General features: G+C 66.7%; 54 protein-coding genes, 1 pseudogene and 1 riboswitch (2 of these 56 only partly in view). Of the genes and pseudogenes, 30 read left to right on the top strand and 25 right to left on the bottom strand.

Annotated features, from left to right (window positions below; all coding sequences use genetic code 11):
* Both G341_RS0112080 and G341_RS21925 read right to left on the bottom strand, forming a co-directional pair.
* Window positions 1-18 carry the start of a MutS-related protein gene (locus G341_RS0112080; protein WP_018179406.1) on the bottom strand. 1530 nt of this gene lie to the left of the window's left edge, so the window shows 18 of its 1548 coding nt (coding positions 1-18); the start codon lies at window positions 16-18; the stop codon falls past the left edge of the window.
* Entirely contained in the window at window positions 15-455 is a 441-nt protein-coding gene (locus tag G341_RS21925; protein WP_018179405.1) for a universal stress protein, read from the bottom strand. The genes G341_RS0112080 and G341_RS21925 overlap by 4 nt, the downstream gene beginning before the upstream one ends.
* 185 nt (window positions 456-640) lie before the next feature.
* A riboswitch (Fluoride riboswitch) is annotated at window positions 641-719 on the top strand.
* 92 nt (window positions 720-811) lie between these two features.
* Here G341_RS21925 and G341_RS0112070 point away from each other — a divergent pair.
* The 6 genes from G341_RS0112070 to G341_RS0112045 are packed head-to-tail and all read left to right on the top strand — an operon-like array spanning window position 812 to window position 8304.
* A complete protein-coding gene (locus G341_RS0112070; RefSeq protein ID WP_155826956.1) occupies window positions 812-1768 on the top strand; it encodes a respiratory chain complex I subunit 1 family protein in 957 nt (318 codons plus the stop codon).
* Window positions 1765-2475 (top strand): hydrogenase, encoded by a 711-nt coding sequence (locus G341_RS0112065; RefSeq protein WP_245556979.1) that lies wholly within the window; start codon window positions 1765-1767, stop codon window positions 2473-2475. The genes G341_RS0112070 and G341_RS0112065 overlap by 4 nt, the downstream gene beginning before the upstream one ends.
* 3 nt (window positions 2476-2478) lie before the next feature.
* The gene (locus G341_RS0112060; protein ID WP_018179402.1) at window positions 2479-4008 is read left to right on the top strand and encodes a proton-conducting transporter transmembrane domain-containing protein; all 1530 of its coding nucleotides are present in this window, start codon (window positions 2479-2481) and stop codon (window positions 4006-4008) included.
* Window positions 4005-5540, top strand: coding sequence for an NADH-quinone oxidoreductase subunit D (locus G341_RS0112055; protein ID WP_018179401.1), 1536 nt, complete (start codon window positions 4005-4007; stop codon window positions 5538-5540). The genes G341_RS0112060 and G341_RS0112055 overlap by 4 nt, the downstream gene beginning before the upstream one ends.
* Complete coding sequence (locus tag G341_RS0112050; RefSeq protein WP_018179400.1) at window positions 5537-6334, top strand: NADH-quinone oxidoreductase subunit B family protein; 798 nt, start codon at window positions 5537-5539, stop codon at window positions 6332-6334. The genes G341_RS0112055 and G341_RS0112050 overlap by 4 nt, the downstream gene beginning before the upstream one ends.
* Window positions 6331-8304 carry a proton-conducting transporter transmembrane domain-containing protein gene (locus G341_RS0112045; RefSeq protein ID WP_018179399.1) on the top strand — a complete coding sequence of 658 codons (1974 nt, stop codon included), beginning with the start codon at window positions 6331-6333 and terminating at the stop codon, window positions 8302-8304. Before G341_RS0112050 ends, G341_RS0112045 begins: the two co-directional genes overlap by 4 nt.
* Window positions 8305-8325: 21 nt before the next feature.
* Here G341_RS0112045 and G341_RS0112040 read toward each other — a convergent pair whose 3' ends face one another.
* From G341_RS0112040 to G341_RS23805, 3 genes are all read right to left on the bottom strand, one after another.
* Window positions 8326-8790 carry a nuclear transport factor 2 family protein gene (locus G341_RS0112040; RefSeq protein WP_018179398.1) on the bottom strand — a complete coding sequence of 155 codons (465 nt, stop codon included), beginning with the start codon at window positions 8788-8790 and terminating at the stop codon, window positions 8326-8328.
* Entirely contained in the window at window positions 8787-9683 is an 897-nt protein-coding gene (locus tag G341_RS0112035; protein WP_018179397.1) for an LLM class F420-dependent oxidoreductase, read from the bottom strand. The genes G341_RS0112040 and G341_RS0112035 overlap by 4 nt, the downstream gene beginning before the upstream one ends.
* A gap of 109 nt (window positions 9684-9792) precedes the next feature.
* On the bottom strand, window positions 9793-9963 hold the full coding sequence (locus G341_RS23805; RefSeq protein ID WP_018179396.1) for a hypothetical protein: 171 nt from the start codon (window positions 9961-9963) through the stop codon (window positions 9793-9795).
* A 237-nt stretch (window positions 9964-10200) separates the two neighbouring features.
* On the opposite strand from G341_RS23805, the gene G341_RS0112020 reads away from it, so the two are divergent.
* Entirely contained in the window at window positions 10201-11151 is a 951-nt protein-coding gene (locus G341_RS0112020) for a magnesium transporter CorA family protein (protein ID WP_018179394.1), read from the top strand.
* 53 nt (window positions 11152-11204) lie between these two features.
* Window positions 11205-12698, top strand: a complete 1494-nt coding sequence (locus tag G341_RS0112015; RefSeq protein ID WP_018179393.1) for an MFS transporter — start codon at window positions 11205-11207, stop codon at window positions 12696-12698.
* 14 nt (window positions 12699-12712) lie between these two features.
* On the opposite strand, the gene G341_RS0112010 is transcribed toward G341_RS0112015, so the two are convergent.
* Window positions 12713-13354, bottom strand: a complete 642-nt coding sequence (locus G341_RS0112010) for a TetR/AcrR family transcriptional regulator (RefSeq protein WP_018179392.1) — start codon at window positions 13352-13354, stop codon at window positions 12713-12715.
* Between the two features lie 67 nt (window positions 13355-13421).
* On the opposite strand from G341_RS0112010, the gene G341_RS0112005 reads away from it, so the two are divergent.
* From G341_RS0112005 to G341_RS21920, 3 genes and pseudogenes are all read left to right on the top strand, one after another.
* Complete coding sequence (locus G341_RS0112005; RefSeq protein ID WP_018179391.1) at window positions 13422-14468, top strand: phosphotransferase family protein; 1047 nt, start codon at window positions 13422-13424, stop codon at window positions 14466-14468.
* Window positions 14468-15220 carry an SDR family NAD(P)-dependent oxidoreductase gene (locus G341_RS0112000; RefSeq protein WP_018179390.1) on the top strand — a complete coding sequence of 251 codons (753 nt, stop codon included), beginning with the start codon at window positions 14468-14470 and terminating at the stop codon, window positions 15218-15220. Before G341_RS0112005 ends, G341_RS0112000 begins: the two co-directional genes overlap by 1 nt.
* A gap of 1 nt (window position 15221) precedes the next feature.
* Window positions 15222-16507, top strand: a pseudogene (locus G341_RS21920) (acyl-CoA dehydrogenase family protein).
* Between the two features lie 42 nt (window positions 16508-16549).
* On the opposite strand, the gene G341_RS0111990 reads toward G341_RS21920, so the two are convergent.
* Window positions 16550-17059, bottom strand: a complete 510-nt coding sequence (locus G341_RS0111990) for a CGNR zinc finger domain-containing protein (RefSeq protein ID WP_245556978.1) — start codon at window positions 17057-17059, stop codon at window positions 16550-16552.
* A gap of 52 nt (window positions 17060-17111) precedes the next feature.
* Between G341_RS0111990 and G341_RS0111985 the strand changes: the two genes are divergently transcribed.
* Window positions 17112-18518, top strand: a complete 1407-nt coding sequence (locus G341_RS0111985) for an MFS transporter (RefSeq protein ID WP_018179387.1) — start codon at window positions 17112-17114, stop codon at window positions 18516-18518.
* Here the strand turns inward: G341_RS0111985 and G341_RS21915 are convergent.
* Window positions 18445-19734, bottom strand: coding sequence for an MFS transporter (locus G341_RS21915; protein ID WP_018179386.1), 1290 nt, complete (start codon window positions 19732-19734; stop codon window positions 18445-18447). The genes G341_RS0111985 and G341_RS21915 overlap by 74 nt on opposite strands.
* A gap of 165 nt (window positions 19735-19899) precedes the next feature.
* Between G341_RS21915 and G341_RS21910 the strand changes: the two genes are divergently transcribed.
* A complete protein-coding gene (locus G341_RS21910) occupies window positions 19900-21333 on the top strand; it encodes an MFS transporter (protein ID WP_155826935.1) in 1434 nt (477 codons plus the stop codon).
* Here G341_RS21910 and G341_RS0111970 read toward each other — a convergent pair.
* From G341_RS0111970 to G341_RS21905, 3 genes are all read right to left on the bottom strand, one after another.
* On the bottom strand, window positions 21292-22818 hold the full coding sequence (locus G341_RS0111970) for an endoglycoceramidase I (protein ID WP_018179384.1): 1527 nt from the start codon (window positions 22816-22818) through the stop codon (window positions 21292-21294). The two genes, G341_RS21910 and G341_RS0111970, sit on opposite strands and share 42 nt — an antisense overlap.
* A 94-nt stretch (window positions 22819-22912) precedes the next feature.
* On the bottom strand, window positions 22913-24439 hold the full coding sequence (locus tag G341_RS0111965; protein WP_018179383.1) for an acyl-CoA synthetase: 1527 nt from the start codon (window positions 24437-24439) through the stop codon (window positions 22913-22915).
* 70 nt (window positions 24440-24509) lie between these two features.
* Window positions 24510-25415 carry an SAM-dependent methyltransferase gene (locus G341_RS21905; RefSeq protein WP_018179382.1) on the bottom strand — a complete coding sequence of 302 codons (906 nt, stop codon included), beginning with the start codon at window positions 25413-25415 and terminating at the stop codon, window positions 24510-24512.
* A gap of 147 nt (window positions 25416-25562) precedes the next feature.
* Here G341_RS21905 and G341_RS0111955 point away from each other — a divergent pair, with 147 nt between their 5' ends.
* Window positions 25563-26012 carry an SRPBCC family protein gene (locus G341_RS0111955; protein ID WP_043451418.1) on the top strand — a complete coding sequence of 150 codons (450 nt, stop codon included), beginning with the start codon at window positions 25563-25565 and terminating at the stop codon, window positions 26010-26012.
* Here G341_RS0111955 and G341_RS0111950 read toward each other — a convergent pair.
* Entirely contained in the window at window positions 26009-26572 is a 564-nt protein-coding gene (locus tag G341_RS0111950) for a TetR/AcrR family transcriptional regulator (protein WP_018179380.1), read from the bottom strand. The genes G341_RS0111955 and G341_RS0111950 overlap by 4 nt on opposite strands.
* A 27-nt stretch (window positions 26573-26599) precedes the next feature.
* A complete protein-coding gene (gene acnA / locus G341_RS0111945; protein WP_018179379.1) occupies window positions 26600-29410 on the bottom strand; it encodes an aconitate hydratase AcnA in 2811 nt (936 codons plus the stop codon).
* Window positions 29411-29686: 276 nt separating this feature from the next.
* Here acnA and G341_RS21900 point away from each other — a divergent pair, with 276 nt between their 5' ends.
* The 10 genes from G341_RS21900 to G341_RS0111895 all read left to right on the top strand — a co-directional run bounded on the left by G341_RS21900 (window position 29687) and on the right by G341_RS0111895 (window position 38929).
* On the top strand, window positions 29687-30193 hold the full coding sequence (locus G341_RS21900; protein ID WP_155826934.1) for an Rv1476 family membrane protein: 507 nt from the start codon (window positions 29687-29689) through the stop codon (window positions 30191-30193).
* A 310-nt stretch (window positions 30194-30503) separates the two neighbouring features.
* Window positions 30504-31997: an NlpC/P60 family protein gene (locus G341_RS0111935; RefSeq protein ID WP_043451343.1), complete on the top strand. Its 1494-nt coding sequence runs from the start codon at window positions 30504-30506 to the stop codon at window positions 31995-31997.
* A gap of 203 nt (window positions 31998-32200) precedes the next feature.
* A complete protein-coding gene (locus G341_RS0111930) occupies window positions 32201-33346 on the top strand; it encodes an AAA family ATPase (RefSeq protein ID WP_051092773.1) in 1146 nt (381 codons plus the stop codon).
* Window positions 33343-34284 carry a DUF58 domain-containing protein gene (locus tag G341_RS0111925; protein WP_043451341.1) on the top strand — a complete coding sequence of 314 codons (942 nt, stop codon included), beginning with the start codon at window positions 33343-33345 and terminating at the stop codon, window positions 34282-34284. The genes G341_RS0111930 and G341_RS0111925 overlap by 4 nt, the downstream gene beginning before the upstream one ends.
* Before the next feature lie 15 nt (window positions 34285-34299).
* Entirely contained in the window at window positions 34300-35292 is a 993-nt protein-coding gene (locus G341_RS0111920) for a VWA domain-containing protein (protein ID WP_018179374.1), read from the top strand.
* Between the two features lie 30 nt (window positions 35293-35322).
* Window positions 35323-36048 (top strand): 3-oxoacyl-ACP reductase FabG1, encoded by a 726-nt coding sequence (gene fabG1, locus G341_RS0111915; protein WP_018179373.1) that lies wholly within the window; start codon window positions 35323-35325, stop codon window positions 36046-36048.
* Between the two features lie 49 nt (window positions 36049-36097).
* Window positions 36098-36934 (top strand): NADH-dependent enoyl-ACP reductase InhA, encoded by an 837-nt coding sequence (gene inhA / locus G341_RS0111910; protein WP_018179372.1) that lies wholly within the window; start codon window positions 36098-36100, stop codon window positions 36932-36934.
* 16 nt (window positions 36935-36950) lie between these two features.
* Window positions 36951-38006 carry a ferrochelatase gene (locus tag G341_RS0111905; RefSeq protein ID WP_018179371.1) on the top strand — a complete coding sequence of 352 codons (1056 nt, stop codon included), beginning with the start codon at window positions 36951-36953 and terminating at the stop codon, window positions 38004-38006.
* A 9-nt stretch (window positions 38007-38015) separates the two neighbouring features.
* Entirely contained in the window at window positions 38016-38480 is a 465-nt protein-coding gene (locus G341_RS0111900) for an SRPBCC domain-containing protein (RefSeq protein WP_043451338.1), read from the top strand.
* On the top strand, window positions 38477-38929 hold the full coding sequence (locus tag G341_RS0111895) for an NUDIX hydrolase (RefSeq protein WP_018179369.1): 453 nt from the start codon (window positions 38477-38479) through the stop codon (window positions 38927-38929). The genes G341_RS0111900 and G341_RS0111895 overlap by 4 nt, the downstream gene beginning before the upstream one ends.
* Here G341_RS0111895 and G341_RS23065 read toward each other — a convergent pair.
* From G341_RS23065 to G341_RS0111880, 3 genes are read right to left on the bottom strand one after another with little or no spacing between them, the layout of a single operon-like run.
* Entirely contained in the window at window positions 38926-39738 is an 813-nt protein-coding gene (locus G341_RS23065; protein ID WP_018179368.1) for a hypothetical protein, read from the bottom strand. The genes G341_RS0111895 and G341_RS23065 overlap by 4 nt on opposite strands.
* A gap of 41 nt (window positions 39739-39779) precedes the next feature.
* A complete protein-coding gene (locus tag G341_RS0111885; RefSeq protein ID WP_018179367.1) occupies window positions 39780-40295 on the bottom strand; it encodes a putative immunity protein in 516 nt (171 codons plus the stop codon).
* A 2-nt stretch (window positions 40296-40297) separates the two neighbouring features.
* Window positions 40298-41125 carry a DUF3097 domain-containing protein gene (locus G341_RS0111880; protein WP_018179366.1) on the bottom strand — a complete coding sequence of 276 codons (828 nt, stop codon included), beginning with the start codon at window positions 41123-41125 and terminating at the stop codon, window positions 40298-40300.
* 142 nt (window positions 41126-41267) lie between these two features.
* Between G341_RS0111880 and G341_RS21890 the strand changes: the two genes are divergently transcribed.
* On the top strand, window positions 41268-42761 hold the full coding sequence (locus tag G341_RS21890; RefSeq protein ID WP_018179365.1) for an HNH endonuclease signature motif containing protein: 1494 nt from the start codon (window positions 41268-41270) through the stop codon (window positions 42759-42761).
* Between the two features lie 50 nt (window positions 42762-42811).
* Window positions 42812-43417, top strand: coding sequence for a class I SAM-dependent methyltransferase (locus G341_RS0111870; protein ID WP_018179364.1), 606 nt, complete (start codon window positions 42812-42814; stop codon window positions 43415-43417).
* Here the strand turns inward: G341_RS0111870 and G341_RS0111865 are convergent, their stop codons facing one another.
* The 3 genes from G341_RS0111865 to G341_RS0111855 are packed head-to-tail and all read right to left on the bottom strand — an operon-like array spanning window position 43418 to window position 45376.
* Complete coding sequence (locus G341_RS0111865) at window positions 43418-44005, bottom strand: hypothetical protein (RefSeq protein ID WP_018179363.1); 588 nt, start codon at window positions 44003-44005, stop codon at window positions 43418-43420.
* Entirely contained in the window at window positions 44002-44631 is a 630-nt protein-coding gene (locus tag G341_RS0111860) for a hypothetical protein (protein ID WP_018179362.1), read from the bottom strand. The genes G341_RS0111865 and G341_RS0111860 overlap by 4 nt, the downstream gene beginning before the upstream one ends.
* Before the next feature lie 31 nt (window positions 44632-44662).
* Entirely contained in the window at window positions 44663-45376 is a 714-nt protein-coding gene (locus G341_RS0111855; protein ID WP_018179361.1) for a TVP38/TMEM64 family protein, read from the bottom strand.
* A gap of 182 nt (window positions 45377-45558) precedes the next feature.
* Between G341_RS0111855 and G341_RS0111850 the strand changes: the two genes are divergently transcribed.
* The 3 genes from G341_RS0111850 to meaB are packed head-to-tail and all read left to right on the top strand — an operon-like array spanning window position 45559 to window position 50712.
* On the top strand, window positions 45559-47412 hold the full coding sequence (locus G341_RS0111850) for a methylmalonyl-CoA mutase family protein (RefSeq protein ID WP_018179360.1): 1854 nt from the start codon (window positions 45559-45561) through the stop codon (window positions 47410-47412).
* Entirely contained in the window at window positions 47409-49706 is a 2298-nt protein-coding gene (scpA, locus tag G341_RS0111845; RefSeq protein ID WP_018179359.1) for a methylmalonyl-CoA mutase, read from the top strand. Before G341_RS0111850 ends, scpA begins: the two co-directional genes overlap by 4 nt.
* Window positions 49699-50712 carry a methylmalonyl Co-A mutase-associated GTPase MeaB gene (gene meaB / locus G341_RS0111840; RefSeq protein WP_018179358.1) on the top strand — a complete coding sequence of 338 codons (1014 nt, stop codon included), beginning with the start codon at window positions 49699-49701 and terminating at the stop codon, window positions 50710-50712. The genes scpA and meaB overlap by 8 nt, the downstream gene beginning before the upstream one ends.
* 11 nt (window positions 50713-50723) lie before the next feature.
* On the opposite strand, the gene G341_RS0111835 is transcribed toward meaB, so the two are convergent.
* Both G341_RS0111835 and G341_RS21885 read right to left on the bottom strand, forming a co-directional pair.
* A complete protein-coding gene (locus G341_RS0111835; RefSeq protein WP_026303577.1) occupies window positions 50724-51881 on the bottom strand; it encodes a permease in 1158 nt (385 codons plus the stop codon).
* A gap of 51 nt (window positions 51882-51932) precedes the next feature.
* The gene (locus G341_RS21885) at window positions 51933-52556 is read right to left on the bottom strand and encodes a TMEM175 family protein (protein ID WP_043451407.1); all 624 of its coding nucleotides are present in this window, start codon (window positions 52554-52556) and stop codon (window positions 51933-51935) included.
* 170 nt (window positions 52557-52726) lie between these two features.
* Between G341_RS21885 and G341_RS0111825 the strand changes: the two genes are divergently transcribed.
* A complete protein-coding gene (locus G341_RS0111825; protein ID WP_018179355.1) occupies window positions 52727-53275 on the top strand; it encodes a hypothetical protein in 549 nt (182 codons plus the stop codon).
* Between the two features lie 12 nt (window positions 53276-53287).
* On the opposite strand, the gene G341_RS0111820 is transcribed toward G341_RS0111825, so the two are convergent.
* The 4 genes in view from G341_RS0111820 to G341_RS0111800 are tightly spaced (at most 34 nt apart) and all read right to left on the bottom strand, a layout consistent with a single transcriptional unit that may run on beyond the window.
* A complete protein-coding gene (locus G341_RS0111820; RefSeq protein ID WP_018179354.1) occupies window positions 53288-54331 on the bottom strand; it encodes a nucleoside hydrolase in 1044 nt (347 codons plus the stop codon).
* A gap of 10 nt (window positions 54332-54341) precedes the next feature.
* Window positions 54342-55424, bottom strand: a complete 1083-nt coding sequence (locus G341_RS24170; RefSeq protein ID WP_245556977.1) for a TIGR03086 family metal-binding protein — start codon at window positions 55422-55424, stop codon at window positions 54342-54344.
* 23 nt (window positions 55425-55447) lie between these two features.
* Window positions 55448-56881 carry an SDR family NAD(P)-dependent oxidoreductase gene (locus G341_RS0111805; RefSeq protein WP_026303576.1) on the bottom strand — a complete coding sequence of 478 codons (1434 nt, stop codon included), beginning with the start codon at window positions 56879-56881 and terminating at the stop codon, window positions 55448-55450.
* 34 nt (window positions 56882-56915) lie between these two features.
* Window positions 56916-57119: the end of an AraC family transcriptional regulator gene (locus tag G341_RS0111800; RefSeq protein ID WP_026303575.1), read on the bottom strand. 573 nt of this gene lie beyond the right edge of the window; the window shows 204 of its 777 coding nt (coding positions 574-777); its start codon lies beyond the right edge, outside the window — the gene reads right to left on this strand; the stop codon is at window positions 56916-56918.

Below are 57119 nucleotides of genomic sequence, written 5' to 3'. Positions count from 1 at the left end.
GATCCCGCCGGTACTCATTGGCCGCGATAGTCGCTGTTCTCGGGAACGATCACGACCGGGCAGGCTGCGCGGTGGAGCAGGCTTCGCGACACGGATCCCGAGAGAGCGTGCTCGAGCATGGCACCGATGCCGTGCTGCGGCCGACCGACCACGATCATGGCGGGATGCAGCCGCTGTGCCATGTTCATCAGGACCGATGCGGGCAGACCGCCGTGCGCGGCGTACTCCCAGTCGTCGTGGCTGCCGAGCATGCCGGCGACGACCTGGCGGTGCGTGCTCAGGTGGGCCTGCAATTCGTTGTCGTAGTCGAGCGAGTCGGGGTCGACCGGAAGGTCGTCCGAATCGACGACATGCACGACATGGATCTTCGCCCCGATGTCGCGGCCTATCCACACGGCGAATCCGAGCGCAGCCTGACTGGCGGGGTGGGCGTCGTAACCGACGATGAGATGCATAACGGGTCCTTCCGGGTCGGGAAGGGCCCATTAGCTGTCGTCCAGCGGTTCAGGCCGTCGCGCCCGCAGCGGGCATCGGTGCAGCCTCGGCAGGGTCCATTGCCGTGACCGCGACGGTACACCGTCGCCCAAGTTGCAGCTGTCATTCGGCGATTCGTGTCGTGATGCGTCTTGCCGTGTGATTCACTGATTTTGGCGATGGAGCCCGCCGGGGAGCTTTCCGCTCCCGAACTGCCACCGAGTGCTGATGGCCCCTACGACTAAGGGAGTCGTAGGGTGCCCGCACATCGAATGCTCGTCTCGGTCCGAACTCGTCGACGATGCGCGTCTGCCCGGAGTGGGTGGACGCGGCGCCGATGATGTTGTCGCCCTGGGCGGTCCAAATACTCCAGGTGCTCACGGTGCTGGTGTTCTCGCCGGGCGTGAGCGGCTTCGCCGCATGGCTGGAGGCGCGGCTGCAGGGCCGTCGGGGGCCGCGGATTCTGCAGCCGTATTACACGCTTGCGAAGTTCTTCTCGAAGGAGATCGTGGCGCCGGAAGGCGTCGGTCCGATGTTCTTCCTCGCGCCGGTGATGTCGCTGGCACTCGTCTTGACGGTGCCCATGCTGATCCCGGTGCTGACGAGCTATGCGCTGCCGCTCGGGTACATGGGGGACATCCTCGGCGGCGGAATCCTGTTGGCGGCGAGCAGCTTCCTCATCGCGACTGCCGCCGGCGAGACCGGCAACGGATATGCGCAGCTGGCCGCGAGTCGGTCGAAGACCTTCGCGGCCATCACCGAGCCGGTGGTGCTCATGGTGGTGTTCACCGTGGCCCTGATCACCACCACAGATCTACCGTACGTGCTGGGTGCCACCGTTCGCAGCGGGCCGGATCAGATCGTGCGCCCGGCGCACCTGCTCGCCTCCGGGGCGCTCTTCATGGTGATCCTGTTCGAGACCGCCCGTATCCCGGTGGAAACGCATTCCGGGACAATAGAACTGGGAATGATCGAAGAGGGTAGGGGATTCGAGCATTCCGGGCCGCTGCAGGCGTTGCTGATGTGGAGCAGCGCCGTCAAACAGTTCGTCTTCTACACGATCTTCTGCAATGTCTTCGTGGCCCCGTGGGGGATGGCCTCGACCGGCGAGGTGACCGCCGTGGTGCCGGCGATCTTCGCCATCGTCGGCAAGGGATGTCTTGTCGGTGTGGTGGTGGCCGTCCTCGACAACATGTTCGCAAAGCTGCGGCTATACAAGATCTCTGAGTTCGTTTCCGCCGCTTTTCTTTTCGCTGTTCTTGCGGTGGTGACGCTATTCCTGGGAGGCGGATGATGTCAATGGTTCTGACGATTCTCGGGTCCGCGAGCGGTCCCGCTCATTCGTCGCCGTCGGTCTTCGAGGGTGTGACCAACACGGTGGCGGTGCTCCTGGTGCTGACCGAATTCGGGATGCTGCGCGTCGCCATGCTCCGGGCACAGGTGCGGTTGTATGCGCTGCAGTCGCTGGCACTGAGCGTGCTCGCCGCAGTGGTGGCCGGCGGCAAGGACATCCCGGAGCTCTATGTCCTGGCCGTCCTCTCGTTCCTGCTGAAGGTGGTGGTGGTACCGCTGCTGATCCTGACCCTCCTGCGCGGTGCGGGCACCAGCATCGCCGGCAGCGGTGTCCTGGGTGTGGCCACCGAAGTGCTCTTGTCGCTGGCTGTGGCGCTCTTCGGATTCTTCGCCATCGGGGGCCTGGGCATCCGCTCGAATGTCCTGTCCTCGGCGGCATTGGGCCTGTCCGGCAGCGTGGTGCTGGTGGCGTTCGTGATCATGGCCCTGCGTCGCGACGTGGTCAGTCAGGCGATGGGATTCTTCTCGCTGGAGAACGGCGTCTCGTTGGCCAGTCTGGTGGTCGCGGCCGGTATGCCCCTGATCCTCGAGGTGGCATTCCTCTTCGATCTACTGGTCGCCGTCGTCGTGTTCGGTGTGCTGATGCGGGTTCACCATCGCCGCGTGCGGTCCTTGTCCACCGCCACGCTCGATCGGCTGCGAGGGTAAGACATGGTGCTGCTGCTTCTCGTCGTCGTCCCGCTGGCCGTCACCCTGCTGAGCCTGCTGCCGTTCGAAGGTTTCGTGCGCTGGTTGACCGCGGCGAGCGGGATCGGCTGCCTCGTGCTGTCGCTGTTCGTGATCGGGCCGGCGAGCAGCGGCACGGTGACCGCGTTCCGCTACCTGCGCGCCGATGCGTTGTCGACGGTATTCCTTCTGGGCGCGACCTTCGTCTACGCGGTGACCTCCGTGTACGCGATCGGGTATCTGCGGGCCGAGAGCGCCGGGCATCGGTCCGCCGAGAGTGTGGCATGGTTTCGGAGCTATTCGCGGCGGTTCTACCTGGGGTTCAACGCTTTTGCGTGGTCGCTGATCTGCGCCCCGCTGATGAACGGGCTGGCCCTGCTCTGGGTGGCCATCGAGGTCACCACAGTGGTTTCGGCGCTGCTGGTGGCTCTGGATCGCACCGAAGAGGCGAGCGAGGCGGCCTGGAAGTATGTGTTGATCGCATCCTCCGGCCTGGGGATCGGCTTGCTCGCAACGATTTTCATGTACTTCGCGGGCTCGCAAGTACTCGGCGAGTCGTACGATCTCGGCCTCGACTCACTACTCGGCGTGGCCCGACAGTTGCCGCCCACCCCCGTGCGGATCGCCTTCGTGCTGGCGGTGGTGGGGTTCGGCACCAAGGTGGGGCTGTTTCCGGTGCACACCTGGCTGCCGGATGCGCATGCCGAGGCGCCGACGCCGGTGTCGGCGATGTTGTCGGGTTCGCTGCTGGCGACCAGCTTCTACGCGATACTGCGCTATCACCAGATCGCGCTGCGCACGCTCGGGCCGGACTTTCCACAGACGGTCCTGTTGGTATTCGGGGTGTTGTCGCTGTTGCTCGCGTCGCTCTATTTACTACAGCAGCGACATCTCAAGCGTCTCCTCGCCTATTCGAGCGTCGAGCATATGGGGATCCTGGCGATCGGGATCAGCTTCGGTGTGACGGTCGCGTTCGTGGGGGTGATGCTGCACGTACTGGCGCACGCGGCAGCGAAAGCGAGCGCCTTCATGGGGGCCGGGATCCTGGTGCACAGCTATGGGACACGGACGATCCAGTCCATCCGAGATGCGGTCGGCCGGCTGCGATGGACGGCGCCGCTGTTTCTCATGGCGGTGCTCGCACTGTCGGCCATGCCGCCATTCGGCCTGTTCCGCAGTGAGTTTCAGATCGTGGCCGGTGGGCTGTCGGCCGGACGGGCCAGCGCGACCGCAGCCGTGATCCTGATCGTCCTGGTGACCGTGGCGTTCGCCGGGCTCATCGGTTCGACGACGGGAATGCTGTACCGCCCGCAGTCCGTGGGTCGCGGATCCGAGCCGGTTCCCGGGGGCCCCGACGCGGAGATCGAAGGTCCCACGGCAACGGAGCCCGGTCTGTTGATGACAATACCGATGGCGGTCGGTATCGGCGTCCTGCTGCTGCTCGGTATCTACCTTCCGATGCCACTGGAACACCTGCTGTCGGCGGCCGCGACCGAACTGAAGGGGGCATCATGATCGATCCGCATGTCGGTCAAGTCGTGCGGTCGTACCGATCGGACGTCGCGGCATGGCGCCAGGCTGTCGTCGATCGCCTGGCGGGCGATCGCTTGGCGGGTCTGTACTGCGCGCATTCGGAACAGGCAGATACCGCGCAGATCTACGCGCTCGTCGGATCGGCGACGCGAATCGATTGTCTTGGTTGTGAACTCGCCGCCGACGAACAAGGCATACTCACCTATCGGTCGTTGACTCCCGAGATTCCGGCGGCGTTCTGGTACGAGCGCGCCCTGCACGACCTGTCCGGGGTGACGCCGACGGGGCATCCCCGCCTCGAGCCGCTCCTGTTGCCGCCGGTCGAGAACGCGGCCGCGCCGCTGCCGGGAGCGGGCAGCCACATCGAGATCCAGTTGACGGCCGTCGACGAGTTCGGTCCCGTCGATGTCGAGGGGGAGGGCATCTTCGCCCTGCCGTTCGGCCCGGTCCGGTCCGGGGTCTTCGAGTCGATCGAGTTCCTCATCGAGTCGCCCGGCGAGAACATCCCGTACCTCACGATTCGGCCGCACTACAAGCATCGCGGAATGGCGAAGCGCTTCGAAGGACTGCCGCCGGCGGACGCCGTGCTGGTCGCCGAACGGGTGGAAGGGATCTCGACGATCGCCCACGCCCTGGCCTTCTCGCACGCGGTCGAGGCCGCCGCCGGTGTCCGGCCTCCCGAGTACGCACGGCTGAGTCGGGTCATCTACGCCGAGCTGGAGCGGATCGCCAATCATCTCGACGTGGCGACCCGGCTGTCCGAGGCGGCCGGTCTGGCGGTCGCGCAGTCACGCCTCGGGTGGCATAAGGAAACGGCGATGCGGCTGATGTCGTCGTTGTGCGGGAGCAGGTTCGGGCGTTCGGTGATCGTGCCGGGCGGGGTGGCCAAGCCGCTGGAGCTCGATCCGGAGCACGTCGCGTCGGCGGCCGGGATCCTGGGCGCCCGGGTGGGCGCCGACATGCGGGCGCTACTCGACGACGCCTCGTTCCTCGACCGTCTTCGAGCGACCGGCGTGCTGGACGAATCGTTGGCGAAACAGCATGGGACGCTCGGGCCGATCGGCCGGGCGAGCGCCTGCAACAACGACTGCCGGCAGCAGCGACCCTACGACGGTTACCTGGATCTGCCTCCGGTGGTGCCGTCGATCGACCGGGCCGGCGACGCCATGGCCCGACTCGCCGTACGCCGGCACGAGATGGCGGCGTCGTTCCAGCTCATCGTCCAGGCCGCGGATCGGTTGCAGAGCAATCATTTGTCGCGCGGTGACCGCCGTCCGTCGATCGAGATGGACGGTCTTCGCGACGGAGTGTTCCTGGGATGGGCCGAGGCGGCTCAGGGCGAGGTGCTCTATGCGCTGCACCTGCAGGGAGGCGTGGTGCAGCGTTGTTTCGCGAGATCGCCCGGCCTGCATAACCTTCTGCTGTTCCGGCATGTGTTCCGTACGGACATCTTCACCGACTTTCCGTTCATCGAGGCCAGCTTCGGTCTCAGTTATGCGGGGGTGGCGATGTGATCGAGTGGTGGCCGCTCCGCGGAGTGCGCAACGGAATCCTGACGAGCCGCTGGCCGCGTGCGGCGGATCCCTATTTCGACGAGTTCCGGGGCTCGGTGGCAGTGCTGTCCGACGATCCGGTCGCCGCGGTCGCCGCATCGAGAACCTGCCCGACGCAGGCGATCACGATCGACGAGTCGAACGAGCGGCCGATCGATCTCGACCGCGGCCGCTGCATCCTCTGTCGGCGCTGCATCGACGCCGCCCCCACCGTGTTCGGATGGCGACCGGGTGCCGATGTCGCCAGGCTGTCGCGGAGCGAGCTGCATAGCGCACCGACGGACGACGACGATCTCCCGGCCCTGCAGGAGCGCCTGGCACGACGGGTGAAATGGCTGCGGCACTCGGTCCATATCCGGCACGTCGATGCCGGTTCGGACGGGAGTGACGAATGGGAGATCGCGGCGTTGGCGAATCCCGTCTACGACCTGCACCGGTTGGGTATCTTCTTCACGGCGTCGCCGCGCCATGCGGACATCCTGTTGATCACCGGGGTCGGCGCCATCGGCATGACCGGTCCGCTGTTGCGGACCATCGAGGCCGTACCCGAGCCGCGAGTGGTCATCGCTTGCGGCACAGATGCGATCAGCGGCGGCCTCATCGGCGACGGCTACGCCGCCAGTCGGGGTATCGACACGATTGTGCCGGTGGACGTCTGGGTTCCGGGTGCACCGCCGACGCCGTTCAGCCTGCTGCACGCGATCCTGCTGGCGCTGCATCGGCTGCCCCGCTCGTCGACCGAGGTCTCGTCATGATCGGGGTGACCCTGGTCGTGTTCGCCGCGTCGGCGGCTATCGGGTTGTGGGGGCGTGGCCGGGCAGCGGTGCTCGCCCTGGTCATCAATGCGGTCGGCGCCATCCTCGCCATCGTCGTCGGAGCGCGCGGGATGGCCGGGCACACCGCGCATCTGACGATGGGAAACTCGGACGGCATGACTCCGGTCGCATTGTCGTGCGACCGGCTCTCCGGCATGTTCATCGTGATCGCGTTCGCCGTCGCGCTGCCCGCGATCGCCGGCATCCGACAGGCGGAAGGTCCGCTGCGCGGGCGGGTGCAGAGTCTTATCGGGCTCGCGCTTGCGGCCATGCTGGGAATCATCGCGGCCACCAGCATCTTCGCCTTCCTGTTCTGGTGGGAGATGCTGACAATCGCGTTCTATCTGCTCACCGTGTTCGAACGGCATCGACCGGACCGGCCGGCGGCGGCCACGATCACCGTGGTGTTCGGCCGCGCGAGCGGCGCATTCCTACTCGCCGGCACCCTGCTGCTGGTTGCCTGTGGTGATGGCGGATATCGACTGGTCGACCTCGCCTGCCCCAATCCTGCTGTCCGGGCGACCGGCTATGTGTTGCTGCTGGTGGGATTCGCGATCAAAGTCGGACTGGTGCCTGCGCACGTCTGGTTGCCCCGTAGCTATTCGGCCGCGCCGGCGGCGGCCCGTGCCGTGATGGCGGGAGCCGCGGTCAACGTCGGGTTCTACGGCATGTGGCGCGTGCTCGACGTGCTCGGCCCGCCACCGGTATGGCTGGCCTGCACTGTGCTCGTAGTCGGCGGTGTGAGCGCCGTCTACGGGATTGCCCAGGCGGCCGTGAACCCGCGGCTGCCCTCGCTGGTCGCGTGGTCGAGTGTGGAGAACGCCGGCATGATCGTCGCCGGCTACGGCGTGGCGCTGACGGGTGCGGTGGTGCACAGCCCGGGGATCATGGCGACCGGAATCGTGGCCGCGACCGCGCAGGTGATCGCCCATGCGATCGGCAAGTCGCTGCTCTTCGTGTCCACCTCCCGCATCGAAACATACTGTGGTGAAACGGAACTGGACGCGATCGGCGGTATCCGCGATCGGTTGCCATGGTCGAGTGCGGGGTTGACCGTCGGCGCGCTGACGCTGGCGGGCCTGCCCCTGACCGCGGGCTTCACGTCCGAATGGCTGACGCTCGAGGCGCTCATGCAGCAGTTCCGGATCGACGGTCTCGGCTTGCAGTTGTGCATGACCGTGACGGCGGCGCTGATCGCGCTGACGATCGGCGTCGCGGCCCTGACATTCGTCCGCCTGGCGGCTCTCACCTCCTGCCGAGCGGACCGGGACGCCAGCCCCGGTCGATCCCGGGGTGGTGAATCGTGGTCATACCGAGTGGCGGTCGTGGTGCTGATCGGCTGTTCGTTGGGCGTGTCAGCGCTTGCGCCCCTGCAGCTGCGGTTCATCGGCCGGGGAGTGGAGGGGATCGTCGGCGGTGTGCCGCGATCGATGATGCACGGCCCGTGGGTGATCCAGCCGGCGTTCGACGAATTCTCGGCACTCTCGCCGAGCTGGTTGTGGGTGGTGCTGCCGGGCATGTTCGCCGTCGTACTGGTGGCCGCGGCGGCACTGTCGCGGGGCAGAATCCTCCGAGTGCGTCGGGTGCCGGTCTGGACCTCCGGATCGCCGGGAGTCGAGCGCGGGCAGGGATACACCTCGTTTGCGTTCGCCAATCCGATGCGTACGGTCCTGAGCAACCTGTTGCGCACTCAGCACCGGGTCAGCGCGGAGGCCGCCGGCGAACCGGTCGCCTTCAGCACCACCGTCAGCGATGTGATCGACAGCTACCTCTACCGGCCGGCGGTGGCGCGGCTGCTCGCAATAGCTCGCTACTCCAAGAGGATTCAGTCGGGCCGGCTGGACGCGTACATGGCGTATGCGTTGATCGCGGTCGTGGCCGTGCTGGTCGTGGTGCTTGCCACTAAATAGGCCTCTTGCGGGCCGGTCTCCTCAGTCGGTCGCCGTGCCGCGGTGCAGCCGCACCGGCCGAGTCTCGATCCAGTCGATGTGCACGGCGCGGCGGGCGATCCGCCAGCCGTTCGGGGTGTGACGGTACTCGTCCTGATAGTGCAAGTACCACACCAAGTTTCGATGTTTGTCGGCATCGCTGGTCACATGGTTGGCCTGCCCGGTGACCCACCCGGTCGCGGTGTCGGGCCCACCGAAATCGATCACGGTGCCCAGCACCGCGTGCTGGGTGACCGGAATGTCGTCCAACGCGTGCATCGCCACGAGGATCGCGTCTCTGCCGACAAGGCTGCGCGCCGGCTCCAACGAGCGCGGCGGATCGGGCTGCAGCAGTTCTGCGTCCGCGGTGAACAACTCGGCGAGGGCGAGCCAGTCGCGGCGGTCGACGTAGTGGGCATAGCGTGCGACGAGGTCGGCGATGTCGAGCCGATCGGCGACGGAGCTCATCGGACAGTCGCCGGGACGAGGCTCATGCGCTCTGCGCATGCCGATAGCTCGTCCTTGATCGCCGAGAGATCCGGCGTCGGGGTGAGGGTGAGCAGCAGTCGGTCGGCACCCAGATCCGCCAGTCTCGTTGCCTTTTCGGGAGTCACCCGGGCAACCGAGTGGCCCAGCGTGAGCTCCAGGTGATCCGGATCGCGTTCGGCCCGCTCCGCCTCCTGACGCATCACCGCGATGAGGCGGGCCAGCTCGTCACCGGCGACGCCCAGCGGCTGCAGTCCATCGCCGCGCCGGCCGGCCCGGCGGGCCGCTGCTTCGCTGTGTCCGCCGATATGAATCGGAACGCCTTGGGGTGACGCGGGTTTCGGGTAGCTCATGGCGTTGTCGAAATCGAAGAAGCGGCCGTGATGGGAGGCGCCGCCCGGGGCGCTATCCGCCCACAGCGCCCGCATGACGTCGATCGACTCGTCGGTCCGGCGACCGCGGGTGCCGAACTCGGCGCCGCAGGCCTCGATCTCTTCGGACATCCAGCCGACACCGACGCACAGCCGCAGTCGACCGCCCGAGAGGGCGTCGACCGTCGCGACTCGTTTGGCCAGCACCACCGGATGATGGTTGGGCACCACCAGGACCCCCGTGGACAGGCCGATCGTGCTGGTGGCCGCCGCGAGGAAGCTCAGCAGATCCAGTGGGTCGGGGATCACGCAGTCGTCGGTCAGCTCCATCCGGCCGTCGGCCGCGTACGGATACACGCTGGAGTAGCGGCTCATCACGACGGCATGCTCGACCACGGTCATCGACTCGAACCCGCAGCTCTCGGCGTGCCGGGCGAACTCGATCATCCATTGCGGATCGGCGGTGGTGTTCGCCGCCACCGGCGCGAGCACGGCGTATTTCACGGTTCCTCCTCGACCGGTCGCGCCGACTCATCGCCGAGCAAGCGCTTGGTTGAGGCCACGGTACCCGAGCGGGTGCAGCCGGATCGGAGGATCACATCGTGCTTGGACGCTAGGCGAGGCCTTCTTCCTCGGACAGGATTCCCTCGCCGTCGCCGTCGATCTCCTCGGCGACCGCGGCCTGGGCATCCAGTTGCGTCTGCTTCGCCTCGGCCGCAGCCTCCGCGGGGGTCTCCGTCAGGTCCGCGGGATTGGACTCGGCGCTGTCCGACATGTCGGTCATTCGAGACGCTCTTTCTCCTCGCGCTCGAGACGATCACGCTCGGCCTGCTTGCGCTTCTCTTCCTGCTCGATCTCTTCTTCGCGGGCGTTCTTGTCGCTCATGGGTTCTCCTTACGTGTCGTCCTGTTCGCGACTATAGGCCGCGGAACGGTGAAGCGGTGCCGCGAAGTAATGGCACGATTGGCCGGTGGGAAATGAGACCGCCGTGCGTGGGCAGATCTGGGAACGCGGTACACCCGTGGACGGTTTCGAGCTGTCCAAACTCTCTGATTGTGTGTCCGACCCAGACAGACTGATCTGGGCTGACTTGACCAACCCATCGCATCAGACGCTGCAAGCGCTCGCCGACGAGCTCGAGCTGGATCCGTGGGCGGTGGAGGACGTGGTCGCCGAGGCCGAACGGGTCAAGGCCACGGTGTACCGCCACCACACCTTCATGACTGTGTACGCCGTCAGCTACGCGACACCCGAGGCGCCCAACCGCGAGGCCGACCCGCTCGTGCTCGCCCGCATCTCGATCTTCGTGCGTGGCAACGCATTGATAACCATCCACGACGACTCCATTTTCGATGCGCAGGCCGTAGTCGAACGGTGGCAGGAGATCGGTATGCAGCAGTACGGCGTCGGCGCCCTGCTGCACGGGCTGCTCGATGTGGTCGTCGACGGGCATTTCGATGCGGTGCAGACACTCGACGACCAAATAGAGGGCCTTGAGGGACTGTTGTTCGACCAGCGCGGCGGCCGGGCTGGACTGCAACGCGCCACGTATGCGCTGCGGAAGGATCTGGTTCGGCTGCGACGTGTGGTGCTGCCCATGCGCGAGGTGGTCGGATCGATCGAACGCCGCCGCATGAGCGGAGAGTCGCCCAAAGAACTCGATCCGATGTGGTCAGACCTGTACGACCACACCCTGCGAGTCGCCGAGTGGACCGAGTCGCTGCGGGACATGGTCACGACGGTCTTCGAAACCAATCTGTCGTTACAGGACGCCCGGCTGAACACGGTGATGAAGAAGCTGACCGGGTGGGCCGGCATCATCGCCGTTCCCACAGCGATCACGGGGTTCTTCGGACAGAACGTGCCGTACCCCGGTTTCAACCACTGGTCTGGATTTCTCGTCAGCACCGTACTGATCATCGTGATGATGATCGGGCTGTATGCAGTCTTCAAACGCCGCGACTGGATTTAGGTGTCACCAACCGCGGCGACGGATGCCGAAATGGCGACGTTAAGGTGGGCCAAATGGCCATCGACACGGGACTCACAACGCGACTGACCCGACGGTGGGGCCACGAACACGTGGTCGAGGGGCGCCTGCGAGCGCTCCGCCGGCTGATGCGGCGCAAGCCGCCGTTGACCGAAGAAAGCATTACTGTCGTGGACCAGCCCATGCTGAAGCGCGCGATAACTGCTGCGGCGCTCGGCAACATGATGGAGTGGTTCGACTTCGGGGTCTACGGCTATCTGGCCGCAACGCTCGGGAAGGTTTTCTACCCCGACTCGTCCGGGTCGGCTCAGGTATTGGCCAGCTTCGCCACCTTCGCGGCGGCCTTCGTGGTGCGACCGCTCGGCGGCATGTTCTTCGGTCCGTTGGGCGACAGGATCGGTCGGCAAAAGGTTCTCGCGGTCACGATGATCATGATGTCGATCGGCACCTTCTCCGTGGGGTTGATTCCGAGCTATCACGCCATCGGCATCGCCGCACCCATTCTGCTGCTGCTGGCGCGGCTCGTTCAGGGATTCTCGACCGGCGGCGAATACGGCGGCGCGACAACCTTTATCGCCGAATACTCGCCAGACCGCAGACGTGGGTTCCTCGGCTCGTGGTTGGACTTCGGGACGTTCATCGGATACTCGTTGGGGTCTTCACTGGTCACCGTGCTCAACCTCCTGGTCAGCGAGCACGACATGCTCGAATGGGGTTGGCGTATCCCATTCTTTATCGCCGGGCCGATGGGCCTGATCGGCCTGTATCTCAGGCTGAAGCTGGAGGACACGCCCGCATTCCGGAAGCAACTGGACGACCACAGTCGAAAAGTCTCCGAAACCGAATCCGGTGGACGCGAACTACTTTCGATCTTCACGCGATTCTGGCGACCGCTGTTGGTGTGCATAGGGTTGGTGACGCTGTACAACGTCACCAACTACATGGTGACCGCATACCTGCCGACATTCTTCACCGACGAAGTCCACCGCAGCCAGACTGAAGCCGACCTGTTGGTGTTGCTGTCGATGCTGGTCGTGGTGTCGTCGATCGTCGCAATCGGCCGACTCAGCGACTGGACCGGCCGTCGACCAATATTCGCCGTAGCCGCGATCGCCCAGATCGTCCTGGCAGTACCGCTCTTTCTCATGCTGGACACCAAAGCGCTGTGGCCGGCGATCGTCGCCTGTGTGTTCCTCGGACTCATCCTGGCCTCGTTTGCGGCGCCGACCGCGTCGACGCTCCCGGCGCTATTCCCGACCGCGGTGCGTTACGGTGCGCTGTCGATCGGATTCAATATCGCGGTGTCGGCTTTCGGCGGTACGACACCGCTCATCACGTCGGCGTTGGTCGGCACGACACACAATCACTTGGTGCCCGGCTTCTATCTCGTCGTCAGTGGCGTCGTCGGTCTGGTCGCAGTCGTTTTCATGCGCGAATCGGCTACGCAGCCCCTGGAAGGTTCACCGCCCCAAGTTGATTCGCCGAGCGAAGCAACAGCCGTCTACGACGACGCGCTGAGTGTTCGGTGACCAAGAGGGCGCCATCACGTCCTGGGCTTCGACCTGGCGGCCCGTTCGTCCGCGAGTCGCCTGGTCTGATCGGATGCCGGAGCGGCGAGCATTGCCACGACGACATCGACCAGCTGTGAGATGAAGAGCGCGTCGTTGGTGTGCGGCGCGGTCGCCGCCCGCTGAGCCAACTCGGCGACGACGAATCGGATGACGACGAACCGTCGGTGCAGTTGCACCGCAGTGCGATCCAGGAATGGATCGACGACCTGTCGCCACCGAATGATGCTGGCGGCATCCTCTTCGAGGAGAACGTCCGGCAGCAGTGGTTGACGTCGATTCAGCAGATCCGCATAGATGCGGAGATAGGCATCGCCGCCGTCATCGGACAGTTTGGCCGCAACGGGGAGTACGAGCGCCTCGGCGACCGCGCGGATGTCGGAGACGCCGGCGGCCTCGTAGCTGTCGAGCAGGGCGTGCCGACGTTGTTCGATGTCGCGATTGTGGCGATCGAGCAAGGCGGTCAGCAGGCCGGCACGGTCACCGAAGTGGTACTGCATGGCGGCAGCATTCTTGACGCCGGACGCACGCTGAATCTCTCGCAGGCTCACGCCGTCGACACCCCGAGCCGCGTACAGGTCTTCCGCAGCGGCGAGCAGGCGGTCTCTCGTTTCCATTGTCGCATAATACAACAGTTAATGCGCATGCATTGACGGTTAATGCGCATGGCCTTATGGTTCCGTCATGAGTCAATCCCTTGGCGCCGAGCTCGATTGGGCTGCGCTGGCGAACTGGATGCGATCCAGAGGCATCGGTGACGGCGAGGTCGCCGACATCGAGCCGATCGGCGGTGGCACCCAGAACCTCATGTTCGCGCTCTCGAGCGGCGGCAGCCGTTTTGTCGTGCGACGCGGGCCGAAACACCTACGGCCACATACCAATGACGCGCTGCGCCGGGAGATTCGGGTACTGGACGCACTCGCCGAGAGCGCGGTGCCCCTCCCGACGCTCGTGGCTGCAGAGAATGACGAGTCCGTGTGGGGGTCGGTGTTCTATCTCATGCGGCCCGTCGATGGGTTCAACGCGACAGTGGCGCTGCCGGAGCTGCACGCCGCAAGCCTGGATGTGCGGCATCGTATGGGTTTCTGCGCCGTGGACGCGTTGGCTGCGCTGGGCGCCATCGACCCGAGTGACGTCGGCCTCGGCGATCTTGGCCATCCCGACGGTTTCCGTGATCGTCAAGTGCCGCAATGGCTCACGGCGCTCGACAAGTATGTCGAGTTCGACGGTTACGCCGGTCATCAGCTGCCGGCGGTGGATGCGCTTGCGGAGTGGCTGACGGCGAACCAGCCCACGGCGTTTCGGGCAGGCATCATGCACGGAGATTTTCACCTGGCCAACTTGATGTTCCGCAATGACGGCCCGCAGGTCGCGGCGATAGTGGACTGGGAGATGTGCACGGTCGGCGACCCGCTGCTCGACTTGGGGTGGCTCTTGGCGACCTGGCCCGAAGGGGACAGGACGCCGGCGGCCGCCGACGTCCTGCGGCAGGCCGGCGGTCTGCCGACTCGCAGCGAGTTGGTCGAATACTACGGCACGGTCGCGGCGCGACCCGTCGACGATGCGCTCTGGTACGCGGTAATGGCGTCGTTCAAGCTGGCGATCGTGCTCGAAGGGACCCATGCCCGGGCCTGTGCCGGCAAGGCCCCCGCGGCGGTCGGAGACCTACTGCACTCCATGGCTGTTGGATTGCTCAGCCAGGCAAGTCATTTCACGGAGAAGGGATTCTGATGCCGCTGTCGATCGATCTTTCGGGCAAGGTCGCGTTGGTGACCGGCGGCAGTCGCGGCCTCGGCAAGGAGATGGTCCTGGCATTCGCCGAACACGGTGCGGATGTCGTCATCGCCAGCCGCAAGCTCGACAGCTGTCACGAGCTTGCCGCCGAAGTTCGTTCGCGGTTCGGTCGCGCAGCGCTGCCTGTTGCCTGCAATGTCGGCGACTGGGACGACTGCGATGCTTTGGTCGATGCGGCGTACGCAGAATTCGGCGCAGTCGACATCCTGGTGAACAATGCCGGCGTGTCGCCGCTGTATCCGAGCATCGATCAGGTCTCGGAGGCGTTGTACGACAAAGTCTTTGCGACCAACTTGAAGGGACCTTTCCGACTGACGGCTACCATCGGCACTCGGATGGTCGAGGCGGGTGGTGGCGTAATCCTCAACATCAGCTCGGTCGGGTCGGTTCGCCCGAACCCCACGATCCTCCCGTACGCGGCGGCGAAAGCCGGTCTCAATACGCTCACCGACGGGTTCGCGCAGACATTCGCTCCGACGGTGCGGGTCAACTCGATCATGTGCGGCACATTCCGCACCGATATCTCCAAGGCGTGGACACCGGAGATGTTCGATTTCATCGCTTCGCAGGTCGCTCTCGGCCGCGTGGCAGAGCCGCACGAAATCATCGGCGCGGCACTCTATCTGGTCTCCGATGCGGCGAGTTACTGCACCGGTTCAATCCTTCGACTCGACGGCGGGGTGAAATAGTATGTGGGACTTCAGTACTGATTCGGAGTTTCAGGAGAAGCTCGACTGGATGGACAAGTTCGTCACGGATGAGGTCGAGCCGCTCGACCATCTGACGGGCCAGGACGAGCACCTGATGTATCGGCCGGTCGAGGGGGCGATCGCGGACATCGTCAGGCCTCTGCAGGCGAAGGTCAAAGAGCACGGTTTGTGGGCCTGTCATCTTGGCCCCGAACTGGGCGGTCAGGGATACGGCCAGGTGAAGCTCGCGCTGATCAACGAGATCCTGGGGCGTACCGCCTGGGGCCCCATCGTCTTCGGGTGTCAGGCGCCCGATACCGGCAACGCCGAGATCCTCGCCATGTTCGGTACCGACGAGCAGAAGCAGCGCTACCTGCAGCCGCTGCTGGCCGGTGAACTGTTCTCGGCATTCTCGATGACCGAGCCGCAGGGTGGTGCCGATCCCCGCATGTTCCGAACGAAAGCCGTTCAGGACGGCGAGGATTGGATCATCAACGGGGAGAAGTATTTCACGTCGAACGCGCGGAACGCGGCGTTTCTCATCATCATGGCGGTGACCGAGCCCGACGCATCACCGCGCGAAAGCATGTCGATGTTCCTGGTGCCCACCGAGACCCCGGGAATCGAGCGGGTGCGCGATACCGGGATGATCGGCGATCCGCCCGGCGTCGGCATCCATCCGCACATGCGATACACCGACGTGCGGGTGGGCCCGGACGCGCTCCTGGGGGAACGCGGCAAGGGCTTTTTCATCGCCCAGGCGCGGCTGGCCGGGGGTCGGTTGCACCACGCGATGCGCACCGTCGGACTGATCAAACGCGCCTTCGGCATGCAGTGCGAACGGGCATTGTCACGCAATACTTTTCACGGTGTGCTGGCCGACAACCGGTCGTCAAGGCGGGCATCGCCGACTCGTGGATCCAGATCGAACAATTCCGGCTGCTGGTGCTGCACGCTGCGTGGCAGATCGATACGAATGGACATCGCGCGGCAATGGAATACGTATCGGCCTGCAAGGTCGAGATGGCCCGCGTGGCGCATGACATCGTCGAACGATCACTGCATCTGCACGGCGCGCTGGGTGCTTCCAACGAGACGCCGCTCGCGCGGCTATGGCAGATGGTGCCGACCCTCGCTCTTATGGACGGGCCCACGGAGGTGCACCAGGACGTGATCGCTCGCCGGGCGCTGGGGCACTACCGGGCCGCCGAGGGGAATTGGCCGGCTGCATTCCTGCCGGATCTGGTGGCCGCCGCGCAGGCACGCTACGGCCTGTCAGGCCGGTAAGACTCAGCAAAACTTTTTGTGTAGGAACGAATTTCCGCCTCTCTAGGCCGGTCGACCGGCTGTCTTCGCGGCGTGGCGGTGGCGACGGACTGCGTCGCGGTTGGCGCAGGCGTGGGAGCAATAACGCTGACGACCGGGGCGGCTGTGATCGACATAGGCGCGCTCGCAGTCGGGTAGTGCGCAGCGCGCCAGACGATGCATGCCGTGTGCGGTGAGATGTTGGGCGATGGCGACGGTCGTGGAGGCTGCGAGAATCTCGCCGAGGCTGGCGGCCGCGGGGCGGTAGTGGATGTGCCAACCGCTGCCGTCGTGGTCGGTGACGGTGGGCGGGCTGGCGTAGCGGGCGAGCAGCTCGTTGAGGATCACTACCCGGGCCGGCTCGTCGATAGCGTCGATGAGGCGCGCCCAGCCGGTCAGGTAGTCGCGCACGATGTTCAGGTCGCTCGGGCGGGGCTCGTTCTCCAGCGGCATGCCGACGGCCACCCACCGAGCGGCGATGTCCTCGACGTCTGCCGGTGGTCGGTTGAGTAGATCGATGGTGTTGTCGAGCAACTCGCGACTGTAATGGTTTACATGCACAAGACCATTACATCATGGTCGAAGCATGACGAGTACCGATGCGCATTCGGCAACCGCCACACGAGCCGGAGCTGGGTGGCTGCTGTTGACGGCCTGCTGTCTGGGCACGTTTCTGCTGCTCTTGTACACCTCGATCGTCACCGTCGCGCTGCCGAGCATCGGCACAGGATTGGATGCCGCATTCGGTTCCAGGCAGTGGGTGATCGACATTTACACGCTCGCGCTGGCCGGCCTCCTGCTCGGTGCCGGCGCGGTCGGCGACGCCGTGGGCAGCCGCCGGCTCTACCTAGTGGGTCTGAGCGGGTTCACCCTCGCCACCCTCGGGTGCGGTCTGGCACCCTCGGCAGCCGCGCTCGTCGCCATGCGGGCCGCGCAGGGCGTGGCCGGCGCGGCGATGTTCGCGGCGATTCTGCCGCTGATCGGACTGACCTACACCGAAGCAAAGCAGCGGGCGACCGCCTTCGCCGTCTGGGGCGCAGTGGCCGGGGCAGCGTCGGCCGTCGGCACCGTCTGCGGTGGAGTGATCACGGAATACGCCAGCTGGCGGTGGCTGTTCCTCGGCGCCGTCCCCGTGTGCGTGCTGACCCTGTACCTCGCATCCCGGACGCTGCCCGTCGTCATCGAGCCGGGCGCCGAATCGGCGTCCGCCGGCCGGCGGATCACGGACATCGACTGGCCGGGCATCGCGCTGATCACGCTGGCCGTCACCGCGTTCGCCTACGCGGTCATCACAGGCGGCGAGTCTGGTTGGGACACAGCCGGTTCGACCGTCGGCTGGATGTTGGCGGCGACCGCCGGGTGCGCGTTCATTCGGGTCGAAAGATTCGCGACCGAGCCGATACTGCCGCTGGGTCTATTCCGCACGGCCCGGTTCGTCGCGGTTCTCCTCGTGGCGTTCGGCTACTACTTCGCCGCCTTCGGAGCCCTGCCGGCGATCGCCGCCTGGCTGCAAACCGACGTCGGTCTCGGTTCACTCGCGACGTCCTTCGTGCTCGTTGTGCAACTGCTCGTCTTCATCGCGGTCTCGGGCCTGCTCGGGCGGCAGCTGCACCGGCGGCATCCCGCCTGGATGCTCGGCGGGGGCACCATTCTGGTCGGCATCGGCGCGCTGGCCGGGCTCGCCGTCACCGCCGGGAATGGCTGGGGTGCTCTGCTGCCTTTCCTGGTCCTGTCCGGCGCCGGCGCCGGCATCGTCTCCCCGGCGCTGCCCGCGGCAGCGATCGCGAGCACTGCCGACCGCTATGCCGGAGCCGCGAGCAGCGCCGCCAACGCCGCGCGGCAACTCGGCCTCGCCCTCGGCATCGCTGTCTGCGGCACCATCACTCGTACCGCCACCACCGACAGCATTTCCATGGCGCTTACTGCGTGCGGCGCGCTTGCTCTCGGGGCGGGTGTGGCGGCTGTCCATCTCCTGCGTCGGGAACCCGACTGAGCCCCGGGCGTGGTCCTGGGGCGGGTGTCGACCTGGTGGGGTCGACTTCGAGCGGTTGCGCGACCGGGACGATCAGAATGGCCAGGATCGACACGGCGCCGACCACGAGCAGCGCGTGCAGGATGCCGAAGTGGTCGCCGAGAAAACCGAGCGCGGGCGGGCCGGCAAGGAAGGCCAGATAGCCGATGGTCGACACGGTGCTCAGGCGCATCGCCGCGCGGCGCGGGTCGTCGGCGGCGGCGGACATGCCGACGGGGAAGCCGAGGCTGGCGCCGACACCCCAGATCGCGGCGCCGACGAAGGCGAGCCAGGTGTTGCCGAAAACGACCAACGCGCAGCCGGCTACCGCCATCGCGAAGAGCACTCGCAGCACCGGGACGCGGCCGCAGCGGTCGAGCAACCTGGTACCGAGGACGCGGCCGAGCGTCATGAATATCAGGAAGGTCGAGAACGCGACCACGCCGAGCGCCTTGGAGACGTGGTGTCCGTCGACGAATCCCACCGCCATCCAGTCGTTTGCGCTGCCCTCGGCGAACGCTGCAGCCAGTACCAGCACACCGATGAGCAGAGTGCGCGGTTCCAGCCATGCGGTGCGCATGTCGCTGCGCGCAGATCGGTCGGAGTCCTGCGCCATGTCGTCGCCATCACCGTCGGCGGATCTCGGAGTGAAACGTGTCGTGGCCACGCAGAGCGCGACGAGAATGAGCCCGGCGACGACGCTGACGTGAATTCCCACGGGGACAGCGAGGTACGTCGCGATGGCCCCGGTCACCGCACCGGCGACGGTGCCGAAGCTGAACGCGGCATGAAACCACGGCATGATCGCCTTGCCCATCGCGCGTTCGACGATGGTGCCCTCGAGGTTCTGCGAGACGTCGGCGATGCCGATGCCGAGCCCGAGTAGGAATAGGCCTATCGCCGCGAGCCACAACGGGCCGTGCTCCTGCACGATGATCGCGCTGAGCGCTACGCCGGGTGCACCGATACCGAGGCCGAGGCGCACGCCGTTCGCGGTACCGACCTGGTGATTGAGCCGCCCGGCCATCGGCAGGCCGAGCACTGAGCCGGCCGAGATCGCCAGCAGCAGGAGGCTGAGCTGGCCGGGTGTCAGCGACAGAATCGCTTTGAAGTCCGGTACCCGAGAGGCCCACGTCGCGAACATGAACCCGTTGCCGGCGAATACCACGAGCACGGCGTTGCGTGCCCGAGTGGTCATCGGAGGGGTAGTGGTGGTGCTCTGGGTCATTGCAATCTCTGTCGGCGTCTGCTGGAACGCATACGACCTCAACGGTACGGCAACTGCGGAAATGAGAAGTGCCACAAGTCGTCTGAATCGTTCGCATGGGACAATGGGTCGGTGCGCGTGCCGGCGAAGGATCCATTGACGAGTCAGACCGAGACGAGCAGACCGACGCTGGCCGCATGGGTCTGTCTCGTGGGCCTGGCGATGGCCTTCGGCGTCATCAACTTCGACGCGTCGGTGGTCAACACCGCATTGGTGACGATCCGCCGTGACCTCGGCGGCGGAATCTCCGCATCGCAGTGGGTGCTCGACGGCTATACGCTGTTCTTCGCCGCCGGCATGCTGACCGCCGCGTCGGTGGGAGATCGCATCGGTCACCGACGCATGTGCGGAGCCGGATTCGCGTTGTTCGCCCTGGCGTCGGCGGGATGCGCGCTGGCCGACTCCATGTCGCTGCTGATCGGCGCGCGGGTGGTGCAGGGCATCGCCGCGGCGATGCTGCTGCCGTCGTCCCTGGCGCTGATCGCCGCGCTTTTCCCGGATATGCGCGAGCGGGCCAAGGCGCTGGGAGTCTGGGGCGGCATCGCGGGCATCGGATTCACGGTCGGGCCGGTGCTCGGTGGTTGGCTGGCGCAGATCAGTTGGCAGCTGATCTTCTGGGTCAACGTGCCGCTGGCGGCCGTATTCGGGGTGATGGTGGTGCTGACCGCCAAGCCGACGGTGGTGCGACAGCACGACTTCGATCTCGTCGGCGCGTTGCTGGCGGCGGTCGGGCTGGTGGCGCTGACGGGCGGCATCATCGAACTGGGCCGTGTCCAGGAGGCGGCCGGGGACACGGTCTGGGCGGCATTGCTGATCGTCGTCGGCCTCGCGGTGCTCGCGGCGTTCCTGCGCGTCGAACACACCCGTGCGGAGCCGATGCTGCCGCCGCATCTGATCGGCTCACGTCCCTTCCGGAACGCGGTGATCACGGGTGCATGGTTCAACTTCTCGATGTACGGCGGCCTGCTCGCGGTGTCGTTGGCGGTCCCCGAACAGTTCGGACTCACGCCGCTGCAGACCGGCCTCGTGATCGCCCCCATGATGGGGGTGACGATCGTCGGGACCGTGGTCAGCGGGTTCCTCGCCTCACGATTCGGCCCACGCGGTCCGATGACGAGTGGATTCATCTGCGGGGCAACGGGTTATGCGGTCATGGCGATCTCGGCCGCGGAGCACTGGCTGCCGGGGATCGTGATCGGTTGGGCCCTGAGCGGGTTAGTGTCACTGGCGATGCCGGCGATGACCGGTGTCGCCATGCAGACGGCGCCGCACGAATACGTCGGCGTCGCGTCGGGTGTTCTCAACACCTTTCGGCAGACCGGTGGGGCGCTCGGAGTCGCGGTGGCGGGATTGGCCATCGCGGTCGCCGGGAGTCCGGCGACCGGTCTGGCGATCGTCGGGGCCCTCGCGGTCGTGTCGGGGTTGTCGGCGGTGGTCACCACCCGGCGGGCGACGGCGAATCTCCGCGTCTCAGGAACCGAACCAGCCTCAGGAGCCGAACAGGCCGACCACGCCGCCCAACGCCGCTGAGCCGGTGGACGAACCGGACGCGCCCACCGAGCCGCCGTCGTTGCCGCTGGGCAGCGTGATGCCGGCCGAGCCCGGCCGGTTGATCTTGACCGTGACGGGTCCGCCGCCCGATGCCGCGATCGTGACGATGCGCGCATTCGGCGCAGACGTCACGCCGCCGCCGACGACGTTCACGATGTACCCGGTCGGGTACTTGATATCGGAGACGTAGATCTCGGTCGGTCGCGCTGCCGGCCCCGGGGAGTAGCGATAGGCGAAGTCGCCGTTGCCGGAGTCGTACTGCATCCGCTGTGGCATCCCCGCGGTGGCCTGCGGATAGGTGCGGACCAGCTTGTCGGCGACCGGTCCGCTGTCCAGCGGATAGGTGTTGGCGGCCGGCGGCCAGTACTCCCAGCCGGTGAAATGCTTGTCGGCCGGGTCGAGCGTGTTGTCCAGAATCGACGCGTCGTTGTCGCCGAATTCGCCTATGACGGTGGGGATATGCGTCCGCGCTGTCAGCGAATTGACGTTGCCCCACGTCACGCCGTGCTGCAGCGGGCACGCGGTGCGAAGCTCCTGCGGCAGCCCGAGGTAGATGGCGAGCTGGCTGGGGATGCAGTAGTCGTGCGGGGCGAACACAACGTTCGGCGGGATCGGGGCGCTCCGCCCGAGATTCGACGGCATCAGCTGATTCCAGGTGACGTTCGGCTCCCAGAACACGGTCATGCTCGGGTCCTTGGCCCGTACCGCGTTGGTGAGGGTGGTCAGCGCCCGCTGGTATTTGGCGTCGAAGCCGGGGCAGCCGAACGGGTAGCAGGTGAGGAAGCCGGTGCCCGGCCACGGCTCGTTGAGCAGCTCGATGCCCATGACGCCGGGGTGGCCCTGCACGCGTGCGGTCAGCGCGCCGAGCGCCTGGCCGAGATAGTCGAGGACGCCGTAGGTGTTGTTCCACACCTCCGACCAGCCGGCGCTCATGCTCGGCATCAGGTAGTTCATCGGGAAGCCCGGATTGGACTCGCCCGGGGCCGGGCGCGCGTGGATCGACCATGCGGGGAAACCGTTTCCGCCCCAGGGCGATCCGAGGCCGTCCTGATGGTTGTCCAGCAGCGTGCGGATGCCGTGACTCGCCAGTATCTCGACCTGGGCGGCGATCCGGTCGAGGTAGGCGTGGTCGAGCTGTCCGCGCGTTGGCATCAGTCCCTGGAAGGACACGCCGAGACGGATGTTATTGATGCCGTGGCGGGCCAGGGTGGCCGCCATCGGCGCGGTGATGGTGTAGCCATTGCCCGGCACGATCAACGGGCCGTCGCTCTTGTCGACGCTGTTCACACCGTGCAGCAGCAGGACGCGGCCGTACTGGTCGTAGATCTTGTCGCCCTGGGTGTGGATACGCACGACGCCGCCGGTCGGGGCCGCAGAGGCGGGCTGCGTGCTGATCAGCAGCACGCTGGCGACCACCGCCGCAATAGTGACGACCAACGTGACGACGAGAAGATGCGAACGCACGAATTCCCCCGGTTGAACTCAAACCCCACCCCGATTGGGTCAGTTGACCCACAATTTGGGGAACGTTATCAGAGTCCGCCGGGCACATTCATGATTACCAATATCTCGTGCGCAATTTGCCTTTCACCAGCTTGCCGGTGGGGGTCCGGGGCAGATCGTCGACGAAGTCGACGGACTTGGGCGCCTTGTAGTGCGCGAGCCGCTCGCGGGTGAAGTCGATCAGCTCGGCGGCCAGCTCGTCCGAGGCCTCGAAGCCCGGTTCGAGCTGAACGCAGGCCTTCACCTGTTCGCCGAGCTCCTCGTCGGGCACCCCGATGACGCCGACGTCGTACACGGCCGGATGACCGATGAGGACATTCTCGGCCTCCTGCGGATAGATGTTGACCCCGCCGGAGATGATCATGAAGCTCTTGCGGTCGGTGAGATAGAGGTAGCCGTCGTCGTCCAGGTAGCCGACGTCGCCGGTGGTCGCCCAGTTGGCATGCTCGGGATGCTGTGCGGCAGCGGTTTTTCCGGGATCGTTGTGGTACGCGAACGGCATCTCTTCGCGCTCGAAGTAGATGGTGCCGGTCTCGCCGACCGGCAGTTCGGCCCCGTCGTCGCCGCAGATGCGGATCGGCCCCATCGCCGACCGGCCGACCGAGCCGGGGCGTTCGAGCGCCTCGGCCGCGCTGATGAAGGTGGCGCCGGCGGATTCGGTGCTCGCGTAATACTCCTGGATCACCGGCCCCCACCACTCGATCATCTGCCGCTTCACCTCCGCCGGACACGGCGCCGCGGCGTGGATGGCGCATTTCATGCTCGACACGTCGTACTTGTAGCGAATGTCTTTGGGCAGCTTGAGCATCCGGATGAACATGGTGGGCACCCACTGGCTGTGCGTCACCCGGTATTCGTCGATCAGCGCCAGTGCCTGTTCGGCGTCGAAATGATCCATCATCACCAGCGTGCCGCCGACCGAGTTGACCATGCCGCAATAGCGAAGCGGCGCAGCGTGATACAGCGGCGCAGGGGAGAGGTAGACGGTATCGGCATCAAAGCCGTACAGCGGCGCGAAGATGGCGGTGAAGCGATCGGGTTCCTCGCCGATCTGCATTCCGGGCAGCTCGAGCTTGATGCCCTTCGGCCGGCCGGTGGTGCCGGACGAGTAGAGCATGTCGACGCCGCGGGGCTGATCGGTCAGCGGCGCGTTCGACGCGGACGCCATGACCTGGTCGTAGTCCTCGAAGCCGGGGATCGGTCCGCCCCACGCGACGCGATGGTCGATACCGGCGACCTCGTCGGACTTGCTGACCGCGGCGGCGCAATCGGCGGAGGCGAACAGGACTTTCGCCCCGCAATCGTCCAGGATGTAGTTCACCTCGTCGGCGGTCAGGTGATGGTTGACCGCCGTGATGTAGAGGCCGGATCGCAATGCGCCCCAATAGACTTCGAGTACCTTGATGTCGTTGGTCGCGACCACGGCCAGGTGGTCGCCCGGCACCAGTCCGAGCCCGCGCAGATAGTGCGCCGCTCGCGTCGAGCGCTCATCGAGCTGGGCATAGGTGATGCTCTCGCCGGTGGCCGGCCGGATGACGGCGGGCTTGTCCGGTGTGGTTGCGGCGAAGGTCCCTGGGAACACCGATGTTCCTTCCTGCTGCGCGTAGATGAGCGACCGAGTGATCGTTCGCCTAGTTAATCACGAGCGAATGTCAGGCGGGAGCGGTTCCCGTCAACAGCAGGTGCCGACCGACGAAGTCGTGGTCTCCGGGGTCGCGCCCGAGCTGTTCGAGGATGCGGTGGCAGCTGACGTGTTCGGGGTTCCAGCCGTGCTCGGCAAGCCATTCCTCCGGGTCGGCCCGATCATCCTCGTGGAACCATAGGTCCGTCGGGAACGGGCGCGCGCCGTCCGCCGCCCTGGTGCGGTCCTGGTGCTGCGCCATTGCCTGTGCAGCCGACCGCGTGTTGAAATTCGCGGCGAACCTGCTGGTCGGGGCGCTTTGCGCGGCGACGTTCGCGAGCAGCCGCACGAGCGCGTCCGAGGGGAGGTAACGCAGCAATCCCTCGGCGAGCCATGCGGTGGGTCGGGCCGCGTCGAATCCGGCCGATCGCAGTGCGGCGGGCCAGTCGCGGCGCAGGTCGATGGCCACCTCTCGGCGATCGACGCCGGGTTTCGCGTCGTGCTTGGCGAGCGCTGCGGATTTGAACTCGAGCACCCGCGGCTGGTCGACTTCGAACAGCACCGATCCGGCGGGCCAGGTCAGTCGGTAGGCGCGGGCGTCGAGCCCGGCCCCGAGTATGACGAATTGCCTTATGCCAGAATCGATCGCCTGCCGCAAGTAGTTGTCGAAGAACCAGGTGCGGGCAACCATGAAGCCGCCGAGTCCGCGGCGGATCCGCTCGGCGATCGGGGAGTCGGCAGCTGGCTCGCGGCCGGCGAGATGGTCCGCGAGGACGGCGGCGAACCGCGAATCGGTCTCGGCGACGAGCATTTCCGCGTAGGGATCGGCGAACACCGCGTCGGGGCGGTGCGTCTCGACGGCTCGCATGGTGGCGACACCGATCGCGGTCGCGCCGACGCTCGTGTTGATGTCCCAGGTGTCGTCCTCGGTCCGCATGTGCTCAATCTATAAAGCCGGGGCGCAGGGGAGTCGGATCCGAGCTGTGGGTCTACTGACAGTTCGGCGGGTGACGCGGCATAACCGGCGAAACCGTCGGGCCTGTCGGTGTTCGGACATGATCCGCCGCTTCCGTACAGTGTCAGCGTGAAGAATATTGAGCGCAGCAGCACGATCGAGGTGCCGGTATCGGCTGCCTTCGAGTACGTGGACGAGGCCGCGAACGTCCCCAAGTGGATGTACGGCGTCAGCACGTTCGAGCCACTGACCGAGCAGACCCACGGACTGGGTGCCACCTTCAAGTCCGCGATGGTGGTCGGCCCCAAGACCTTCCCCAGCGTGATGAAGTGCACCGCCTGGGAGCAGAACAAGCTGATCGTCATGGAGTCGATCGAGGGCACCATCTGCGTCACTCGCTGGAAGTTCACCGAGCTGGGTCCGACCAGCACTCGTGTCGACATGGAGTTCGGCTACGACCTCGGCGGCGGCCTGGCCGGCAAGGCGCTCAACAAGGTGGTCGAACCGGTTGTCGGCGTGGCGGTTTCGTCGACGGAGAACAAGCTTCGCGAACTGGTGGAGGCGGCACACGCCGACTAGGAGCGGCGGACCGATTCCTCGACCAGATCGAGTACGGCGTGCAGCCCGGTGATGTCCTGACCTGAGGCCAGGCGGGTGATGAGTCCGTCGAGGACCAGATCGAGGTACTTCACCAGGACTTCCGGCGGCAGGTCGTCGCGTAGCCGTCCGGCCGTGCGCTGGCGTTCGAGCCGGGCGAGCGTCGCCGACTCCAGGTCGGCCGACCGGGCGATCCATTCGTCGCGAAAGCCCTTGTCGGTCCGCAGCTTTCGGGCGATCTCCAGTCGGGTGCCGAGCCAGTCGAATTCGTCGGGGCGGTCCAGCATGTCGCGCATGACCTGAACCAGGCCCTGTTCGGCCGCGACATCGGCCATGCGTTCGGCGTCTTCATGCGCCAGCGCCAGGAACAGCGCTTCCTTGTCGCGGTAGTGGTGAAAGATCGCGCCCCGCGACAGTCCGGTCGCTTCTTCGAGCCGGCGGACGGTGGCTCCGTCGTAGCCGAACTCGGCGAAGCAGGACCGCGCGCCGTCGAGAATCTCCCGACGGCGCGCGGCCAGATGGTCTTCGCTGACCTTGGGCACCTGTCAGTACCTGCTCAGCCCGGTGCGCTATCCGCGAATCATGTTGCGGAGCACGTACTGCAGGATGCCGTCGTTGCGGTAATAGTCGGCCTCACCGGGGGTGTCGATGCGGACGACGGCGTCGAACTCGACCTTGTCGCCGTTCTCCTTGGTGGCGGTGACGTGCACCGTCTTCGGCGTGACGCCCTCGTTCAGCTTCTCGATGCCCTCGATGTCGAACATCTCGGTGCCGTCGAGGCCGAGCGTCTTGGCGTTCTCGCCCTCCGGGAACTGCAGCGGGATGACGCCCATGCCGATGAGGTTGGAGCGGTGGATCCGCTCGAACGACTCGGTGATGACGGCCTTCACGCCGAGCAGGCGGGTGCCCTTGGCGGCCCAGTCACGCGACGATCCGGAGCCGTACTCCTTGCCGCCGAGCACGACCAGCGGAATACCGGCCTTCTCGTAGTTCTGGCAGGCGTCGTAGATGAACGACTGCGGGCCGCCCTCCTGCGTGAAGTCGCGGGTGTAGCCGCCCTGGGTGCCCTCCAGCCCGATGGTGTCGAGCAGGCGGTTCTGCAGGCGGATGTTGGCGAAGGTGCCGCGGACCATGACCTCGTGGTTGCCGCGCCGGCTGCCGAGGGAGTTGTAGTCCTTGCGGGCCACCCCGTGCGAGTCCAGGTACTGCGCGGCCGGGGTGCCCGGCTTGATCGGACCGGCCGGGGAGATGTGGTCGGTGGTGACCGAGTCGCCCAGCAGCGCCATGACGCGTGCGCCCTTGATGTCCGACACCGGCTCCGGCTCCATGCCCATGCCGTCGAAGTACGGCGCCTTGCGCACGTAGGTCGAATCCTCGCCCCACGCGAAGGTGTCGCCCTCCGGCGTCGACAGGTTCCGCCAGTTCTCGTCGCCCTTGAACACGTCGGCGTAGGACTTGCGGAACATGTCCTGGCTGATCGAGTTCTTGATGGTGTCGTCGATCTCCTGCGCCGACGGCCAGATGTCCTTCAGGAAGACGTCGTTGCCCTCGGTGTCCTGGCCGAGCGGGTCGGTCTCGAAGTCGAAGTCCATCGTGCCCGCGAGCGCGTACGCGATGACCAGCGGCGGCGACGCCAGGTAGTTCATCTTCACATCGGGGGAGATGCGTCCCTCGAAGTTGCGGTTGCCCGACAGGACGGCGGTGACCGTCAGGTCGTTGTCGTTGACGGCCTTGGAGATCTCGTCCGGCAGCGGACCGGTGTTGCCGATGCAGGTGGTGCAGCCGTAGCCGCCCAGGTAGAAGCCGAGCTTCTCGAGGTACGGCCACAGGCCGGCCTTCTCGTAGTAGTCGGTGACGACCTGCGAGCCTGGCGCCATATTGGTCTTGACCCACGGCTTGCTGGTCAGGCCCTTTTCGACGGCGTTACGGGCCAGTAGCGCGGCACCGATCATCACCGACGGATTGGACGTGTTGGTGCACGAGGTGATGCCCGCGACCGCGACGGCGCCATGATCGAGGATGAACTCGCCCCGCTCGCCCGAGACCTTGACCGGCTTACTCGGGCGCCCCTCGGCGCCATTGGCCGCCGACTGCACATTCACCGCGCCGTCGTCGGCGAACGACAGCACCGCCGGATCCGAGGCCGGGAAGGACTCCTCGACCGCCTCGTCAAGTTGGGTGTGCGCCGGCGGGTGGTTCTCCTCGACGTAATTGTGAATATCCTTGCGGAACGCGGTCTTGCTCTCCGACAACAGGATTCGGTCCTGCGGACGCTTCGGGCCGGAGATCGACGGGACAACCGTCGATAGGTCCAGCTCGAGGTACTCCGAGTAGGCCGGCTCGTTGTCGGCGTCGTGCCACATGCCCTGCTCCTTGGCGTATGCCTCGACGAGCGCGAGCTGCTCGTCGGTGCGGCCGGTGAGGCGCAGGTAGTTGATGGTCTCGCCGTCGATCGGGAAGATCGCACAGGTGGATCCGAACTCCGGGCTCATGTTGCCCAGGGTTGCGCGGTTGGCCAGCGGCACCTCGGCGACGCCCTTGCCGTAGAACTCGACGAACTTGCCGACCACACCGTGCTGACGCAGCATGTCGGTCACGGTCAGCACGACGTCAGTCGCGGTGACGCCCGGCTGGATCTCGCCGGTCAGCTTGAAGCCGACGACGCGCGGGATGAGCATGGAGACCGGCTGGCCGAGCATCGCGGCCTCGGCCTCGATACCGCCGACGCCCCAGCCCAGGACGCCCAGGCCGTTCTCCATCGTGGTGTGGGAGTCGGTGCCGACGCAGGTGTCCGGGTACGCCTGGCCGTTCCGCACCATGGTCACGGGGGCGAGGTACTCGATATTGACCTGGTGGACGATGCCGGTGCCCGGCGGGACGACCTTGAAGTCGTCGAACGCGCCCTGGCCCCAGCGCAGGAACTGGTACCGCTCGGCATTGCGCTGGTACTCCAGCTCGACGTTGCGCTGCAGGGCGTCGGCGGTGCCGAACACGTCGAGGATGACGGAGTGGTCGATGACCATGTCGGCCGGCGAGAGCGGGTTGACCTTATTCGGGTCGCCGCCGAGGGCGGTCACGGCCTCACGCATGGTCGCGAGGTCGACGACACAGGGCACACCGGTGAAGTCCTGCATGATCACGCGGGCCGGGGTGAACTGGATCTCGACGCTCGGCTCGGCCGAGGGATCCCAGTTGGCGAGCGCGTTGATGTGGTCGGCCGTGATGTTGGCACCGTCCTCGGTGCGCAGCAGGTTCTCCGCCAGCACCTTGAGGGCGTAGGGGAGCTTCTCGGTGCCGGGGACCGCGTTGAGGCGGAAGATTTCGTAGGAGTCGTCGCCCACCGTCAAGGTGCCGCGGGCGCCGAAGGAATCAACTGACATACCAACTCCACTTTCGTGTTCGCGCCGAACCGGGCTGATTTCGACGCTGTCGGACCATCGCCTGGGCTGAGTCGATGGCATGTTGCGGCGCCCAACAGCCATGGGCGCATGGTGCAAGTCTAGCAGTACGGCCGTACTGCTAGCGGCGGGGGCGGGGCGTCGGGCGTGCCGTCTTCGATTGTGTCGTACTGTTCTGACTGGTGTTGCCGCATCGGCAGGACTAGATAGAGGAACCACCGGCCTCGGGTCTGCCCCGAGGGAAAGAGGATGCCGCACATGACTGGTCTGCTCACGGTCGTGCCCGACGAGGCCGACATCCCGGCGATGGTCGCGGGTGTCAAACAGGACGGCGTCTACGTACCCGCCGGTTCCGAGAAGCTGATTCCTGGCCTCGAGAAGGTCGTCCACGAGTCGGCCGCGTCCGGCCACAAACTCAACTTCGTCGTCTACGACGGCCCCACCGAGATGGTGACGAATTACCGCGACATCGCGGCGAAGGTGCAGCAGCAGACCGGCGGCACCGTGATCGTTCTCGGCAATCCTTCCGATGCGTCCGGTGCAATCAGCGATCACTACAGCCGCGTCACCCTCGAACAGGCCGAGGACAAGACCGATAAGCAGCCGACGGTGGCCGCGCAGCAGATGTATGAGCGGCTGAATAAGGACCAGGTCCCGTGGACTGCGGTGACGGCCGGGTTGGTGATCGTCGTCGTAGTCGGTGCCGTCATCGCGCGCTGGTGGCAGCTGCGCAACCGGGCCCGCCGGGCGGACGCCGCGGCCTGATCGGGCCGGAAATCAATGCCCGAATCGGGCTATCAATACGCGTTGTCGTGACGCGAATCCGCCTTTGCGGAAAAACACATCGTTGTAATTAGCGCAATTCGCGATTTTTATTTCCGATGTGTTTTTCCCGCATACGCACATATTCACCCGAATTACTGCTCTGTAATTTGTTACTCATGTTTCGTTGGTGTCCGATGTGGCGTACGGTTCAGATGTCGCCAATGCGTCTGAGGGTGTCAATGGGGAAGTTGAACACCTCCGTGATGGTTGGCGATTGCCAGATTTGAGGCGATCTGCAAGGAGACATACGTTGAGGCGAACCGCTGGCTGGTTGCGTGCCGCCATAGCATCCGTATCCGTCGCCGGCGTCATCGCCGGGGCCGGCGCGGCCGGGGCGGGGTGGGCCGGTGCTGATCCGGCCGACCAATCGCCGGCCGGCCAGATCGCATCCCTGGTGAACAAGATCGCTGATGCGAATCAACAACTGTCGGACCTCGATGAGCAACTCGCGGGTAAGCGTGAGGCCGTGAACCGGGCGCTGGTCGATCTGCAGAATGCGCGTTCGAGCCAGCGGCTGGCCGCCGCCGCGGCCGTCGGTGCAAAGCAATCGCTGAACGATTCCAACAACGCGATCAAGCAAGCGCAGGATCAGTTCAACTCGTTCGTGCGCAACGTCTACCGCAATGGCGGCGACGGCTCGACCGTCTCATTGCTCTCCGGCGCCTCCGATCCCGGCGCCGCGCTGGACCGCGCGTCGGCAATCGACCGGCTGAGCCGCCAGCAGCAGGGCGTCATCGACCGGCTCAAGCAGGCCCGCAACGCCAATGCCAACAAGGTCGCCGCCACCGCCGCTTCGCAACAGCAGGCGCAGTGGGCGACGAACAACGCGGCCGCGCTGCTCGGCAACGCGCGCAAGGAGATCAATTCCGCCAGCACGGCCGTCGCCGACGCGCAGAAGAACCGGCAGAAGTTGACCGAGGCCCGTGATCAGGCGCAGGCGGCGCTGGACAAGCTGCGCACCGGTGGCGCGGTCGCCGGCCCGACGCCGGCCGCGGCCCCCGTTCCGGGGGCGACGCCGGCCGCCGGTGCCCCCGGGGCGACCCCGGCCGCCGGAGGCTCGGACTTCGAGGCGGCGAGCAACGCGGCGATGCAGGTCGCCGGCGAGGCCGCCCTCAAGCTGGCGACCAACGCGGGACAGAAGCTGCTCGCGGCGATGGTGGCGAAGCTGCAGAACGGCCATCTGGACTTGAGTGATCCGCTGGGCTCGCTGGGCTCGTCGACCGGATCGCTCGACGGCCTGGACGACAGCAGTAGCGACGGCTCCCAATCCGGTACCCCGAGCGACGGCACCAGTACCGGGACCGACAACCCGACCGTCACCGGTTCGGCCGGCGTCGAGATCGTGGTGAACCGGGCGATGTCGCAGCTGGGCGTCCGGTACTCGTGGGGCGGCGGCGACGCCAATGGGCCGACGCTGGGCATTCGCGACGGCGGCGTGGCCGACAGCTACGGCGACTACGCGCACCCCGGCTTCGACTGCTCCGGCCTGATGATCTACGCGTTCGCCGGCGTCGGGATCTCGTTGCCGCACTACACCGGCTACCAGTACCAGGCCGGCCCGCACTATCCGCTGTCGGAGATGCAGCGTGGCGACATGATCTTCTACGGCGCCAACGCGAGCGAGCATGTCGCGCTCTATCTCGGCAACAACCAGATGATCGAGGCGCCGCAGTCGGGCGACGTCGTCAAGATCTCGCCGCTGCGCACCAGCGGCGCGATGCCCTACGTGGTGCGCATGCTCTGACCGGCGCCGCCGACGCAATGGCCGCGATGCGGCGGCCGAACTCCGGTCGGCCGACGGGGAGACCCGGCGGCCGACCGGTCCGGTTTCCCGGCGACTTCTCGGTTGTTCAATCGACAGCGCGCGGCGTGCCCTGGTCCGTGTCGGCGAGGCGCGGCTAGGCTCGGTGGGCGACACAACCGACCGGTTCCGGCCGACACAGGAGGATGCGGGTGACCTCAGCTGAGGAAATGACTCGGGACGACAAGATCGTCGATGCCGACGTCAAGCTGCTCGAACAGGCGATGTACGAAGTCAAGCGCGTCATCGTCGGTCAGGATCAGCTGGTCGAGCGGATCCTTGTGGGCATGCTGGCCCGCGGGCACATCCTGCTCGAGGGTGTTCCGGGCGTGGCCAAGACGCTCGCGGTCGAGACGTTCGCGAAGGTCGTTGGCGGATCGTTCTCGCGCGTGCAGTTCACCCCCGACCTGGTCCCGACCGACCTCATCGGCACGCGGATCTACCGTCAGGGCCGCGAGGAGTTCGAGACTGAACTCGGCCCGGTCCTGGCCAACTTCGTGCTGGCCGACGAGATCAACCGCGCACCGGCCAAGGTCCAGTCGGCGCTGCTGGAGGTCATGGCCGAGCGGCATGTCTCGATCGGCGGCACCACCTACCCGATGCCCGATCCCTTCCTCGTGATGGCGACCCAGAACCCGATCGAGAACGAGGGCGTCTACCCGCTGCCGGAAGCGCAGCGCGACCGCTTCCTGTTCAAGGTGCTCGTCGACTATCCGTCGGTCGAGGAGGAGCGCGAGATCGTCTATCGGATGGGCAACACCCCGCCCACCGCCTCGCAGGTGCTCGATCCGGAGACGATGCTGACGCTGCAGCGCAAGGCTGCCAATGTCTTCGTCCACCACGCGCTGATCGACTATGTCGTGCGGGTCATCACCGCCACTCGTCGCCCTGCCGAGGCGGGACTCGACGAGGTCGCGGGCTGGCTGTCGTACGGTGCGTCGCCGCGTGCCACGCTCGGCATCGTCGGCGCCGCGCGCGCCCTCGCGCTCATCCGCGGTCGCGACTACGTCATCCCGCAGGACGTCGTCGAGGTGATGCCGGACGTGCTGCGGCACCGGCTGGTGTTGTCCTATGACGCGCTGGCCGACGAGATCGACGCGGATCAGATCATCACCCGGGTGCTGCAGACCGTCGGTCTGCCGCAGGTGAGCGCGCAGCAGGCGCCGATGCCACCCGCCCCGCAGGCACCGCCGCAGCAGCAACCCGCCCGGGCGCCGCAGATGCCGCCGCAGCAGCCGCCGGCTCCAGGGCAGCCTCAGCAGCAACAGCCGCCGCAACCGCAGGCGCGATGACTGCTGCGCTGCCCTCGTTCCGTGATGGGACGTTGGAGGACCCGAAGCTCACCGCGGCACTCAAGACCCTGGAATTGACGGTTCGGCGCCGGTTGGACGGCGTGCTGCAGGGCGATCACCTCGGGCTGATCCCGGGGCCCGGAACCGAACCCGGTGAGGCTCGTGAATATCAGCCCGGCGACGACGTCCGCCGGATGGACTGGTCCGTCACCGCCCGCACCACGCAGCCGCATGTGCGGCAGATGGTCGCCGACCGCGAGCTCGAGACCTGGCTGGTCGTCGACGTGTCGGCGAGCCTCGACTTCGGCACCACCGACTGCACCAAGCGGGATCTCGCCGTCGCCGCCGCGGCTGCGGTCGTGCACCTGACCGTCGGTGGCGGCAACCGGATCGGCGCGGTGATGGTCACCGGCGACCGGATCGTGCGCGTGCCGGCCCGCAGCGGCCGCGCGCATGCGCTGAATCTGCTCAAAACCATTGCCACGACCCGGCGCAGCGCCGACGGCGTTCGCGGCGACCTCCGGGAGGGCATCGATGCATTGCGCCGTCCCGAACGCCGTCGTGGACTGGCCGTCGTGATCAGCGACTTCCTCGGCACGATCAACTGGGATAGGCCGCTGCGAGCGGTTGCCGCGCATCACGACGTGCTGGGCATCGAGATCCTCGATCCGCGCGACATCGAGCTGCCCGCGGTGGGCGATGTGGTGCTGCGGGACGCGGAAAGCGGTGAGGTGCGCGAGTTCTCGGTCACCGACACGGTGCGCCGCGACTACGCGCGGGCCGCGGCCGAACATCGCGGTCAGGTCGAGCGGACTCTGCGCGGCTGCGGTGCGCCCTTGATGTCCCTGCGCACCGACAGGGACTGGATCGCCGACGTCGTGCGGTTTATCGGGCAGCAGCGCCGCAGCATCGGCGCCGGAGCCGGGGTGCACCGATGAGCGACGGTGACATCGATGTTTGATCTGGCGCACCCGTGGTGGTTGCTGCTGCTGATCCCGGTCGCCGCCTTGGCGGCCGGATACGTCTTCATGCAGTACCGACGGCATCGTCGCGCGCTGCTGTTCGCGAACCTCGAGGTATTGGAGAAGGTCGCACCCAAGCAGCGAAACCTGTTGCTGCACATCCCGATCGTGCTGATGGTCGCGGGCCTGGTGCTGCTGACCATCGCGCTGGCCGGCCCGCAGGCCGATCGCAAGGTGCCGCGCGACAAGGCCACTGTCGTCCTGGTGATCGACGTGTCGCTGTCGATGCAGGCGACCGACGTGGCGCCGTCGCGACTGGTCGCGGCGCAGAAGGCGGCCAAGCAGTTCGCCGACGAGCTGCCGTCGGGCATCAACATGGGCCTGATCTCGTTCGCAGGCACCGCGACCACGCTCGTGACGCCGTCGACCGACCGCACCGCGATCAAGAACGCGATCGACAAGCTGCAGCTGGCCGAGAAGACGGCGACTGGCGAGGGCATCTATGCCGCACTCGATCAGATCACCACGTTCAACAACCTGCTGGGCGGCGGGAAGTCGGCGCCGCCGGCGCGGGTCGTGCTCGAGTCGGATGGCAAGGAGACGGTGCCGCAGGATCCGGATAACCCCCGTGGCGCGAACACCGCGGCTCGAAAGGCCAAGGAGCTGAAGGTGCCGGTGAGCACCATCTCGTTCGGCACCAAGAGCGGCTCGGTGCAGATCAGCGATCCCCAGAGCGGTGAGCAGCAGACCGTGCCGGTGCCGGTGGACGATCCGTCGCTGAAGAAGATCGCCGATATCTCCGGCGGCAGCTTCTTCACGGCCTCGTCGCTGGACGAGTTGAAGAAGGTCTACGGCACGCTGCAGCGGCAGATCGGGTATACGACGGAGAAGGGTGACAACTCGCATCCATGGGTGATTTGGGGCACGCTGCTGGTGCTGATCTCGGCCCTGGGCGCGGTGGCCCTCAACCGACGGTTGCCGTGACGCCGGAAGGTGCCCTGATAGGTTTCCCCCATGGCAGATGCTGAGAAGAAGTCTCGTTCCATCCTTGTCACCGGTGGTAACCGGGGTATCGGTCTGGCGATCGCGCAGCGACTCGCGGCCGACGGACACAAGGTCGCCGTGACGCACCGCAGCTCCGGCGCCCCGGAGGGACTGTTCGGCGTCCAGTGCGACGTCACCGACACCGAGTCGGTCGAGGCGGCGTTCAAGACCGTCGCCGAGCACCAGGGCCCGGTCGAGGTGGTGGTCGCCAACGCCGGCATCACCGAGGACACCCTGCTCATGCGGATGAGCGTGGAGAGCTTCGAGAATGTCGTCAACTCCAATCTGACCGGCGCCTTCCGCGTCACCAAGGCCGCGACGCGCGGGATGCTCAAGAACCGTTGGGGCCGTTTCATCTACCTGGGCTCGGTCGTGGGCATGATGGGCACCCCGGGCCAGGCCAACTACGCGGCATCCAAGGCCGGTGTGATCGGTCTGGCACGGTCGGTGACGCGCGAGCTCGGTTCGCGCAACATCACCGCGAACGTGGTCGCGCCCGGTCTGATCGACACCGACATGACCCGCGCGCTGCCCGAGGAATACACGAAAACCGCTGTGGATCAGGCGATCCCAGCCAAGCGGATGGGCACCGTTGACGATGTCGCCGGTGTCATCTCGTTCCTGGTGTCCGACGACGCGGCGTATGTGACGGGCAACGTCATCAACGTCGACGGCGGCCTGGGCATGGGTCACTGATCCGGCCATCGATTCCACGGCAACAACTTTCGACTCTGAGGAGACAGCAGTGAGCGGATTGCTCGAGGGCAAGACCATCCTGATCACCGGCATCATCACCGATGCCTCCATCGCCTTCTCGGCCGCCAAGGTGGCCCAGGAGCAGGGTGCGACGGTGATCATCACGGGTATCCCGGACCGGCTGCGGCTGATCGACCGGATCGCCAAGCGGCTGCCGCAGGAAGTGCCGCCGGCGATTCCGCTGGATGTCACCGACGAGGAGTACCTGGGCACGCTCGCCGACAAGATCCGGGAGCTGGCGCCGCAGGGCATCGACGGCGTGCTGCACTCGATCGCCTTCGCGCCGCGCACGCTGATGGGTCCGGACGCCCTGCCGTTCCTGGAGGGGCCGGGCCCGGACGTCGCGAAGTCGTTCGAGATCTCGGCGTGGAGCTACGCATCGCTGGCGCGGGCCGTTCTGCCCGCCATGAACGAGGGCGGCTCCATCGTCGGCATGGATTTCGACCCGCGTACCGCGCTGCCGGACTACAACTGGATGGGCGTCTCGAAGGCGGCGCTGGAGTCGGTGAACCGCTACGTCGCCCGCGAGGTCGGTACGGCCAAGCGCATCCGGTCCAATCTCGTTGCCGCCGGCCCGATCAAGACCCTTGCGGCCAAGGCGATCTCCGGCACCGCGACCGATGACGCCAAGAAACTGAACATGCTCAACGAGTACTGGGACGGTGCGTCGCCCATCGGGTGGAACGTGGACGATCCGGAGGTCGTCGGTAAGAGCGTCTGTGCGCTGCTGTCCGATTGGCTGCCCGGCACTACCGGCTCGATCATCTACGTCGACGGCGGCGCCAGCCACAACACCTGGTTCCCCGAAGAGTTCCTGAACAAGTAGCCGCGAGGACGGGCCGATGCCCCAGTTCGATGCGATCCTCTTCCTGTCCTTCGGTGGACCGGATGAGCCCGATGACGTACTGCCGTTCCTGCAGAACGTCACTCGGGGACGCGGCGTGCCGCCGGAGCGGCTCGATGAGGTGGCGCAGCACTATCTGCATTTCGGCGGCGCCTCGCCGATCAATCGCCTGAACCGGGAGATGATCGATCGGCTGCGCGCTGAACTGAGGAGCGCGGCAATCGATCTGCCGGTGTACTTTGGCAACCGAAATTGGCATCCGTTGATCGAGGACGCGGTCGGGTCGATGGCCGCGGCCGGGCATCGCGAGATTCTCGTCTTCACCACGTCGGCCTGGGGCGGCTACTCCGGGTGCCGGCAGTACGACGAGGACATCGCCCGCGCGCTGGTCGCCAACCCCTGGGCGGAGCTGACGATGCGTAAACTGCCGCACTACTGGGACCACCCGTTGTTCCTCGAGGCCTGCGCCGATGCGGTTGTCGCGGCACGGGATTCGCTGCCGGCCGACCAACGCCATGCGGCCCGGCTGGTCTTCACCGCCCATTCCATTCCGCAGGCGGCGGACCGGGCCGCCGGACTGCCCGCGAACGGCGGTGGCCTCTACAGCCGGCAGATCGCGGAGGCCTCGGCGCGGGTCGCGCAGCTGTGCGGCTACGCGGAGTTCGATCAGGTCTGGCAGTCGCGATCGGGCCCGCCGGAGGTGCCGTGGCTGGATCCGGACATCTGCGACCACCTGGAAGGCCTTGTGGCACAGGGGACGGTATCGCCGGGGACCGGGGCAGTGATCGTGTGTCCCGTCGGATTCGTGTCGGACCATCTCGAGGTGGTCTGGGACCTGGACAACGAGGCGCGCGAGAAGGCTGCCGAACTCGGCATCGGTTTCGCCCGGACCGCCACCGCGGGCGAGGATCCGCGATTCGTCCGGATGATCGTGGATCTGGTTGCGGCGCAACTCGAAGGACGCGACGAGACCGCGCCCGGGGTGACGGAGAACGGAATGCCGTGCGCGGCCGGGTGCTGTGAACCCGTGCGGCGACCCGCCAAACGGCGTTAGCGTTGAGGCATGCCACGCGTGGATGAGGCCGATCGGTTCCTTGAACACCACGCCGGCGCCATCTATCGCGCGCTGACCGATGCCGAGGCGCTCGAGGCCTGGTTGCCGCCGGCGGATATGACCGGGCAGATCGAGGGCTACCAGCCGGTGGTCGGCACTGGGTTCCGGATGGTGCTGACCTACCGCGATAAGGCGCGGCGAGGTAAGACGTCGGACGCATCGGATGCAGTCGAGCAGACGATCGTCGAGCTCACGCCGGATCGTCGAGTGGTGTGGGCTGTCGATTTCGATTCAGCGGACCCTGCCTATGCGGGCGTGATGACCATGACCTGGACGATTGTCGAGAGAGATGGCGGGTGCCTGCTTCGGGTGGCCGCGACGGACGTGCCGTCGGGCATCTCCCCGGACGATCACCGTGTGGGGATGACGTCGTCGTTGGCGAATCTCGCCGCGTACCTGGGCGCTACAGCATGACGCGGCAGAGCGCGGGACTGCTGCTGTTCCGGCGCAGCCCCGAGTTGCAGGTGTTGATCGGGCATATGGGCGGCCCGTTCTGGGCCCGCAAGGACGCGCGTGGCTGGTCGATTCCCAAGGGGGAGTACACGACTGAAGAGCCGCTGGTGGCGGCCGAGCGGGAGTTCGCCGAAGAACTCGGGTCGTCCGCGCCGGGCGGGACCGTGCACGAACTCGGGTCGACCCGGCAATCCGGCAAGGTGGTCACGGTGTTCGCGCGGGAGGGCGATTTCGACGCCGACCACATCGAGTCGAACACCTTCAGCATCGAGTGGCCGCGTGGATCGGGCGAGCAGCGCGAGTTCCCGGAGATCGATCGGGCCGGCTGGTTCGACATGGCGACGGCTCGCGAGAAACTGGTTGCGGGGCAGGTGGTGTTCCTCGATCGGCTTGCGGAGTTGCTGGCCTAGGCGCGCCTGGCCAGGAACTCGCCGATGATGGTGTTGACCGCGGTCATTCGGGCATCACGGACGACCCCGGCGAGATCCCGCAGGGTGTCGTCGCCGTCGGCATGGTGACCGGCGGTCACGCCGAAGTCGGTCGCCGCCTCGGCGGACAGTTGCAGGATCGCGTCGATCCGAGCGGCCTCGTCGAGCACCCGCGTGGCACGTTCGTTACTGCCGGGCGGCGGGCGCAGACGCGCGGCCTGCTGTTGCAGATCGAGGAGCCGGGCCCGTGGATCGTCGATGGTGCCGCCCGTCGATCCGATCCGGGCGAGCCGTTCGGCGGCATCCCGAACGGCCTGGCGCAGTTGGTATTCGGTCTCGCCGAGGCCCATTGTGAGGGGCGGTGCCGCGAAATTGATGCTGTGCAACTGGAATTCGACCTCGACATGGCTGCGCAGGTGCGGGACGAGCGCGTAATGCTCGTCATGGTCGGTGTGGATCAGCAGCACCTCGCCCGCCTGCAGCGCGGCCGTCGTCACCGGGCTGGCCGGCGGCAGGCCACTGGGCGATCCCGCGGCGGGCAGCAGGGATGTGATGGCATCGGCACGGCGCAGCAACGGCAGCAATGCCGCCAAATCGTCGTCGGTGTTGAGGGCGTAGCGCTGGGCCACCTGCGCGTCGGCGGGGACGAGGCGGGCCGAACCCCAGCCCGATACGGAGTCGAGCAGGTCGTCGGGGGAACAGAAGCCGGCCAGCCAGGCCGCGCTCCAGCACCCGAGGGCGGCGGGTGCGCCTCGGTGCTCGGGTGGATGAACGATGTCGCTGGTAGTCATGGTGCAACTAACCAGAGTACTGAGGCGGTCGACTCTGCACCTCAGCAGTCGAATACCGACCAGCAGATGTCGTTGCGCAATCGCTGGTCATCCAGCACGAGCGTACGGATCTCCAGCGGCAGTCGATCCCGTTGCCATCGGCATTCGTCTCGTCCAGCGGCGACCGCCGACGCCGCGGACACGGAGGCGCGCACCGCCTTGATCGCATAGGCGGCAGCACCGAGTTCGTGTGCCGCCACATGTGCGACCGCGCCCGCCTGGCCGGCCGCATATGCGGCGTGCCGGGGAGCCCCGCGCAGGTCCCGCGCGGCGCCCATCGCATGCCCGCCGGCGGCGCGCGCCTGCATCATCGGCAGCTCGCCGTGGGTCCAGGCCCGAGCGGCTGCGATCGCGTCGGGGGGCCGAGGGTCGTCGGGCCGGGCTGTCTCGAACAGGCTGAGGACGTGTTCGGCGCAGTCCGCCGCCCACAGTGCCAGCAGCTGGTGGTCGGCGTCGGTGAGCGTGCCGCCCCGCCGGATGGTGATGAAGCGAGGATCCCGGATCTTCGGGAGGATCACGGCTACTCCGGGATCGCCGTCACGAAGTCGATGAGCTCCTCCATGGCGCGGATCAGCGGCACCTCGACATCGCGGAAGCTCGACACCGACGCGTTCACCTTGCGCCAGCCGTCCCGTGGTGTGCCCCAACCCAACTCGTGGCAGATGCCGGTCTTCCAGTCGGTGCCGCGCGGGATCGTCGGCCAGGCGGTGATGCCGACCCGCTCGGGCTTCACTGCCTCCCAGACGTCGATATACGGATGTCCGCACACCAGCACGTGCTCGGAGAGGTCCTCGGTGAGCCGACTCTCCTTGGATCCGACGACCAGGTGATCGACCAGGATCCCGGCCCGGCGACGCGGACCGGGGTGGAAATCGGCCAGCACCTCGTCGAGATTGTCGAGACCGTCGAGACTGCAGACGACGATGCCCTCGATCCGCAGGTCGTCGCCCCAGATCCGTTCGACGAGGGCGGCATCGTGAACGCCCTCGACGAAGATGCGACTGGCTCGCGCGGTGCGGGCCTTGGTGCCCTGCACGGCGACCGAGCCGGACGCGGTGCGGGTCGGCTGCTTCGGAGCGGCGATCTTCGGCTTCACCAGGGTGACCGGCCGTCCGTCGATGAGGAATGCGGACGGCCGCATGGCGAAGATCCGTGTGCGGCCGCGGGCGTCCTCCAGACGCACGAACTGGCCGTCGTAGCTCTTCTCGAAACCGACTACGGCGCCGCAGAATCCGGTGGCCGCGTCCTCGATGACGAGCCCGGGCTCGGCGTCGACGGTGGGCACCTGGCGCCGCTGCGTCCGGGGGTGTTTCGAGGCCAGCACGTCGCGGCTGTAGCGATCGTTCACCGCGCCAGCCTAATATGCCAATCGCCGTCTGGGGTCGTGGTTCGTCGGCGCGTCGCCGCGCGACACGCGGATGATCGAGTGAAGTGCATGTGAGAAGTGTTGTGGGACAGGATTTGTCGGTGGGCGGCGGCATGCTGTCACCATGTCGGTGGCACTGCCTGAACAACTCGACGGCCACTTGTCGGTCGATGAGTTGGTGCATGCTGCCGGCTATACGCAGCGTGTTCGTGGAGCGGCGGATTATCGGTTGTTGCAGATCGTTTCGCGGATTCACGAGTTTCGCGAGGACGAGTACATCGCGGAGTTGGCCGGGCAGGATCCGCCGACTGAGTCGGCGGGTGCCGAGCAGGTGCTGTCGCCGCGGGAGAAGTACGGGCCGAACGGCTTGGAGCGGGCGGTCGGCGATGTGGGGGGGCAGTTGTGCGTGACGCCGCACCGGGCCAAGCGGTTGATCGCTGCCGCGAGCGCGGTGCGGTACCGGCTGCCGGAGACCGGCCGGACGCTAGCCGAAGGGTTCATCGATCTGGACCGGATGATGGTGGCGGTCGCCCGCACGGACCTGCTCGGGTTCGAGGCGATCACGCGGCTGGATCGGGAGTTGGCGGTCACGATATTTCATCGGGGTCCGATGTCGACACAACGGTTCCAGACGTTGATTGATCAGCTGATCCACCGCTTTGACCCGGATGCGGTCCGCCGTCGCGCCGCGCGGACTGAGGATGATCGCAATATCAGTGTTGGTCCGGATCGGTTCGCCACCGGTCAGGCCCGGATCTCCGGCAGTCTGCCGCAGGAACAGGCGGCGGTCATCGATGCGCGGCTGGATGCGATGGCCAAAGAGGTACACAAGGGCGATGGGCGCACGCTCGAGCAACGCCGCGCCGATGCGTACGTCGCTCTGGCGCAGGGCGAGCAGCACATGGTCTGCCGCTGCGATGAATGCAATGCAGCGGCAGGCGCAGCTACTCCCGCTGACATGGCTGGTGCGGTCACCGGCCCGAACACGGCGTCGGCGTGTAACCATCCGACCAAGCCCCGGATGTATGTGGTGGTGAATCTGTCGACGTTGCTGGGGCTGGATGAGGATCCGGCCTATCGGGATGGGCAGGGCCTGATCGATGCGGACACCGCGCGATCTCCTCTGGCAGAGGTGAAGCGGGTGTATGTGGGACCGCCGCAGGAGGATCCGGCGGCTGCGGCCGAGCGTTACCGCCCCAGCCGCAAGTTGCGGTCCCTGCTGCATGCAGGTGAACTGTGCTGCCAGTTCCCGGGCTGCAACAACCCGATCGCGTACACCGATCTCGACCACCAACATCCGCACGATGAGGGTGGCAGGACCGTCCGCGGGAACATGGGGCCACTGTGTCGATTTCACCACCGGCTCAAGACCTTTACGCCCTGGCGGCAGTATCAGGACCAGTGGCATAAGACTGTCTTCACCAGCCCCGAAGGGCTCCGGTACGTGGGGAATGCCTACAACGGGCTGGATCTATTCGACGCGATCAGCATCGAGCCCGCCGACAGGCCGTCGGCACATCCAACCCGCAGCAGATTCGATCAACTGAGACAGGCCACCCGCACTAAACAAATTCACGCACAACAAGATTGGGAACAGCGACATCCACCGCCGTTCTGATAACACGGTGACACCCATGGCTGCTGCGGTCGTCCAGATAGCCTGGACGGATGAGTTCCCCGAAGCCGCGCTGGTTCACCGACACCGAACCCGGACACAGCGAGTGGTACATCGAACGCTTCCGCACGATGGCCGCCGAGGGCGCCGATCTCGATGGCGAGGCCCGGCTGATCGATGCGATGGTGCCGCGGAAGTCGCGGATCCTGGACGCCGGCTGCGGACCCGGCCGGATAGGCGGTCGCCTGCATCAGCTCGGTCACGAGGTGGTGGGCGTGGATGTCGACCCGAAGCTGATCGCGGCCGCCGAACAGGACTATCCGGGCCCGCATTGGCTGGTCGGCGACCTGGTCGAGCTGGATCTCGCGGCGGGCGGCGAGGACGAGCCGTTCGATGCGATCGTCTGTGCCGGGAATGTTTTGGTTTTCGTGGCCGAGGGCACCGAGCCCCGCGTGCTGAGCAATTTCGCGAGGCTTCTCAAGCCCGAGGGCTTCGCGGCGGTCGGATTCCACGTGAATCGCGGCCTGTCGCCGGATCGGTTAGATGAGATGGCGGTCGGGGCCGGGCTGCGGACCGACATCCGGCTCGCCACCTGGGACGTCAAGCCCTGGCATGCGGATGCCGATTTCGCGGTCACCATCCTGCGTCGGGCGGACTGATCAGGTCAAGAGCAGGTAGCCGGTGCCGGCCGCGGCGATCGCCCACAGGACGGATGTGAACGTCCCGATGATGAACTGTTCGGCCGCGTGCGGGGCACGCAATTCGGGATAGCGCGCAAGACCTTTCATCGCGAGGATGATCGCCAGGCCGGCCGGCCAGTGCGCCAGCAGGGCGGCGGCCACCGAGGCGCGCTCGAGGAATCCGATGAGGCGTCCGCCGCGCAGCGGTCCGGAAACCGCGGGTGTCTCAGAGTCATTCGGTTCCGAGGTCTCGGTCGTGTCGTCGTCGGTCGTCTCCGTGGTGGTGTCGGACGCCCAGGGGCTGAGTCCGCCGACAAGCAGCACCGCACGCACGACGATGCCGCCGCCCGCGATCGCGGCCAGCATGGCGGCGACGATGGCGACGAGCCGGGCCGCGCCGCCGGGACTGTGCGCAGCATGGGCCAGAAACCCGGAAACACCCAGGGCGACAACGAGAATCCCGGCGGCACCGAGTGTCGCGGCGCGGTGCTGGATGCGGACCAGCGGGGTGAGTGCGAAGGGGAGGGTGGCGGTGATGCAGAGCGCGACGATGGTGGCTGCGGTCATCGGGGAGATCCTTCGCTTGCGTCGTCGGTCGAATGGGCGGCAGCGGCCAGCGTATGTGCCGCGAGCAGGCGGGCGTCGTCCTCGATATCCCAGCCGGCGGTGCGCAGCCGCTGCGACATCGCCTGCGGTGTGATGCCGAGGGCGGCCGCGGCGGCCGCCTGGGTGATGCCGGTGCGCATCGCGGCGACGGCGTCCTGGCCGGTGGTCGATCGGCCGGTCAACAGCCCGATCACCAGGGTTAGCGCCGTCTGAGCGTCGCGGCAGGCGGCGGTACTCGAGCCTGCGACGGCCAGCCCATGACGTGCGGACTTGGCCCGGGTGACGGCATCGCGCGCGAATTCGAATGCTGGCCCGCGGCCGGCGCGGGTCTGACGGGGCAGCGGCCGCTCGGTCGGGCCGATGCCGATGCCGATGCTCCACCCGCCGGGAAAGGTCTCGGCGATGCCGAGGGCCGCGGCGACAACGTCGGAGGCGTCGTCGAAGACGCCTTGGACCTCGTCGCCGGCCGTGCGTTCGAAGGCTCGCAGCGGAGTGGTGTTCTGGGAGAGGTGCCGCAGCAGCTCATCGACGCGATCGACGTCGCGACGACTGCCGCGCTGATCGATGGTCACCACATAGGTGTTCATGAGTAAAGGATTGCACCTTGATATCCATAAATCAACGTTGAAAGCTTGATTCTTCTGAATCCAGTTCCTGGGCTTGATTCTCGACGTTCAGGCGGGCGTCGAGGACGAGTCCGGCGATCCCGAGCAGGAAGAACGAGCTGCTGATCGCGATCTGCCAGATGCTGGCCTCGCCGGCCAGGGCGTTGCCGATGATCACGACCGACGCGGTGCCGGGCGCGGTGCAGATGACCGAGGCGACGACGTAGGGCACGAAGCGCACGGATGACACCCCGGCGGCATAGTTCGCCACCGAGAACGGGCAGATCGGAATCAGGCGCAGCGAGCCGATCGCCAGCCAGCCCCGTTGCTGCAGCCGCGCCTCGATCGCCTGCAGCAGCCGATGTGCCAGAAACGGCTGCACGCGTTCCCTTCCCAGATGCCGTGCCAGGAAGAACGCGCAGATCAGGGCTACCGTGGTGGCGGTCATCGCCCCGACGAAACCGGTTCCGGCGCCGAACAGCACCCCCGAGGTGACGGTGAACCACGTCCGCGGAATGGGGCCGATCGTGATCACCGCATACGCGATGAAAAAAGCAACCGTGAATCCCGGCCCCATCGAGTCGGCCCACTGACGCACCCAGCCGGCGGACGGCAGCGGGACGAAGTACGCGCCGATCAGGATGGTCACCGCAATTGCTGCGCCGATCGACGCACGTATCAGCGTCCGGCGCTGGAGGCCGGTGCGGTCGGCGAGGGCGGTGAGCATCGAATCACCCTACTGCGGAGTAACCTGCCCGCCGCCAGAGCGAGCGCTCGGGTGTTGGACGGCAGACCAACAATCACAGCAGGTCGCGGCGGGTCCGCTGGACGGAACCCGGTGTAGGACCGAGCACCCTGGCGACGCTACTGTCGAGAGACCATTACCCACATCACAAGTGAGGCGTATGCATGGCGGAGGCACAGTCTCTGGAGCGGGAATACCAGCAGTGGTCGCAATCGGCGGCTGCCGTGCTGGCGAAGTCCCGGCGGGTCGAACCCGATCAGTTGCCCGGCACCCCCGAGGAACTGCTCTCGACGACCACACCCGATTCGGTCGTCATCAAGCCGCTCTACACGCGACGCGACGAACTCCCTGAGCCCGGACTGCCGGGCTCCGAGCCCTTCGTGCGCGGTGCCGACGCCGCCCGCGACATCCATGTCGGCTGGCGGGTCACCGAGCGGTTCGGCGACATGCAGGGCGAGGCGGCCACAGAGCTTTCGGTGCTCAACGACCAGATCCTCGACGCGCTGACCTACGGAGCCAGCGGCCTGTGGCTCGCGGTCGGCGAGAGCGGCATCGCCGTTGCGGATCTGCATCAGGTCTTGCAAGGCGTGCTCACCGATCTCGTGCCGATCACCCTCGACGCCGGCGCGGACGGCATTGAGGCCGCCGCCGCGCTGCGTGAGCTGCTGGCCCCCGAGGCGACCGGTTCGTCGACGATCGCGGGTTACGGGCTGGCGCCGCTGACCGCCGAATTCTCCGGTCGTGCAACGGTCGCGCTGGATGCGGCGATCGCCGTGGCGGCCGAAGCGCCCGCCACGGTGCGCGCCCTCCGGGTCGACGGAACCGATTTCGCGATGGCCGGTGCCACCGACGCGCAGGAGTTGGCGCTGCTCGCGGCCGCCGGAATCGACTACCTGCGACTGCTGACCGAGAAGGGCCTGTCGACGGCGGTCGCACTCGGGCAGCTGTCGTTCGCAGTCTCGGTCGGCGACGACCAGTTCGGCGTCATCGCCAAACTGCGTGCGCTGCGCAAGATCTGGGGTCGCATCGCCGCCGCCAGCGGTGCTCCGGCGGCCGGCGCCGCACATACGCACGCGATCACCGCGCTGTCGATGTACGCGCAGCGCGATCCGTGGGTGAACATGCTGCGCAGCACGGTGTCCGCCTTCGGTGCGGGCGTCGGCGGTGCCGATCAGATCACCGTCCTGCCGTTCGACGCGACGCTGCCGCCGACCGCACGGACCACGAGCGCCGCGTTCGCTCGCCGGATCGCCCGCAACACCCAGCTGCTACTCCTGGAGGAGTCCAACCTGGGGCGAGTTCTCGACCCGGCCGGCGGCGCCTGGTTCGTCGAGTCGCTGACCGACGACCTCGCCGCGGCTGCGTGGAAGTCGTTGCAGGAGATCGAGTCTCGCGGTGGCTATCGTTCGGTGCTGGCCGACGGCTGGATCGCCGATCAGATCGCGGCGGCGCTGGCCGAGCGTGACAAGCGGGTGGCCCGCCGCAAGGCCGCCATCACCGGCGTCAACGAGTTCCCGAACCTCGATGAGGAACCCATCGCGGCAACCGATTTCGTGCCCGTCACGGCGACCGCCGGCCTGGCCCGCGTCGCGCAGCCGTTCGAGTCGTTGCGTGATCGCGCCGATGCGATCACCGCGAGCTCGGGCAGCCGTCCGAGCGTCACGATGCTGCCGCTGGGGCCAGTCTCCGAGCACAACGGTCGCACGACGTTCATCGCGAACCTGTTGGCCGCCGGCGGCATCGCCGCCGCCAACCCCGGTCCGGTGACCGCCGAGAACGCCGCGGCGCATGTCAGCGCGGGATCGATCGTGGTGATCTGCGGTACCAACGGCCGCTACGCGGACGAGGGCCCCGGGCTGCTCGCCGCGGCCCGGGCCGCCGGCGCCGCGCAGGTGCTGCTCGCCGGGCCCGACAAGGCCTGGCCGGACGCGGAGAAGCCTGACGGCTATCTCGCCGTCGGCATCGATGCCGTGGCCACCCTGACCGGACTGCTGGATCGACTGGAGGGCACTCGATGACCACCACTGGTGCACGAACCGAACTGGGCGGCATCCCGAATTTCGCCGACGTTCCGCTCGACAGCACGGACGACCCGGCCGTTGCGGACGATGCCTCGGGCGAATTCATCAGTGCCGCGGCCAAGTCCGGCGGCTATACGGCGGAGCAGTTGATCTGGTCGACGCCCGAGCAGATCGACGTCAAGCCGATCTACACCCGCGCCGACCGCGACGCCATCGCCTCCGGCGCCGGGAGCGAAGCGAGCGGGCCGAATGACGCCGGGTATCCATTGGACACCGTTCCGGGAGCGGTGCCGTTCCTGCGTGGCCCGTATCCGACGATGTATGTGAACCAGCCGTGGACCATTCGGCAGTACGCCGGTTTCTCCACCGCGGCCGAGTCGAACGCCTTTTACCGTCGCAACCTCGCGGCCGGCCAGAAGGGCCTGTCGGTGGCCTTCGACCTGGCGACGCACCGCGGCTACGACTCCGATCACCCGCGCGTCACCGGTGACGTCGGAATGGCCGGTGTGGCCATCGACTCCATCCTCGACATGCGTCAGCTGTTCGACGGCATCGACCTCGGCAACGTGTCCGTGTCGATGACGATGAACGGCGCCGTGCTGCCGATCCTGGCGCTGTATGTCGTTGCGGCCGAGGAGCAGGGGGTGCCGCCGGAGAAGCTCGCGGGCACCATCCAGAACGACATCCTCAAAGAGTTCATGGTGCGCAACACCTACATCTATCCGCCCAAGCCTTCGATGCGGATCATCTCGAACATCTTCGAGTACACCAGCGCCAAGATGCCGAAGTTCAACTCGATCTCGATCTCCGGCTATCACATCCAGGAGGCCGGTGCGACAGCCGATCTCGAGCTGGCCTACACGCTGGCCGACGGTGTCGAGTACATCAAGGCGGGCATCGAGGCCGGGCTCGACGTCGACAAGTTCGCGCCGCGGCTGTCGTTCTTCTGGGGCATCGGCATGAACTTCTTCATGGAGGTCGCCAAGCTCCGCGCGGCGCGCCTGCTGTGGAGCGAACTGGTGGCCGACTTCGAGCCGAAGAACTCGAAATCGCTGTCGCTGCGGACGCATTCGCAGACGTCGGGCTGGTCGCTGACCGCGCAGGACCCGTTCAACAACGTGGCCCGCACCTGCATCGAGGCGATGGCCGCGACGCAGGGTCACACCCAGTCGCTGCACACCAACGCGCTCGACGAGGCGATCGCGCTGCCGACCGACTTCTCCGCGCGCATCGCCCGCAACACCCAGCTGCTGCTCCAGCAAGAGTCGGGCACCACGCAGTCGATCGATCCGTGGGCCGGGTCGAACTACGTCGAGTGGCTGACCCATCAGCTGGCCAACAAGGCACGGGCGCACATCGAGGAGGTCACCGAGGCGGGCGGCATGGCGCAGGCGATCGGCGAGGGCATCCCGAAGCTGCGCATCGAGGAGGCCGCCGCCCGTACCCAGGCGCGGATCGACTCCGGACAGCAGCCCGTGATCGGCGTCAACAAGTACCAGGTCGTCGAGGATCACGAGATCGAGGTCCTCAAGGTCGAGAACTCCAAGGTGCGCCAGGAACAGCTCGACAAGCTGAAGAAGCTACGCGCGGAACGGGATTCGGTGGCTGTCGAGGCGGCCCTGAACCGACTCACCGAGGCCTGCGCCAGCACCGAGCGCACCGGGGACTGGGAGTCGACCAACCTGATGGCCCTGGCCATCGACGCGGCGCGGCACCAGGCCACCGTCGGCGAGATCTCCGACGCGATGGAGAAGGTATTCGGCCGGCACCAGGCCGAGATCCGCACGATCAGCGGTGTGTACCGACATGAGGCGGGCAGCGTGTCCAATATTTCCTCGGCCGCCGAGCTGGTGGCGAAATTCGCTGAGGCAGAAGGCCGTCGGCCGCGTGTGCTGATCGCCAAGATGGGTCAGGACGGCCACGACCGAGGCCAGAAGGTGATCGCGACCGCGTTCGCCGACCTCGGCTTCGACGTCGACGTGGGCCCGCTGTTCTCGACTCCTGAGGAAGTCGCCCAGCAGGCGGCCGACAACGACGTGCATGTCGTCGGGGTGTCCTCGCTGGCCGCCGGGCACCTGACGCTGGTTCCAGCGCTCAAGGCAGCCCTGGCCGCGGTGGGCCGCGACGACATCATGATCGTCGTCGGTGGCGTCATTCCGCCGGGTGACTTCCAGGAGCTGTACGACGCGGGCGCCGCGGCGATCTTCCCGCCCGGCACCGTGATCGCCGACTCGGCCGTCGAGCTGATCAACAAGCTGGCCGACCAGCTCGAACTGCAGCTGGATGCCTAGGCCGACACTCGATCTGGCTGAGCTGGCCGAGGCGGTCCGCGCCGATCGTCGGCCGATGCTGGCCCGGGCGATCACGCTGCTCGAGTCGACGCGTCCGGATCACCGGGCGCTGGCCCAGCAGCTGCTGCTGGAGCTGACGCCCGACGCGGGGAAGTCGTTTCGCGTCGGCATCACCGGCGTGCCCGGGGTGGGGAAGTCGACCACTATCGAGACGCTCGGCATGCACCTGATCGAGCTCGGGCACAAGGTGGCGGTGCTGGCGGTCGACCCGTCCTCGACCAGGACCGGCGGGTCGATTCTCGGTGACAAGACCCGGATGGGGAAGCTGTCGGTGAACCCGAACGCCTACATTCGGCCGTCGCCGACATCGGGCACGCTGGGCGGCGTCGCCAAGGCCACCCGCGAGACGATGGTGCTGCTCGAGGCGGCCGGCTTCGACGTGGTGCTGGTCGAGACCGTCGGCGTCGGGCAGTCGGAGGTGACGGTGGCCGGGATGACCGACACCTTCTGCTTCCTGACGCTCGCACGGACCGGAGATTCGTTGCAGGGCATCAAGAAGGGTGTCCTGGAGCTCGCCGATGTGGTCGTCGTGAACAAGGCGGACGGTGAGTACGCGGGGTTGGCACGTTCGGCAGCACGCGAGTTGAACGGCGCGCTACGGCTGTTGTATCCCAAGGAATCGCTGTGGCGGCCACCGGTATTGACAATGAGCGCGATCGAGAACACCGGCGTTGCCGAGTTCTGGGACACGGTTCGAAAGCATCAGAAGGTGCTGACCGACGCCGGCGAGTTCGACAAGCGTCGCCGTGACCAGCAGGTCCAGTGGACGCGGTCGATGGTCGAGGAGACGATCCTGCATCGCCTCGACTCAGACCCTCGGGTACGCACGCTGCGTCAGGACGTCGAGCAGCAAGTGCGAGACGGATCGATGACGCCGGCGCTGGCGGCCGAGAAGATCGTCGCCGCGATGGATCTCAGCGTGTCCGGTCACACAGCTGATAACTGACGGCTGGAACGCTAGCCATGACCATGGTGATCTTCAGACGGAGGATTGCCGCCCATCATCCTCAGCATGCTGATGCCCTTGGTGCGCAGGAATCGGAACAACAGTGCCATCGATATCAGTGCGGCGATGATATTCAGCCATGTCGTGTAGTTCCAGCTGATACCGGCTGTCCCGGTGAACGCGTGACCCGACGGCGGGATCAGCCTGAGCCCTCGGAACAGCAACTCGACGAGGTAGCCGGCCACCACCATGGATAGGTAGAAGATCACCACAATCCGCGCGGTCATCGCCCAGCCGTAATACTTCCGATAGATAGCGATGATCGGAAGGATCAGCAGGTCGGCGAATAAGAAGGATACGACGCCGCCAAAGCTGATGCCCCCGTTCCAGAGCACCGCCGCCAGTGGCACATTGCCGATGGAGCAGACGAACGCGGCGATGGCGATGAGCGGACCGACGACGGGCCCGAGCACGGCCGCGCCTACGGGGTGGTGTTGCAGGAAGAGCTGCTGCCAGAATGCGGTCGGAATCCACGCGGCGACGGCTCCAGCGATGAGGAGGCCGATCACGATGTCACGAAGAATTGCGGCCCACTCCATTACGTAGATGTGACTCACACTGGTGAACCCCTTGGTACTGAACAGTCGCGACATCATCGAGCCCGACCCGCCTACGGACATGTCCATGGCGGCATGGCCTTCCATCGATCCGGCGGCTCCCTTGTCGGCTTGTGTTCGCGCTGCTCGAATCATGTCGCCTCGCAGCACTATGCGGAATACGACGGCGACAAGAATGATGATGAGTGGGCCGCCGACGAACTCGGCGAGGGTGAATCGCCACCCCAGGAGCAGGGCCAGGATGATCCCGAGTTCGATCACGAGATTCGTCGATGCGATCTCGAACACCATTGCCGCAGTGAAGCTCGCACCCTTCCGAAATAGGGAACGGGCAAGGGCCACTGCGGCGTAGGAGCACGACGACGACGCGATACCGAAGCCGGTCGCGCGCACCAGCGCGCCGGGGCTGTCGTCGCCAAGCGCCTTGGAAATTGCATCCCGGCGAACCACTGCCTGCACAACCGATGCCAGGAGGAACCCCAGCACCAATGACCAAGCGATCTGCCATGCCATCAGGCCAGACATTCGAAGGGCCTCGGCCACAGCGTGCATCGCACTCTCCTTCCGTCGCGGCGTGCACGATCCGGATCGTCTTGAGGTGCCTCAGGCCGTTCGCGGATCGCGGGTGACCACCTGCTCGAACAGGTAGTAGCCCGCGAGTAGGAACTGAATCACCAGTGCGGCGAGCGGGCTCACGAAGGCGATGCCGATCGTTGCGGCGTAGACCAGCGTGCCGACCGAGAACCGCCAGATGGAGCTCCGCTGCGCCTCCCGCGACATCGGCACGGCCAGCAGGCCGGACCGGACAGCGTGAAACCATAAGCCGCTGAAAGCGATCGCGGCAAGGGTCAGATTCGCGCTGTACACCGCCTCGGCGGTCGAAGCATCGGCTCCATTGCCGCTGAGGTGCCGGGAGACCAGCGCGGTCGGAAACGGGATCAGCGACGTCCATAGCAGCAGAAGCAGATTCAGCAGCAACAGTTTGCGATCGGCCCGAACGATGTTGCTGAACATCGAATGGTGATTCATCCACATGATGCCGATAATGAAGAAGCTCACCAGGTACGCGGCGAACTGCGGCCACTCGTGCACCAGACCGTGCCACAGCCCGCCGCTGCCGTCGGCGGGCTCCTTGAGTTCCAAGACGAGCAAAGTGATCGCGATGGCGAACACGCCGTCGCTGAACGCCTCGAGCCGCCCGGTGCCTTCGGTCTGCGTACTGCTCACCGGAGAAACCCTGTCACATCCGTTGCTGACGCGTGCGTCGAAATCGGCGGGCGGCCGTGTCATGCGTTCGAACGACCGGGCTGACGCGATGCCGCCAATGCGGCGAAAGGGAACTAAGACTGAATCGGTTCGGTGATGTCAGCGGTCGGGCATATTTCGTGAGGAGTGCCATGAAGTACGCAGCAGTGAACCGAATCCGAATCGTCGGATTCGGGGCCGCGGTGTCCGCTGTCGCCGCGATGGCCGTCGGATGTTCAGCGACGCAGGATGATTCGTCCCCGACAAGTTCGGCGACCAGCTCGGCGTCGCCCAGTGCGGCAATGAGTGTGTCGGCGTCCACCACGGCGGGCACGGTGCGGACGGAGGTGCCGCCCGAGACCGGCGGAGACGCCACCACCGACCGACCCGCCACCGAGGATCAGCCGCCGGCCACGGACGTGGACTATTGCGCGAGCGCCAGTCTGGCCGGGCTTCGGGATGCAGTCGCCGCCAGCCCGCTGGCCCCGCGGCTGTACCAGCCGATCACTCTCGACAGGTTCAGCTGCTCCGGGAAGTATGCGGTGGCGCATAACGTCACCGACGGCACCGTCACCCCGGTGTCGATCCTGTACGTGTACGCGCAGGGCGCGTGGACGCCGATCGATATGGGCAGTGCGATGGACTGCGGCAGCCAGGGCGTGCCGGGCGCCGATCGCCACGAGCTGCCGGGCTGCTACTGAGGTTCCGGGCTGCTATTGGGGTTTTGGGCGCTTGCCGACCGCGACCGCGAGCGCGGCCACCCGGTCGATCAGATCGTCGAGGACGGCGTCGACGTCGGTTGCGGTGGCGATGAGCGCGTTGGGCTCTAGGCCCCAGTGGCCGCGGTCGTCGCTGATAGTGGTGCCGCGGGTGAGCCTGCCGGTGGTCTCGACGTCGATGCGTGCGGAACGGGTCTGCACCACAGCGGGATTCACCGCGACTGCGGCGGCGAAGGGGTCGTGCATATGCGCGATGTAACCCTCATCGTGGTCCTCGTGGAATTCGAAGTAGAAACGGACCGCGTCCACGAGGCGGCGGATGACGGCGTTGCTGGCGACCGAACGCAGGCCGCGCTCATCCTCCGGTGACGGCTGTTCGACGGGGGAGCTGGCCGCCGCCGCGGCGAGGCGGCCGAGATGGTCGGGGGTCATCACGATCTGTTCGGTGAGGTCGAGCGGGCAGACGATCGGCTCGGGCGCACCGTCGCGGCCGAAGGCGGCGAAGACCTCCTGCGCCGCTTCGGGATCCACCGCGATGTTCCACTCGCTGGTCGGCGTGGTGTTGCCGGGATGATGGAAGGTGCCGCCCATGATCACCAGTCGTCGCAGCCGTGCGGGCAATGCGGGATCGGCGCGTATCGCGAGCGCCAGATTGGTCAGGGGACCGGTGACCAGTCCGACCAGTTCGCCGGGCCGCTCGGCGGTCAGCTCGATCCAGGCGTCGGCGGCGGACCGGCGCGACTGGGTGATCGTCGGCGTCGGCAGTTCCGCGTAGCCGATGCCGAACGGCCCGTGGGTGTCCTCGGTCGTCATCAACTCGCAGGCGACCGGCGCGGCGGCACCGAGGCACACTTCGATATCGGTGCGGTCGATCAGCGTCAGCCAGCCGAGATTGCTGGCGCACACGACATCCGCCGGAACGTTGCCCGCGGTCGACAGTATGGAGACGAGGTCGACCTCGCGGTGGGCCAGCAGGTACAGCAGCGCCAGCGAATCGTCGATTCCGGTGTCGCAGTCGAAGATCACCGAGGTGGTCATCGGGGTCCTTTCAAAAAGAGGTCGCGCGTGATCTCCATGTGGCCGGTGTGCTGGGCGATGTCCTGCAGGATGTGCAGCAGGCCCATTGCGGCGTCGCGGTCGCGAGCACCTCGACCCGCGTGGTACCGCCCTTCGCACCGTCCGCGACGTCTCGGTCCCGGATGCCCTCGGTGACGGCGATATCGGCCCAGGCCGGCAGGCGGCGCTGGAGCTCAGCCAGTCGGTCGACGATGTCGGGCACCGTTCCTGTGGCGGTGAACTCGGCATCGCGATCGCGCGGAATGCGTTGCCCGGCAATGAACGAACCGGCCCAGTAGTCGACGACGCCGATGCAATGATTCGCGATCGCGTAGCAGCTGTTGGCGCCCGGCAGGTCGGGCCGCCGGTTGGCGAGTTCGTCGCCGAGTGTAGTGAGGATCTCGGTCATCCTCGTGAAGCACTCGGTCGTCTTGGCCAGAAATGCCTGGGCAAGTGGATCATTGGAGGCCGTGGCGGTGCCGGGCCGGCGACCGGCGAGCGCAAGAAGCCGGTCGGCGGGCGAACCGCCTGAGATCTCGACCGCCGGATCGATCATTCCGGCCCGGCGCAGTTCGGCGAGTGTGGCCGGGATTTCATCCAACAGGAACTGGGTGATGGCCGGCGATGGGTTCCAGCGTTGCGCGGTCGCGACACAGAGATCGTGGCCATGCAGCGCCAGCTCCATGACCCGCATGGCGACCAGATCGGTTCCGGGCCGCGGTGCCACGCGGTGATCCACCGGAGCCGCAAGGTCGACGGTATCGGCGGCCGCGCGGAATGCGTCCTCGTGCCGGCGGAATTCGGCGAGGGCATCATCGCCGAGATAGTCGTTGCCTCTGGTGGCGGCGGTCTGTTCGGCCGACGCGCCGCGCAACAGCATCGTGTACCGCTCGCCGCCACCCGTGACGTGGTTGATCAGATCGGCGATCGACCAGTCGCCGCAGCCGCTGGGACGGGCGTAGGTCGCCGGGTCAACCTGGCGCAGTGCATCGATCCACAGTGCCTCGGCCTGGTTCAGCGCCGTGGCGGTTCGGTCGGGCAGCGGCATCGAGATCTCCTTCGTCGCGCGACTCATCTCACCATGTCGCCCCGTGGCCGTCACCACGGATAGCGTTGGAAGTCTTTCAGGAAGCAGCCGTACAGGTCGATTCCGTTCTCGCCCTGCACGATCGGGTCGTACACCCGGGCGGCGCCGTCGACTAGGTCGAGCGGCGCCCGAAAGCCGTCGGCGGCCAGCCGCACCTTGCTGGTATGCGGGCGCTCGTCGGTGATCCAGCCGGTGTCGACGGCCGTCATCAGGATGCCCTCATCGAACATCTCACCGGCGCTGGTGCGGGTCAGCATGTTGAGCGCGGCCTTGGCCATGTTCGTATGGGGATGGCCGGCACCCTTGTAGCCGCGCGAGAAGATCCCTTCCATCGCAGACACATTCACCACGTACTTGCGGTGCGCGGGCGACGCTCGCAGTGCCGGCCGCAGCCGCGATACCAGGATGAACGGCGCGACGCTGTTGCACAGCTGCACCTCGAGCAGCTCCAGCGGATCGACCTGATCGACCGTCTGCACCCAGCTGTTGGTGTCCACCAGGTCGGGGAGCAGACCGCCCGCGTCGATCGCGACACCATCGGAGATCCGCTGCGGCGTCGCCGAACCCGCGGTCATCGCCAGCTGCACGAGCGACTGCGCTGCGGCCTCGCTGCTGGCGCCGCCGGCCAGCGCGTAAGGATGCAGTTCGGATGCGTCGCCCAGGGTCAACATCGGCACCTCGGCCGCGTTGCCGCTCAAGGCGGCGGACTCGGCGTCTACGAGCGCGGAGTAGGCGCCGGGGGAGCGTCGTACCGTCTGGGCGGCGTTGTTGATGAGGATGTCCAGCGGGCCCTGCGCGGCGACATCCTCGGCCAGTGCGACCACCTGCGCCGGGTCGCGCAGATCGATACCGACGATCCGGAGCCGATGCAGCCAGTCGTCCGAATCCGGGAGTGCGGCAAAGCGGCGGGCCGCGTCTTTGGGGAACCGGGTGGTGATGATCAGCTCGGCGCCGTCACGCAGCAGCATGAGCGCGATGTACATCCCGATCTTGGCGCGGCCGCCGGTCAGCAGCGCGCGCCGGCCGGTGAGGTCGACGTGCTGATCACGGCGACTGCGGTTGTCGGCGGCACAGGTCGGGCACAGCTGATGATGGAACGAGTCGATCTCGGTGTACGACTGCTTGCAGATGTAGCAGCTCTGCGGTCGTACGAGGGTCCCGACGGTGTCGCCGGGACCGCCCTGCAGCGGAATGCCGGCGGTCTCGTCGTCGATCCGCCCGGCTGACCCGGTGGCGGTCGCCTCCAGGACGGCGCGATCGGCGTCCATCTGCGCCTGCTTCTTCTCCTTGCGGCGCGTGCGCTTGGCCTTCTTGAACATGTGGCCGACCGCGCGCTGCACGGCGACCGAGTCGGGATGATCGAGTGGCAGCGCGGCGGCCTGGTCCAGGACCCGGTGCAGCGTCGCCAGGTCGTCCCGAGTTATCCCGTCAGTCACGGGTGACAGTCTACGAAATCGGTGATGACCTGCACAAAAGACGTCATCGTCGCGCGCGTGATGGATCGTGGCGATACCGGGATGGGGATTCTCCGAGGGCGGCTGTGAATGCCTCGATGAAGCTGGTCGGATTGGCCCACCCGCAGGCTGCTGCTGTGTGGGTGACGGTGTGTCCGGCGGCGAGGAGAGTGAGGGCGTGGTGAAGGCGTAGCTGGGTGCGCCATTGGCGGAAACTCATGCCGAGTTC

This window comes from Jongsikchunia kroppenstedtii DSM 45133, assembly GCF_000380485.1.
Taxonomy (GTDB): Bacteria; Actinomycetota; Actinomycetes; order Mycobacteriales; family Mycobacteriaceae; genus Jongsikchunia; species Jongsikchunia kroppenstedtii.
The sequence above is the reverse complement of the archived record's forward strand: the minus strand, read 5'-3'. Positions and strand labels throughout refer to the sequence as shown.

What these genes read in the sequence shown, in the direction of transcription:
- G341_RS21925 (WP_018179405.1), bottom strand. Translation starts at nt 455, where the DNA reads ATGCATCTCATCGTCGGTTACGACGCCCACCCCGCCAGTCAGGCTGCG.
- G341_RS0112070 (WP_155826956.1), top strand. Translation starts at nt 812, where the DNA reads ATGATGTTGTCGCCCTGGGCGGTCCAAATACTCCAGGTGCTCACGGTG.
- G341_RS0112065 (WP_245556979.1), top strand. Translation starts at nt 1,765, where the DNA reads ATGATGTCAATGGTTCTGACGATTCTCGGGTCCGCGAGCGGTCCCGCT.
- G341_RS0112060 (WP_018179402.1), top strand. Translation starts at nt 2,479, where the DNA reads ATGGTGCTGCTGCTTCTCGTCGTCGTCCCGCTGGCCGTCACCCTGCTG.
- G341_RS0112055 (WP_018179401.1), top strand. Translation starts at nt 4,005, where the DNA reads ATGATCGATCCGCATGTCGGTCAAGTCGTGCGGTCGTACCGATCGGAC.
- G341_RS0112045 (WP_018179399.1), top strand. Translation starts at nt 6,331, where the DNA reads ATGATCGGGGTGACCCTGGTCGTGTTCGCCGCGTCGGCGGCTATCGGG.
- G341_RS0112040 (WP_018179398.1), bottom strand. Translation starts at nt 8,790, where the DNA reads ATGAGCTCCGTCGCCGATCGGCTCGACATCGCCGACCTCGTCGCACGC.
- G341_RS23805 (WP_018179396.1), bottom strand. Translation starts at nt 9,963, where the DNA reads ATGACCGACATGTCGGACAGCGCCGAGTCCAATCCCGCGGACCTGACG.
- G341_RS0112015 (WP_018179393.1), top strand. Translation starts at nt 11,205, where the DNA reads ATGGCCATCGACACGGGACTCACAACGCGACTGACCCGACGGTGGGGC.
- G341_RS0112010 (WP_018179392.1), bottom strand. Translation starts at nt 13,354, where the DNA reads ATGGAAACGAGAGACCGCCTGCTCGCCGCTGCGGAAGACCTGTACGCG.
- G341_RS0112005 (WP_018179391.1), top strand. Translation starts at nt 13,422, where the DNA reads ATGAGTCAATCCCTTGGCGCCGAGCTCGATTGGGCTGCGCTGGCGAAC.
- G341_RS0112000 (WP_018179390.1), top strand. Translation starts at nt 14,468, where the DNA reads ATGCCGCTGTCGATCGATCTTTCGGGCAAGGTCGCGTTGGTGACCGGC.
- G341_RS0111985 (WP_018179387.1), top strand. Translation starts at nt 17,112, where the DNA reads ATGACGAGTACCGATGCGCATTCGGCAACCGCCACACGAGCCGGAGCT.
- G341_RS21915 (WP_018179386.1), bottom strand. Translation starts at nt 19,734, where the DNA reads ATGACCACTCGGGCACGCAACGCCGTGCTCGTGGTATTCGCCGGCAAC.
- G341_RS21905 (WP_018179382.1), bottom strand. Translation starts at nt 25,415, where the DNA reads ATGCGGACCGAGGACGACACCTGGGACATCAACACGAGCGTCGGCGCG.
- acnA (WP_018179379.1), bottom strand. Translation starts at nt 29,410, where the DNA reads ATGTCAGTTGATTCCTTCGGCGCCCGCGGCACCTTGACGGTGGGCGAC.
- G341_RS21900 (WP_155826934.1), top strand. Translation starts at nt 29,687, where the DNA reads ATGACTGGTCTGCTCACGGTCGTGCCCGACGAGGCCGACATCCCGGCG.
- G341_RS0111930 (WP_051092773.1), top strand. Translation starts at nt 32,201, where the DNA reads ATGCGGGTGACCTCAGCTGAGGAAATGACTCGGGACGACAAGATCGTC.
- G341_RS0111925 (WP_043451341.1), top strand. Translation starts at nt 33,343, where the DNA reads ATGACTGCTGCGCTGCCCTCGTTCCGTGATGGGACGTTGGAGGACCCG.
- G341_RS0111920 (WP_018179374.1), top strand. Translation starts at nt 34,300, where the DNA reads ATGTTTGATCTGGCGCACCCGTGGTGGTTGCTGCTGCTGATCCCGGTC.
- fabG1 (WP_018179373.1), top strand. Translation starts at nt 35,323, where the DNA reads ATGGCAGATGCTGAGAAGAAGTCTCGTTCCATCCTTGTCACCGGTGGT.
- G341_RS0111905 (WP_018179371.1), top strand. Translation starts at nt 36,951, where the DNA reads ATGCCCCAGTTCGATGCGATCCTCTTCCTGTCCTTCGGTGGACCGGAT.
- G341_RS0111900 (WP_043451338.1), top strand. Translation starts at nt 38,016, where the DNA reads ATGCCACGCGTGGATGAGGCCGATCGGTTCCTTGAACACCACGCCGGC.
- G341_RS0111895 (WP_018179369.1), top strand. Translation starts at nt 38,477, where the DNA reads ATGACGCGGCAGAGCGCGGGACTGCTGCTGTTCCGGCGCAGCCCCGAG.
- G341_RS23065 (WP_018179368.1), bottom strand. Translation starts at nt 39,738, where the DNA reads ATGACTACCAGCGACATCGTTCATCCACCCGAGCACCGAGGCGCACCC.
- G341_RS21890 (WP_018179365.1), top strand. Translation starts at nt 41,268, where the DNA reads ATGTCGGTGGCACTGCCTGAACAACTCGACGGCCACTTGTCGGTCGAT.
- G341_RS0111870 (WP_018179364.1), top strand. Translation starts at nt 42,812, where the DNA reads ATGAGTTCCCCGAAGCCGCGCTGGTTCACCGACACCGAACCCGGACAC.
- G341_RS0111865 (WP_018179363.1), bottom strand. Translation starts at nt 44,005, where the DNA reads ATGACCGCAGCCACCATCGTCGCGCTCTGCATCACCGCCACCCTCCCC.
- G341_RS0111860 (WP_018179362.1), bottom strand. Translation starts at nt 44,631, where the DNA reads ATGAACACCTATGTGGTGACCATCGATCAGCGCGGCAGTCGTCGCGAC.
- G341_RS0111855 (WP_018179361.1), bottom strand. Translation starts at nt 45,376, where the DNA reads ATGCTCACCGCCCTCGCCGACCGCACCGGCCTCCAGCGCCGGACGCTG.
- G341_RS0111850 (WP_018179360.1), top strand. Translation starts at nt 45,559, where the DNA reads ATGGCGGAGGCACAGTCTCTGGAGCGGGAATACCAGCAGTGGTCGCAA.
- scpA (WP_018179359.1), top strand. Translation starts at nt 47,409, where the DNA reads ATGACCACCACTGGTGCACGAACCGAACTGGGCGGCATCCCGAATTTC.
- meaB (WP_018179358.1), top strand. Translation starts at nt 49,699, where the DNA reads ATGCCTAGGCCGACACTCGATCTGGCTGAGCTGGCCGAGGCGGTCCGC.
- G341_RS0111835 (WP_026303577.1), bottom strand. Translation starts at nt 51,881, where the DNA reads ATGCACGCTGTGGCCGAGGCCCTTCGAATGTCTGGCCTGATGGCATGG.
- G341_RS0111825 (WP_018179355.1), top strand. Translation starts at nt 52,727, where the DNA reads ATGAAGTACGCAGCAGTGAACCGAATCCGAATCGTCGGATTCGGGGCC.
- G341_RS0111820 (WP_018179354.1), bottom strand. Translation starts at nt 54,331, where the DNA reads ATGACCACCTCGGTGATCTTCGACTGCGACACCGGAATCGACGATTCG.
- G341_RS24170 (WP_245556977.1), bottom strand. Translation starts at nt 55,424, where the DNA reads ATGAGTCGCGCGACGAAGGAGATCTCGATGCCGCTGCCCGACCGAACC.